Source organism: Pseudoalteromonas rubra (assembly GCF_000967655.1).
GTDB classification, from domain to species: Bacteria; Pseudomonadota; Gammaproteobacteria; order Enterobacterales; family Alteromonadaceae; genus Pseudoalteromonas; species Pseudoalteromonas rubra_A.
This window is the reverse complement of record NZ_JXYA01000019.1, coordinates 1-57,671: the sequence shown is the minus strand read 5'-3', so window position 1 is coordinate 57,671 and position 57,671 is coordinate 1. Positions and strand designations below refer to the sequence as shown.

The 57,671-nt window shown below is 48.5% G+C and carries 49 protein-coding genes (1 of these 49 running past the window's edge); 34 read left to right on the top strand and 15 right to left on the bottom strand.

The window, feature by feature from the left end; translation table 11 throughout:
* The 3 genes in view from fmt to trkA are tightly spaced (at most 17 nt apart) and all read left to right on the top strand, a layout consistent with a single transcriptional unit that may run on beyond the window.
* Nucleotides 1-742: the 3' portion of a methionyl-tRNA formyltransferase gene (fmt, locus tag TW77_RS09590; protein WP_046004761.1), read on the top strand. Its footprint begins 203 nt before the window's first position; the window shows 742 of its 945 coding nt (coding positions 204-945); its start codon lies beyond the left edge, outside the window; it ends in the stop codon at nt 740-742.
* Complete coding sequence (gene rsmB / locus TW77_RS09585) at nt 742-2,025, top strand: 16S rRNA (cytosine(967)-C(5))-methyltransferase RsmB (RefSeq protein WP_046004760.1); 1,284 nt, start codon at nt 742-744, stop codon at nt 2,023-2,025. Before fmt ends, rsmB begins: the two co-directional genes overlap by 1 nt.
* Nucleotides 2,026-2,042: 17 nt before the next feature.
* Nucleotides 2,043-3,419, top strand: a complete 1,377-nt coding sequence (gene trkA, locus TW77_RS09580; protein ID WP_046004759.1) for a Trk system potassium transporter TrkA — start codon at nt 2,043-2,045, stop codon at nt 3,417-3,419.
* A gap of 38 nt (nt 3,420-3,457) precedes the next feature.
* Here trkA and TW77_RS09575 read toward each other — a convergent pair whose 3' ends face one another.
* The 6 genes from TW77_RS09575 to TW77_RS09550 all read right to left on the bottom strand — a co-directional run bounded on the left by TW77_RS09575 (nt 3,458) and on the right by TW77_RS09550 (nt 10,777).
* The gene (locus TW77_RS09575) at nt 3,458-4,138 is read right to left on the bottom strand and encodes a flagellar brake domain-containing protein (RefSeq protein ID WP_046004758.1); all 681 of its coding nucleotides are present in this window, start codon (nt 4,136-4,138) and stop codon (nt 3,458-3,460) included.
* Nucleotides 4,139-4,229: 91 nt separating this feature from the next.
* Nucleotides 4,230-4,703, bottom strand: a complete 474-nt coding sequence (locus TW77_RS24230) for a hypothetical protein (RefSeq protein ID WP_156158641.1) — start codon at nt 4,701-4,703, stop codon at nt 4,230-4,232.
* A gap of 507 nt (nt 4,704-5,210) precedes the next feature.
* Nucleotides 5,211-6,662 carry a TrkH family potassium uptake protein gene (locus TW77_RS09565; protein ID WP_046004757.1) on the bottom strand — a complete coding sequence of 484 codons (1,452 nt, stop codon included), beginning with the start codon at nt 6,660-6,662 and terminating at the stop codon, nt 5,211-5,213.
* A gap of 76 nt (nt 6,663-6,738) precedes the next feature.
* Nucleotides 6,739-7,356 carry a YigZ family protein gene (locus TW77_RS09560; protein ID WP_046004756.1) on the bottom strand — a complete coding sequence of 206 codons (618 nt, stop codon included), beginning with the start codon at nt 7,354-7,356 and terminating at the stop codon, nt 6,739-6,741.
* Nucleotides 7,357-7,428: 72 nt separating this feature from the next.
* Nucleotides 7,429-8,754, bottom strand: a complete 1,326-nt coding sequence (gene pepQ, locus TW77_RS09555) for a Xaa-Pro dipeptidase (protein ID WP_046004755.1) — start codon at nt 8,752-8,754, stop codon at nt 7,429-7,431.
* 121 nt (nt 8,755-8,875) lie between these two features.
* Complete coding sequence (locus TW77_RS09550) at nt 8,876-10,777, bottom strand: transglycosylase SLT domain-containing protein (protein WP_052713133.1); 1,902 nt, start codon at nt 10,775-10,777, stop codon at nt 8,876-8,878.
* Nucleotides 10,778-11,134: 357 nt separating this feature from the next.
* Here TW77_RS09550 and fadB point away from each other — a divergent pair, with 357 nt between their 5' ends.
* The 3 genes from fadB to tusA all read left to right on the top strand — a co-directional run bounded on the left by fadB (nt 11,135) and on the right by tusA (nt 14,862).
* Nucleotides 11,135-13,297 (top strand): fatty acid oxidation complex subunit alpha FadB, encoded by a 2,163-nt coding sequence (gene fadB, locus TW77_RS09545; RefSeq protein ID WP_046004754.1) that lies wholly within the window; start codon nt 11,135-11,137, stop codon nt 13,295-13,297.
* Nucleotide 13,298: 1 nt separating this feature from the next.
* On the top strand, nt 13,299-14,468 hold the full coding sequence (gene fadA / locus TW77_RS09540; RefSeq protein WP_046004753.1) for an acetyl-CoA C-acyltransferase FadA: 1,170 nt from the start codon (nt 13,299-13,301) through the stop codon (nt 14,466-14,468).
* 154 nt (nt 14,469-14,622) lie between these two features.
* Entirely contained in the window at nt 14,623-14,862 is a 240-nt protein-coding gene (tusA, locus tag TW77_RS09535) for a sulfurtransferase TusA (protein WP_046004752.1), read from the top strand.
* A gap of 46 nt (nt 14,863-14,908) precedes the next feature.
* Here the strand turns inward: tusA and TW77_RS25145 are convergent, their stop codons facing one another.
* The 8 genes from TW77_RS25145 to dnaA all read right to left on the bottom strand — a co-directional run bounded on the left by TW77_RS25145 (nt 14,909) and on the right by dnaA (nt 25,014).
* On the bottom strand, nt 14,909-15,070 hold the full coding sequence (locus tag TW77_RS25145) for a hypothetical protein (RefSeq protein ID WP_156158640.1): 162 nt from the start codon (nt 15,068-15,070) through the stop codon (nt 14,909-14,911).
* A gap of 93 nt (nt 15,071-15,163) precedes the next feature.
* Complete coding sequence (locus TW77_RS09530; RefSeq protein WP_046004751.1) at nt 15,164-15,622, bottom strand: hypothetical protein; 459 nt, start codon at nt 15,620-15,622, stop codon at nt 15,164-15,166.
* A gap of 64 nt (nt 15,623-15,686) precedes the next feature.
* Nucleotides 15,687-17,756, bottom strand: coding sequence for a glycine--tRNA ligase subunit beta (gene glyS, locus TW77_RS09525; protein WP_046004750.1), 2,070 nt, complete (start codon nt 17,754-17,756; stop codon nt 15,687-15,689).
* 2 nt (nt 17,757-17,758) lie between these two features.
* Nucleotides 17,759-18,658 (bottom strand): glycine--tRNA ligase subunit alpha, encoded by a 900-nt coding sequence (gene glyQ, locus TW77_RS09520; protein ID WP_046004749.1) that lies wholly within the window; start codon nt 18,656-18,658, stop codon nt 17,759-17,761.
* A gap of 294 nt (nt 18,659-18,952) precedes the next feature.
* The gene (gyrB, locus tag TW77_RS09515) at nt 18,953-21,376 is read right to left on the bottom strand and encodes a DNA topoisomerase (ATP-hydrolyzing) subunit B (protein ID WP_046004748.1); all 2,424 of its coding nucleotides are present in this window, start codon (nt 21,374-21,376) and stop codon (nt 18,953-18,955) included.
* Between the two features lie 12 nt (nt 21,377-21,388).
* Complete coding sequence (gene recF / locus TW77_RS09510) at nt 21,389-22,477, bottom strand: DNA replication/repair protein RecF (protein WP_046004747.1); 1,089 nt, start codon at nt 22,475-22,477, stop codon at nt 21,389-21,391.
* A gap of 20 nt (nt 22,478-22,497) precedes the next feature.
* Complete coding sequence (gene dnaN, locus TW77_RS09505; protein WP_046004746.1) at nt 22,498-23,601, bottom strand: DNA polymerase III subunit beta; 1,104 nt, start codon at nt 23,599-23,601, stop codon at nt 22,498-22,500.
* A gap of 9 nt (nt 23,602-23,610) precedes the next feature.
* Complete coding sequence (dnaA, locus tag TW77_RS09500; RefSeq protein WP_046004745.1) at nt 23,611-25,014, bottom strand: chromosomal replication initiator protein DnaA; 1,404 nt, start codon at nt 25,012-25,014, stop codon at nt 23,611-23,613.
* A 692-nt stretch (nt 25,015-25,706) separates the two neighbouring features.
* On the opposite strand from dnaA, the gene rpmH reads away from it, so the two are divergent.
* From rpmH to TW77_RS09475, 7 genes are all read left to right on the top strand, one after another.
* Entirely contained in the window at nt 25,707-25,841 is a 135-nt protein-coding gene (gene rpmH, locus TW77_RS24770; RefSeq protein ID WP_010384852.1) for a 50S ribosomal protein L34, read from the top strand.
* A 7-nt stretch (nt 25,842-25,848) separates the two neighbouring features.
* Entirely contained in the window at nt 25,849-26,298 is a 450-nt protein-coding gene (gene rnpA / locus TW77_RS09495) for a ribonuclease P protein component (RefSeq protein ID WP_046004744.1), read from the top strand.
* Between the two features lie 236 nt (nt 26,299-26,534).
* Entirely contained in the window at nt 26,535-26,867 is a 333-nt protein-coding gene (gene yidD, locus TW77_RS24765; RefSeq protein WP_235414488.1) for a membrane protein insertion efficiency factor YidD, read from the top strand.
* An 8-nt stretch (nt 26,868-26,875) separates the two neighbouring features.
* Entirely contained in the window at nt 26,876-28,507 is a 1,632-nt protein-coding gene (gene yidC, locus TW77_RS09490) for a membrane protein insertase YidC (protein ID WP_046004743.1), read from the top strand.
* Between the two features lie 283 nt (nt 28,508-28,790).
* Nucleotides 28,791-29,462, top strand: a complete 672-nt coding sequence (locus TW77_RS09485) for a cytochrome c biogenesis protein CcdA (RefSeq protein ID WP_046004742.1) — start codon at nt 28,791-28,793, stop codon at nt 29,460-29,462.
* A 15-nt stretch (nt 29,463-29,477) separates the two neighbouring features.
* Complete coding sequence (locus TW77_RS09480) at nt 29,478-29,963, top strand: TlpA family protein disulfide reductase (RefSeq protein WP_082078895.1); 486 nt, start codon at nt 29,478-29,480, stop codon at nt 29,961-29,963.
* Complete coding sequence (locus tag TW77_RS09475; RefSeq protein ID WP_046004741.1) at nt 29,960-30,721, top strand: TlpA family protein disulfide reductase; 762 nt, start codon at nt 29,960-29,962, stop codon at nt 30,719-30,721. Before TW77_RS09480 ends, TW77_RS09475 begins: the two co-directional genes overlap by 4 nt.
* On the opposite strand, the gene TW77_RS09470 is transcribed toward TW77_RS09475, so the two are convergent.
* Nucleotides 30,716-32,863, bottom strand: a complete 2,148-nt coding sequence (locus TW77_RS09470) for a winged helix-turn-helix domain-containing protein (RefSeq protein ID WP_046004740.1) — start codon at nt 32,861-32,863, stop codon at nt 30,716-30,718. The two genes, TW77_RS09475 and TW77_RS09470, sit on opposite strands and share 6 nt — an antisense overlap.
* Before the next feature lie 97 nt (nt 32,864-32,960).
* On the opposite strand from TW77_RS09470, the gene mnmE reads away from it, so the two are divergent.
* The 21 genes from mnmE (at nt 32,961) to TW77_RS09370 (ending at nt 56,702) form a co-directional block, all read left to right on the top strand.
* The gene (gene mnmE / locus TW77_RS09465; protein ID WP_046004739.1) at nt 32,961-34,325 is read left to right on the top strand and encodes a tRNA uridine-5-carboxymethylaminomethyl(34) synthesis GTPase MnmE; all 1,365 of its coding nucleotides are present in this window, start codon (nt 32,961-32,963) and stop codon (nt 34,323-34,325) included.
* 701 nt (nt 34,326-35,026) lie between these two features.
* Nucleotides 35,027-35,476, top strand: a complete 450-nt coding sequence (gene mioC / locus TW77_RS09460) for an FMN-binding protein MioC (RefSeq protein WP_046004738.1) — start codon at nt 35,027-35,029, stop codon at nt 35,474-35,476.
* A gap of 433 nt (nt 35,477-35,909) precedes the next feature.
* Nucleotides 35,910-37,799 (top strand): tRNA uridine-5-carboxymethylaminomethyl(34) synthesis enzyme MnmG, encoded by a 1,890-nt coding sequence (gene mnmG, locus TW77_RS09455; RefSeq protein ID WP_046004737.1) that lies wholly within the window; start codon nt 35,910-35,912, stop codon nt 37,797-37,799.
* 16 nt (nt 37,800-37,815) lie between these two features.
* Nucleotides 37,816-38,436 (top strand): 16S rRNA (guanine(527)-N(7))-methyltransferase RsmG, encoded by a 621-nt coding sequence (gene rsmG / locus TW77_RS09450; protein ID WP_046004736.1) that lies wholly within the window; start codon nt 37,816-37,818, stop codon nt 38,434-38,436.
* A 14-nt stretch (nt 38,437-38,450) separates the two neighbouring features.
* A complete protein-coding gene (locus tag TW77_RS09445) occupies nt 38,451-39,236 on the top strand; it encodes a ParA family protein (RefSeq protein ID WP_046004735.1) in 786 nt (261 codons plus the stop codon).
* A gap of 15 nt (nt 39,237-39,251) precedes the next feature.
* Nucleotides 39,252-40,205: a ParB/RepB/Spo0J family partition protein gene (locus TW77_RS09440; RefSeq protein WP_046004734.1), complete on the top strand. Its 954-nt coding sequence runs from the start codon at nt 39,252-39,254 to the stop codon at nt 40,203-40,205.
* Between the two features lie 138 nt (nt 40,206-40,343).
* Nucleotides 40,344-40,724 carry an ATP synthase subunit I gene (locus TW77_RS09435; protein ID WP_010384869.1) on the top strand — a complete coding sequence of 127 codons (381 nt, stop codon included), beginning with the start codon at nt 40,344-40,346 and terminating at the stop codon, nt 40,722-40,724.
* A 16-nt stretch (nt 40,725-40,740) separates the two neighbouring features.
* Nucleotides 40,741-41,598: a F0F1 ATP synthase subunit A gene (gene atpB, locus TW77_RS09430; RefSeq protein WP_046004733.1), complete on the top strand. Its 858-nt coding sequence runs from the start codon at nt 40,741-40,743 to the stop codon at nt 41,596-41,598.
* Between the two features lie 66 nt (nt 41,599-41,664).
* Nucleotides 41,665-41,898: a F0F1 ATP synthase subunit C gene (gene atpE / locus TW77_RS09425; protein WP_008222392.1), complete on the top strand. Its 234-nt coding sequence runs from the start codon at nt 41,665-41,667 to the stop codon at nt 41,896-41,898.
* Between the two features lie 49 nt (nt 41,899-41,947).
* Nucleotides 41,948-42,418, top strand: coding sequence for a F0F1 ATP synthase subunit B (atpF, locus tag TW77_RS09420; protein WP_046004732.1), 471 nt, complete (start codon nt 41,948-41,950; stop codon nt 42,416-42,418).
* Nucleotides 42,419-42,433: 15 nt separating this feature from the next.
* On the top strand, nt 42,434-42,967 hold the full coding sequence (atpH, locus tag TW77_RS09415; RefSeq protein ID WP_046004731.1) for a F0F1 ATP synthase subunit delta: 534 nt from the start codon (nt 42,434-42,436) through the stop codon (nt 42,965-42,967).
* Between the two features lie 14 nt (nt 42,968-42,981).
* Nucleotides 42,982-44,523, top strand: coding sequence for a F0F1 ATP synthase subunit alpha (atpA, locus tag TW77_RS09410; RefSeq protein ID WP_046004730.1), 1,542 nt, complete (start codon nt 42,982-42,984; stop codon nt 44,521-44,523).
* 52 nt (nt 44,524-44,575) lie between these two features.
* A complete protein-coding gene (gene atpG, locus TW77_RS09405) occupies nt 44,576-45,436 on the top strand; it encodes a F0F1 ATP synthase subunit gamma (RefSeq protein ID WP_046004729.1) in 861 nt (286 codons plus the stop codon).
* A gap of 32 nt (nt 45,437-45,468) precedes the next feature.
* Entirely contained in the window at nt 45,469-46,854 is a 1,386-nt protein-coding gene (atpD, locus tag TW77_RS09400) for a F0F1 ATP synthase subunit beta (RefSeq protein WP_046004728.1), read from the top strand.
* Nucleotides 46,855-46,867: 13 nt separating this feature from the next.
* Complete coding sequence (locus tag TW77_RS09395) at nt 46,868-47,284, top strand: F0F1 ATP synthase subunit epsilon (protein WP_046004727.1); 417 nt, start codon at nt 46,868-46,870, stop codon at nt 47,282-47,284.
* Nucleotides 47,285-47,977: 693 nt separating this feature from the next.
* Entirely contained in the window at nt 47,978-50,071 is a 2,094-nt protein-coding gene (locus tag TW77_RS09390; RefSeq protein WP_052713132.1) for a winged helix-turn-helix domain-containing protein, read from the top strand.
* A gap of 557 nt (nt 50,072-50,628) precedes the next feature.
* On the top strand, nt 50,629-50,808 hold the full coding sequence (locus tag TW77_RS25140; protein ID WP_156158639.1) for a hypothetical protein: 180 nt from the start codon (nt 50,629-50,631) through the stop codon (nt 50,806-50,808).
* Nucleotides 50,809-51,178: 370 nt separating this feature from the next.
* Nucleotides 51,179-51,733, top strand: a complete 555-nt coding sequence (locus TW77_RS09385) for a hypothetical protein (RefSeq protein ID WP_046004726.1) — start codon at nt 51,179-51,181, stop codon at nt 51,731-51,733.
* A 1,167-nt stretch (nt 51,734-52,900) separates the two neighbouring features.
* Nucleotides 52,901-53,242 carry a nuclear transport factor 2 family protein gene (locus TW77_RS09380; RefSeq protein ID WP_046004725.1) on the top strand — a complete coding sequence of 114 codons (342 nt, stop codon included), beginning with the start codon at nt 52,901-52,903 and terminating at the stop codon, nt 53,240-53,242.
* Between the two features lie 2 nt (nt 53,243-53,244).
* Nucleotides 53,245-54,492, top strand: coding sequence for an HlyD family secretion protein (locus TW77_RS09375; protein WP_046004724.1), 1,248 nt, complete (start codon nt 53,245-53,247; stop codon nt 54,490-54,492).
* Complete coding sequence (locus TW77_RS09370; RefSeq protein ID WP_046004723.1) at nt 54,492-56,702, top strand: peptidase domain-containing ABC transporter; 2,211 nt, start codon at nt 54,492-54,494, stop codon at nt 56,700-56,702. The genes TW77_RS09375 and TW77_RS09370 overlap by 1 nt, the downstream gene beginning before the upstream one ends.
* The last annotated feature ends 969 nt before the right edge of the window (nt 56,703-57,671 follow it).

Below are 57,671 nucleotides of genomic sequence, written 5' to 3'. Positions count from 1 at the left end.
TCTCAAGTCTGACGATGCCCAGGCACAGCTTGCTGCGCTGGAAGCCGACGTGATGGTTGTGGTGGCTTATGGCCTGTTATTACCAAAAGCCATTTTAGATACGCCAAGACTTGGCTGTCTCAACGTACATGGTTCAATCTTGCCACGCTGGCGTGGTGCGGCGCCAATCCAGCGTGCTATCTGGGCTGGCGATAAAGAAACAGGCGTCACCATTATGCAAATGGATGAAGGCCTGGATACCGGCGACATGCTGCACATTGCAACCTGCCCAATTGACCAGGACGAAACCAGCGCCAGCCTGTATAACAAACTGGCCGAGCTGGGACCCGATGCATTAGTGGAGACTCTGGACAAACTGGCCGAAGACAAGCTCAGTGCCGAGCCGCAGGATGATGCGCAGGCAAACTACGCCAAAAAGCTTTCTAAAGAAGAAGCCAATATAGACTGGACAATGGATGCCGCACAAATTGAGCGTAACATCCGCGCCTTTAATCCCTGGCCGGTTTGCTACACCCAAATGCAGGGACAAACGGTTAAGGTTTGGCAGGCGACTGTGGTATCGCAGCAAGGCACGCCCGGTCAGGTACTCAGTGCCGACAAAGCCGGCATCACCATTGCTTGTGGTGAGCAAGCACTGACTATCACACAGCTTCAGCCTCAAGGTAAAAAGCCGATGTCGGCACAAGACTTTTTAAATGGTCGCAGCGACTGGGTAACCCCCGGTAGCCAGGTGGGTGCCTGATGGCCAATGTACGCGCGCTTGCCGCGCAAACCCTGTTTCAGGTTGTTGATAAAGGCCAGTCACTGACGACCCAATTGCCCTATGCCAGCCGTCAGTTACCATTAAAAGACCGAGCCCTGTTACAACAGATCTGTTATGGCGTTTTGCGCTATCTGCCAAGCCTGGAGCACTATTGTCAGCAACTGCTGGAGCAACCGCTTAAAGGTAAGAACCGGGTCTTTCAGTTTTTGTTGTATGTGGGTATTTATCAGCTGCAACACATGCGAGTGCCTTCTCATGCGGCCGTCGCCGAAACCGTTAATGCGGCCAATAAGCTTCAGGCCCCCGGTTTGAAGGGGCTGATAAACGCAGTATTACGTAACTTTCAGCGAGCTCAGGACACACTGGAAGCCAGCGCCGATGCTATCCCGGTATGCAAATACAATCATCCGGGCTGGTTTATCAAAAAGCTACAGGCGGCTTACCCAGAGCAATGGCAAGATATTTTGCACGACAACCAGCAGCAAGCACCTATGTGGTTACGCGTAAACCAACGCCAGTCGAGCACCGCAGACTATGCCGCGCGCCTCAATGCTGAACGCATTGCCCATACGCTGGACCCGGACTTTGCAGATGGCATTTTGCTAACCAAACCTGTGGATGTGCAGCAGTTACCAGACTTTGCTCAGGGTGCCAGCTCAGTGCAGGATGCCGCAGCGCAAATGGCAGCCCGGTTACTGGATCCACAGGATGGCGAGCATATTCTGGATGCCTGTGCCGCCCCCGGTGGCAAAACCTGCCATATTCTGGAACTGGCCGATGCCAATGTGATTGCCTTGGATGCCGATGGTGAGCGCCTCAAGCGCGTCGACGAAAACCTTAAGCGTCTGCACCTCAGCGCCCAGTGCCTTGAAGCGAATGCTGCAACACCGGATACCTGGTGGCAGGGCGAACAGTTTGATCGCATTTTATTAGATGTGCCCTGCTCGGCAACCGGCGTTATCCGTCGCCACCCGGACATCAAATGGTTGCGCCGTGCCACCGACATCGATGAGCTGGCAGCCTTACAGGCCAGCATTTTGGATGCCATCTGGCCACTGCTCAAGCCCGGCGGTACGTTAGTGTACGCAACCTGCTCTGTGCTGCCTCAGGAAAATTCCGAGCAAGTAACGGCGTTTTTAGCACGCACGGCGGATGCTCAGCTCACCCCGCTGCACGCACAAGACACGCCGGATAAACCCGGATTGCAATTGCTGCCAGGCCATACCGATGGCTTTTATTATGCACGGCTGACAAAACAATAATAGCGCTAAACTAGCTTATGAAAATCATCATCTTAGGCGCCGGACAAGTCGGCGGTACACTGGCCGAAAACCTGGTCGGCGAACAGAACGAAATCACTGTGGTCGACATTGACGGCGAACGACTGCGGGAATTGCAGGATAAATACGACCTGCAAGGCGTGACCGGGCACAGTGCACACCCGGATGTGCTCAGGCAAGCCGGTGCCGAAGATGCCGATATGGTCATTGCGGTGACCAGCTCGGACGAGGTCAATATGATCGCCTGTCAGGTGGCCTACAGTATTTTTAATACACCCACCAAAATTGCCCGGATCCGCTCTGAGCAATACCTGAAGTATCGGGAAAAGCTCTTTCATAACGACGACCTGCCGGTTGACCACTATATCGCTCCGGAGCAGCTGGTGACTCGTTATATTCGTCGCCTGATCGACTACCCCGGTGCGCTACAGGTACTGCAATTCGCCGATGGCATGCTCTCTTTGGTGGCGGTTAAAGCCTATTATGGTGGTATGCTGGTTGGCTACGCGTTGTCAGCACTGAAAGAGCACATTCCCAATGTCGACACCCGGGTGGCAGCTATTTATCGTCAGGGTAAAGCGATTAAGCCGCTTGGTACCACTGTCATAGAAGCAGATGATGAGGTTTTCTTCATCGCGGCAACCAAACATATTCGCGCGGTGATGAATGAGCTACAAAAGCTGGAACGTTCGTACCGTAAGATTATGATTGCCGGCGGTGGTAATATTGGTGCCGGTCTGGCTCGATCACTTGAGAAAAACCACAGTGTTAAACTGATCGAACGAAACCATGACAGGGCCGCTTCGCTGTCTGAAATGCTCGACAATACCGTGGTCTTTTGTGGTGACGCCTCTGATCAGGAGCTGTTATCTGAAGAGCACATTGAGCAGGTTGATGTGTTTATTGCGGTAACCAACGATGATGAAGCCAACATCATGGCCGCCATGCTGGCCAAACGTATGGGCGCGCAAAAGACCATGGTGCTGATCCAGCGGGGCGCTTATGTCGACCTGGTTCAGGGTGGCGAAATTGACATTGCTATTTCTCCGCAGCAAGCCACTATCTCTGCACTGCTCACACATGTAAGGCGCGGTGATATTGTGAACGTTTACTCATTGCGTAAAGGAGCAGCAGAAGCCATCGAAGCAGTTGCGCATGGTGATGAAAACACGTCTAAAGTGGTTGGCCGGGCCATCCGGGATATTAAGCTTCCTGCGGGCACCACCATAGGTGCCATTGTACGAGATGACGAAGTGTTAATTGCCCATGATGACACCATTATTCTTTCAGGCGATCATGTCATCATGTTCCTGATCGATAAAAAGCATATCGGCATTGTTGAAAAGCTCTTCCAGGTTAGCGCCCTGTTTGTGTAATTCGCACCAACTCAGGGCTGACCTTAGGCTGGCCCGTGTTATTCCTCGTCGGACAAAATAGACAAATCAATCAGGTAGTCTTTTAGTACCGCTTTTATGGTGGTATCCGGGCCCACCACCTGGATCCCCAAAGACACATTGCCCTCAGCACTTTCAATAATACGACATACCTTACCTTTGATGGCTGACGCATTGTCGTCTTTGCCTTCAATCAGTACCTCACAGTTTTCCGATTCCAGGTCGTCCGGCAGGTGCTCTTTTTGAATGTCGAACATCATGCCAGACAGTGAGATGTCTTTGATGATCCCAACTTCATTGTAATCAGGTAATTGTAAAATGGCCGGGATTAGGGCTGGCACGCGGGTTTGGGCACGCAGCTGATAGGTTTGTACTTCACGAGGGTAAAATAGAAAAATAAGCCGCGCGGGGTGATTACTAATGGCTTTAATGTTCTCTTTGAAGGCAATGATCTGACCATTGCTGTCTTCAGGCAGGGCCCGGACGATGATCTCCGTGCCTGTCTTCACATAATCTGCCGCCGCGCCGAGTCGCTTAGGGTTGGGATAGTTTAAAATAATATATTGATCTTCAAGCACCCCGATAAACTCTGTACGGACGCGTTTCCGGCTGGCCGGCATAACGATTTCGATATCGATCAAACTGCCCGCTGGGATTTGCGTTAAGTGCTTCCTGCTCCGTTGCGTTTTACGCTTCAACATCTTGTAACCCTGCTAACTACTCTGCAAATAGTGTAGCAGTAAAATCTAATTAATATAATGCCAAAACCCCATTAAAGGTACAGGGTTATTCTTATTGCAAATACCCTTTCAGCAAAATTGCAGCATCCCTGAGGGTCATCATGCGGCTTTGCACTTCCAGCGTACTCAACGCCAGATGTTGCTCGTAATGCTCAGTAAAGAACAACATAGGCTCACCATTGCGTTTGCTAATAAAGGTAATGCCCAGCATAGGTTCATGGTGACTGTGGGCCAGCCGACCCGTTTGCGCTTTCATTACCAGCGGCGGTAAACTGCGTGTCTGCCATAATGCGTTTTCTGAAATAATACCAATCATGCACTCGCCGACCTCAACCCCATCATAGCGCAGCAGTGATACACTATCGTGCGCAGACGGCAGGTGGTTATCGTACTGTAAGCTCCCGGCACCATTCATATACTGGTTAAGCTGAGCCACACATTCAGTTAAATCACCAGCGCCACCAGCCAGATTCACCTGGCTGACAATCCCTGCTGCTATTGCTTTGTGTTTATTTTGTTGTGACATGGCAAACATCCCGGCCACTCCTCATAATTTTATTTTCTGGCAACTCCCACTTTCCTGTGTGGGCAACTTAAAAGGTCGGGTATTAACCCTGACGATACAAATATGACACCATCGATAATGAAAAAATGCATTTTTTGCGTTTTTTGATATATTTTTTTAACCGAAATTAACCTAGAACAGTCTGAACACGCCCAAAATACGACATAAACACTTGATTTTTAACAGCTTAAACTTGTTAAAAAGTTGATTTCAAAGTTAAGTGACATAATTTAAATTTACAAATATACCTTTATCAGGTCAGCTTGTTTGAGTCGTAATCATCACAGGAGAGAGTTGGGAAAGGTACCTAAGCCATCCATGGCGGTATAGTGTGGCTCGGCCAGCTGCGATTAGATAAGTGCCTAAAGCCATCCGTGGTGGTGTATTCCGGCTCGACCGTCCAAGGCTCGGCGCCCCCGGTCTCGCGTTCGGCCAGCTGCGATATGCCACTGGCATATCGGTCTGACCTCACCCACGCCAGAATGTCGGGGTGAACAGAACCAGTAAGGTGAAGATCTCGAGGCGGCCGAAGACCATGGCGATGGTTAGGATCCATTTCGCAGAATCGGGAATGTCACCATAATGTGCGGCCACATCGCCGAGGCCCGGACCCAAATTATTCAGACAGGCCGCAGTGGCAGAGAAAGCCGTGATGTTATCCAGCCCGGTCCCCAGCAGTGCAATCATGATGATCACAAATACCAGTGCATAGGCTGAGAAAAAGCCCCATACCGCTTCGACGACTTTATCGGGCAACGCTTTACGGCCTAACTTAATTGAATAGATAGCACGCGGGTGAACCAGACGATTGAGCTCCCGGATCCCCTGCAGATAGAGTAAAAATACCCGCACGACTTTCATACCGCCGCCGGTGGAGCCCGCACAGCCCCCAATAAAGCTGGAAAAAATCAGCAGAATTGGCAGGAACAAAGGCCAAGCTGCAAAGCTGTCGGTGGCAAAGCCGGCGGTGGTGCTGATAGAGACCGCCTGAAACAAAGCGTGATCCAGGGTTTCATCCCCATTGCTGTACACCTGCTTGGATGACAGCACTGCAAAACACAGGACCACCAGCGCCAACTGAATAAACAAAAAGACTTTGAGCTCAGGATCTCTGAAATAGACTTTGATGTTCCGACCCGCCACGGCCGCATAATGCAAAGAGAAGTTAGCCGCTGCAATAAGCAGGAAGAACACACAAATGGCATTGATCATTGGGCTGTCGAAGTAGCCTATCGAGGCGTCATAGGTTGAGAACCCCCCAATGGCGATGGTCGCAAAGGCATGACAAATGGCATCAAACCAGCTCATGCCTGCCCAGGCATACGCCAGCGTACAGGCCAGTGTCAGCGTCACATAGATGTACCATAAATGCTTGGCGGTATCGGCAATGCGCGGCGTCATCTTGGAGTCCTTTACCGGCCCTGGCGTTTCAGCCCGGTACAGCTGCATGCCACCTACGCCGAGCATAGGCAGTACGGCAACGGCCAGTACAATGATCCCCATACCGCCGAGCCACTGTAGTTGCTGACGATAGAAAAGCACCGACTTAGGTAAATACTCGATACCTGTCAGTACCGTCGCGCCTGTGGTTGTCAGGCCGGAGAACGCTTCAAAGACTGCATCGGCAAAAGACAGGTTAGGCTCACTTAAGAAGATCAGCGGCACGGCCGCGAAGGCACCCAGTACCAGCCAGAACAAAACCACGATCAAGAAGCCCTCTCTGGCCTTCAGGTCGCCCTGCTCTTTGCGGTTCGGGTAGTAGGCCATCAGGCCAATCAGGACACTAAAGATAAATGCCAGAACAAACGGCACACCGCCGCCGTCCTTGTAGATCAAAGACACCAGAGCCGGAGGCACCATAGTCAGACTAAAGAGCGCAACGAGCTGTCCGAGTATCTTTATAATGGTACGAAATTGCATGGCGCGATTCGCGAGTTATTGTAATTACACCCGATTGTCTAATACATCACTCAGTTAGTAAACCGCGAAACACCGCTCAGGGTTGTTTGATCACCAACGAGACGGCACCGTGAGTGAGATCGTATACCGACGCCATAGCCGTTTTAGCTTCCCGGCTGTCTAGTTCAATTTCCCAGCGGATCGTCGCGCCGTACTGTTTATCTATATTCAGCACTGTGTACTGACTACTAAGGTGCTGCTCTATGTTCCCCTGCAGCGCGTAGTCCGACTCCCCCACCAGCGTACTTGCCGGGATCTTAATTTGCGTTGGCAGCACGGCCAGTGCATTGTTCAATGTCCCACCGTAAGCGCGAACCAGGCCGCCGGTGCCCAGCTTAATGCCACCAAAGTAACGGGTTGTGACCGCGGTGATCTCGCCCAGCCCGGAGCCAAGCAGAACGTTCAGCATCGGCTTACCTGCCGTCCCATTCGGTTCCCCGTCATCCGAAAAACCCAGGACATGGCTGCCGCCCGGCGCACCGGCGATATGGGCCCAGCAGTTGTGTCGCGCATCCGGATACTGCTCGTTAATAGAACGAATAAATGCCTTGGCATCAGCGAGTGTCGGGGTATGGGCGATATGCACAATAAAGGTGCTTTTTTTGATTTCTTCGTGATGGGAAATAGAACTGCTGGGAATGGCGTATTCAGACATGAGTATTCAACAAAAACACAGGGAGCACTTGGCTCCCAGTTTAACATAGTTCAGTTTGGTGCAGGGCAAAGCTTAATCCAGCGCCAAATCCCGAGTCATATTTTCCAGATGGTCATCATGAACAATAATATTGTCTTCAATGCGAATGCCGCCAAACGGCTTAAACGCGTCAACCTTGTCCCAGTTTACATACTGTTTGTTGTCGGTCTGTGCCAGGTCGCCCAGCAGTGAGTCAATAAAATACAGACCAGGCTCAATGGTAAAGACCTGGTTGGCTTCAATCTTACGCGTGCAACGCAGGAACGGATGCCCTTCCGGCGGTGCCTGATGTGTACCTAACTCATCTGCCATAAAGCCACCCATATCGTGAACCTGCAAGCCAAGGTGGTGACCCAGGCCATGCGGGAAGAAAGTCGAGGTAATGCCCTGCTCCAGGATCCCTTCCACACTCAGACCACGAACAATGTCGAAATCGATCAGCACCTGCGCAACGCGCTTGTGGCAATCCAGATGTAGCTCGCCATACAGTTTACCTGGCTGTAATGCCTGCCCCAGTTCAATCTGGTGGGTATTCATTACCTTGATCAGTTCGGCAAACTCGCCCTTGCGAGCAAAGTCATAGGTACGGGTAATATCAGACGCATAGCCATTAAAGTTGGCACCGGCATCGATCAAAAACGACACATGCTGCTGCGGGGCGCGGCGCTCAAAATGGGTGTAATGTAAAATGGCGCAGTTCTCGTTCAGTGCCACGATGTTGCCGTACGGCGTGTCGTTTTCCATATGCTCAGTGGCCTGCAGGTAAGCCTGCTGAATGCCATACTCAGACTCTTTGGCATAAAAAGCGTCACGCGCAGCCTTGTGGCCCAGCACAGCCAGGCGGTTGGCTTCACGTAAACAAGTCAGTTCATAACTGGTCTTGTAGGCACGGTGAAAGTGTAGGTAGTTCATCACCGGCTCAGGGTTCATCTGCGTAAAGCCCAGTGCCTGCGCCACTTCCAGATACTCGCCAATATACGCCAGACTGGCTTTGTCGTACGGTAAGAATTGCTCAACCTGATCGGGCTGAAGCAGCAACTGAATATCAAAGTAATCGGCCCAGAAGTCGCTCGGCTCATCCGGTACTTTGTGCCAGAAATCCACCGGACGGTAGAAGATCAACTTAGGCTTGTCTGTGCCATTGACCACCAGCCAGCAGTGTGGGTTATCGATGACCGGTAACCACGCTTTAAATTGTGGGTTCACCTTGAACGGATAATACATATCATCCAGAAACTGGCGCTTGGCTTGCCCTGAGTGGATCACGAGCCCATCCAGATTCTCACGTTCAATAATGGTCTTCGTACGCTGTTGCAGCGTTGCAATATGCTCGGCATACAAGTTTGCTAATTGTTCCATTGGTGTACCCATTTTAATTTAATTCGCTTGTGACTGAGTCTAACATAGCGCCACCGGTTAAAAGAAGTAAAGTGGCCCGCGGTCAGCCCCGCTATCGCGAGACAGACCAACAAACCCGCTTCTACTTACCGCCGATCTGCATATCCAGGATCCCGGCCAGAATGTTCCCTTCACGACCTAACTTAGTATGATAGACCTGCCGGTACGCCATCACGTTTTTCACGTAATCGCGGGTTTCCCGGTAGGGGATCAACTCGATCCATAGCTCTGCTGGCATGGCCTCTTGCGGGATCCAACGCTTCACACGGTGAAAACCGGCATTATAAGAAGCCGTCGCGAGGATCTCATTGCCCTTGTTCTTGCCCTTTAGGTAATCGAGGTAATCCGTGCCAAGACGAATATTGGTGGCGGGCCTCATCAGCTGCCGCGTAGATACCCTTGATTTAGCAACATATTTAGCCGTACTCGGCAAAAGCTGCATCAATCCGTACGCATCGGCGTGCGAGCGCGCATCGGGAGCGAATGAACTTTCTCTGCGGGCAATCGCAAAGCTCCACGCCAGGTCCACATCATTGCGTTCACTGTAGCGCTCAAACAGTTCATCGAAGGCCATCGGAAAACGCAGATCGACATAATTCCACGCCTTGATCTGTGCCAGGGTATAAATGGTACTGTCATACCAGTCGAGCTCCGCGGCCAGCACTGAGGCCGCCAGCTTTTCAGCAGTGCTGGAGGTGTTGGTCAGATAATTCCACTCGCGCCGGGCAGCGGTGAAACGCTCCAGCTCGTATAAGGCTTTGGCGCGCTTAAAGCCCGGCGCCTCAGATACTTTGGCGACGATGCTGGGCGGTACATTGAGCGGTTCAGCATTCAATTGCGCTGGTAACCCCAGCCGCGCTGCCGCCAGAAAGCCATAGTAGTCGCGCTCCGCTGCTATCTGGCGCCACAGTGACTGCGCTTTATCCATCTGCTCACGTTTGGCATAGCTGTAACCCAGCCAGTATTTTTGTCCATGACTGAGATTCTCCATGCCGGTGAACAGCACCGCGATGCCTTCCCAGTCCTGCTCTTTGAGCATATTGCTCATCAGCCACTGGCGCAGCTTTTTATCCTGTAATTCCTGAGGCACTTTATTGAGCCAGAACTTGGCCTGCTCATGACCTTTGGAGGCCAGCGCCAGGGCAAACCGATAGGCCACGCTATCTTGTTGTGCCTGACTAAAGGTGAACATTTCCTGCAACTTGTCCCAGGCCCGCAACGCCAGTTTAGGATCGCGCCAGATCAACCGCCGTACGCCATACACAGCAATTTCCGCCTCTTTGGCCGTACGCTTCTTATATCGGTATAACCCGGCTGCGGCGCTGGGGTCACGACGCACCTTAAGGTACAGATCGGCCAGATAGGCTTGGTTGCGCGGCAACAGGGTTTTTAAATACTTCAGCAACGAGGCCTGACCGCCCTGCGCGGCGCGGGTGATCCTTTGCCACACCAGCGCTTGTGTCCGATACCCGGCTTTTTGCCATTGGCTAAACAACTTGTCGCAGGCTTTTGGCTGTGACTTGCCGACCACCCACAACGGCTCCACCTGATCCAGAATGGCTTTTTCCGGCGCACCCAGGTCCAGCTGGAACTGCAAATAGGTGCACTTCAGCTCGGCATTGCTGGTGTCCTGATAGTGCTCAATAAATAAAGCTTTTTTGTTGCGCCGCTTGAGGTAATTCAGCCAGCTCTTACGTACCATCCAGTCCAGCGGCGTGTGATCGTACACAGATAAAAAGCGTCCTATCTCGTCCTGGTATTTAAGTTTGGGGTGACGCTTATAGAAAGTCGCCTCGACATAAGGCTTGAGCGGATGATCGAGCTCGCCAAGCGAGCGTTTAAAGGCCTGATAATTACCACTCCAGGCCACCCGCTCTGCGTCTTTAAACGCCTGATGCGAGTCAGCAGCCTGACCCAGGTGACTCCAGGCACCACTGCACACCGCAAGGCAGGTGGCAGCAATACGACTAAACCATAATTTCATAGTGCTTTAACTTTCATTCTCTTGATTGGCAGTCAATGTTCTGGGGCGTTTAAAATGCATAAAAATAAGGCCCACTCCAAAACACCTTCCTTTCTCTGAGTTCCCTGCCCGGGCGCACTGTGTGCACACTGAACAGCCCTGTGTTTCACACCAGACTATTGTGCGGCAACTTGCCCGAAGCTTAACGTCCGGGCGAACCCGTCACCCGGAAAATATTCAGCCAAACCACCTTAGCATTGTGCCTAACCCTTTGCAGTAAACCTGCGGTAAATTTTTCATTGCAATTTTCTTTTAAAGACGCCACACTGGATGAAATGACAACTCATCGTACCAGTGTAAAAACACGGGAGAACATGTATGTTAATGAAACGCGAGTCCTTTGTAGTGGATTTCTGCAAAGGCAAAATCGCTGAGTTTAAATTTTGTATGCCAGGTTCGGTCAACAAATTGTCTCAGCAAACCCTGCAAGATTGTCATGCGGCGCTCAAAGAGTTGGCGCAACGCGATGACATCGACGGCCTGATCTTTAGCTCCGACAAAGACCACTTTATTGTGGGTGCCGATATCTTCGAATTTCTGCCTACCTTTGACCGCCCGGAAGCCGAGCTGATTGAGTGGATCAAAGCAGCCACTGACGTATTTGACGCGTTAGAAGATTTACCTTTCCCTACCTTGTCTGCGGTCAATGGCCTGGCACTGGGTGGCGGCTGTGAGTGGGTACTTGCTACCGATTATCGTATTGCCTCTGACAGCGCCAAGATTGGTCTGCCGGAAGTAAAGCTGGGCATTATGCCGGGCTTTGGTGGTACTGTGCGTCTGCCACGCCTGATTGGTGCAGACAACGCGATGACCTGGATCACCACAGGTAAAGAGAACCGTGCAGCCGATGCCCTGAAAGTAGGCGCTGTGGATGCGGTGGTTGCTCAGGATAAGTTGATGGACGCGGCACTGCGTACCATGGAACAAGCGGCAGCTGGCAAGCTGGACTGGCGCGCTAAACGTCAGGTTAAGCTTGACCCGCTGAAAATGAACCGCGTTGAGCAAGGCATGAGCTTTGCGATGGCTGAAGGCATGGTGATGGCCAAAACCAAAGGTCACTACCCGGCTCCTGTGATGGCGGTTAAAACCATCAAGACTGCTGCCAATATGGGTCGCGACGAAGCCATGGCCGTTGAGAACGCGAGCTTCGCTAAGCTGGCCAAAACCGCTGAAGCGGCGGCACAAACCGGGATCTTCCTGGCCGATCAGTACATCAAAGGCGTTGCCAAGAAACAAGCTAAGCAAAGCCAGACTGACATCAAACAAGCTGCGGTACTGGGCGCTGGCATCATGGGCGGCGGTATCGCTTATCAGTCAGCGTACAAAGGCACGCCGATTGTCATGAAAGACATCAGCCAGGGTGCCCTGGACTTAGGCATGGGCGAAGCGGCCAAGCTGCTGGGCAAAAAAGTCGAGCGCGGCCACATGAAGCTGGACAAAATGGTCGGCACACTGGCGCAGATCAAACCGACGCTTAACGACCGTGACCTGGAAGGCAGTGACATCATAGTTGAAGCGGTTGTCGAGAACCCGCAGATCAAGAAAACCGTACTGGCGGGTCTTGAGAAACAACTGCCACAAGGCACTATTCTGACCTCAAATACCTCAACCATTCGCATTGATGAACTGGCTGAAGGTCTGGAGCGTCCTGAGCACTTCTGTGGCATGCACTTCTTTAACCCGGTACCTAAGATGCCACTGGTTGAGATCATTCGTGGCGCGAAAACTTCGGATGAAACCGTTGCCGCTGTTGTCGACTATGCACTGAAACTGGGCAAGTCGCCGATTGTTGTGAACGACTGTCCGGGCTTCTTCGTGAATCGCGTATTGTTCCCTTACTTTGCCGGTTTCAGCCAGCTCGTCGTGGAAGGTGCTGACTTCACACAAGTCGATAAAGTGATGGAAAATGTCTTCGGCTGGCCGATGGGTCCGGCTTACCTGCTGGACGTGGTGGGTATCGATACAGCCAATCACTGTACTGGCGTGATGGCAGATGGTTTCCCAACCCGCATGGCACGTCAGGAAAAAGATCCGGTTGCCCACCTGGCCAACGCCAATCGCTATGGACAGAAAAACCAGAAAGGTTTCTACCAGTATGCGCCTGATCGCAAAGGTCGCCTGAAGAAGAGCAAAGACGCTGACGCCGTTGCCCTGCTGAGCGAGATTTGTGATGCACCGACACAGTTTGACAAACAAACCATCATCGAGCGCTGTATGGTACCGATGATCAACGAAGTTCTGTTGTGTCTGCAAGAAGGCATTGTGGCCTCACCGCAAGAAGCCGATATGGCACTGATCTACGGTATTGGCTTCCCGCCGTTCCGTGGTGGTGCATTCCGTTATCTGGATCAACTGGGTCTGGCAGAGTTCGTAAAAATCGCCGATAAGTACGCACACTTAGGCGAAATCTATCAGGTGTCGGAGCAAACCCGTGAGTGGGCAGCTGCCGGTAAAGTATTCTACAAAGTGGAGGGTCAGTAACATGGAACAGGCAGTAATCGTAGATTGTATTCGTACGCCGATGGGCCGCTCCAAGGGCGGTGTGTTCAAACACAAACGTGCTGAAGACCTCAGTGCCCACCTGATGAAAGGCCTGCTGGATCGCAATCCGGCAGTGGCACCGGATTCTATCGATGACATTTACTGGGGCTGTGTACAACAAACCCTGGAGCAAGGTTTTAACGTCGGTCGTAATGCCGCTCTGCTGGCAGGCATTCCACACACAGTACCGGCAGTTACGGTCAACCGCTTATGTGGTTCATCCATGCAGGCACTGCATGATGCGGCACGTGCGATTATGACTGGCGCTGGCGATACCTACCTGATCGGCGGTGTTGAGCACATGGGCCACGTCCCAATGACGCACGGTAACGACTTCCACCCGGGTCTGTCGACGTCGGTTGCACAAGCGGCCGGAGTAATGGGTCTGACTGCAGAATACCTGGCCACCCTGCACGGCATCAACCGTGAACAACAGGACGCCTTTGCAGTGCGCTCACATCAGCGCGCCCACGCTGCCACGGTTGAAGGCCGTTTTGCGCGTGAAATTTTACCTATGGAAGGCCATGATGCCGATGGTGCACCTGTGCTGGTTGAACACGACGAAGTGATCCGTCCGGAAACCACCATGGAAGGCCTGAGCCAGTTACGCCCTGTATTCAACCCGGCTTCGGGCACAGTGACCGCAGGTACGTCATCGGCTCTGTCTGACGGCGCTTCAGCCATGCTGGTCATGAGTGAATCGAAAGCCAAAGAACTGGGCCTGCCAATTCGTGCACGCGTTAAGTCGATGGCAGTTGCAGGTTGCGATCCGTCTATCATGGGTTACGGTCCGGTTCCTGCCAGCCAGAAAGCACTGAAGCAAGCAGGCCTGAGTATTGAAGACATTGATGTAGCAGAACTGAATGAAGCCTTTGCAGCGCAGTCTTTACCGGTACTGAAAGACCTCGGTTTGCTGGATGTGGCAGATGAGAAAGTGAATCTCAACGGCGGCGCGATCGCACTGGGTCACCCGCTGGGCTGTTCAGGCTCACGGATCAGCACCTCTTTGATCCACATTATGGAAGACAAAGGCGCTAAATATGGCCTGGCGACCATGTGTATTGGCCTGGGCCAGGGTATCGCAACTGTTTTCGAGCGTGTTGAAGACTAACCCGCACCTTATTCCCTAACCGTTTTAACTTGGTGACCAAGGCAAGCTGCTTCGTGTAGCTTGCCTTTTTTCGTGATCGGGCATCTGAACTTGCGTATTTATTTGTCACTTCAGGCGCGTTAGAATAGGCGCTTTATTTTTAAAGGGTACCGCCATGAACTTTGACAACACTGACCACACTCTCGATGCGATAGGCTTACGATGCCCAGAGCCCGTGATGATGATCCGTGGCAAGGTGAGGAAAATGCAGGACGGTGAAACCCTGTTGATCCTGGCAGACGACCCGTCTACCACCCGGGATATTCCCAGTTTCTGTGAATTTATGGATCATACTCTGGTGGCGAAAGAAGTGGATAGCGTCCCTTATCGCTACCTGGTGAAGAAAGGGAAATAACAGCAAAGCTGGTGCAACAGCCCCACCAGCTGTTTTTATTTTAGGACTATACGAGAATTGGACATTCGATGCACGTGATCCAACCACGATCCCAGCTTGCCATCACGTGTTGATTTTGCCCACCATTAACAGCAGGTGTTGCCTGATGCGCAATGACTTGCTTATCTGAAAGATTTTTTACCGTTTTTTTATTTAGTTTGATTTTCATTGCATTTCCTTGTTTTTACATTGATTAACTCGGAATTAACAATAACAAAGCAATTCAAAAAGCTCAATATTCAAGCGAAATAAATTCCCTATATTAATCGCGCTGCACAATGATCTGTGGAGTTGCTCCTCTTAAGTCCAGTGAAATTCGATACCACCCCTTTCTGTCGGGCATAAATCCAAAGTAGTTGTACACCGTATCACAGTCTGCTGCCAGCGGTTTACCCAGGCTCACCTTGCCATCATAGCGAAAGCCGCAGTTGTAACCCGGCGTCCATTTCGCATCGGCAACTTTAAATTCGTACACTTTGCCTGGACTCATGAAGCGTACCCGAACACTGTACACTCCTGTCTGAGTCTGTGTTAGCCGATAGACTTCGTCTGCATCCCACAAAGTAAAATCGCCACGTAAATACATAGGCCTGTCCATCACAAGAGATGCACCGGTGCTCGTTGTCGCCTGCCCGGAGGAGTTATCCGCTGGCTGATGTGGGGCCGTCGAGCAGGCGCTTAAACCCAATGCCATTGCCAAAGCGATGATGTGCTGTTTCATTGTTAATCCCGATCACAAAAATAAAAGCCAGCACGTATGCTGGCTTGTTTTAAGATTGGCTGTCTTAGTTTTGTAAGACAGAGATGTCCGCCGTATTGAGGAACAAGCGGCTCAGCTGGCTAAGCAGTGCGAGGCGGTTTTGCTTAACCGCTTCGTCGTCTGCCATGACCATGACGTTATCAAAGAAGTTGTCTACCGCTTCGCGCAGGCTTGCCAGACGCGTCAGTGCTTGCTGGTAATCCCCTTGCGCGTAAACCGGTGCCAGCTCAACAGTCAGTGCCGCTACTTCCTGGGCCAACTGCTGCTCTGCAGCTTCTGACAACAAGGCCGAATTCACCTCAGCGTCGCTGGTGATATTGTTCTTCGCCAGAATGTTGTTAACGCGCTTATTCGCCGCCGCCAGTGCGTCTGCCTGCTCCAGCGTTCTGAAGTGACTCACAGCTTTCACACGGCGATCGAAGTCAACCGGCTGAGAAGGACGACGCGCCAGTACAGCCTGGATCACATCCACGGCAATGCCTTCATCCTGATACCAGGCACGGAAACGACCCAGCATAAACTCAAACACCTCTTCGGCCACATTGTCGTTAGTGAGCTTATCACCGAACAGTGTGCGAGACTTTTCGACCAGCGCATGAATATCCAGCTCGAGCTCTTTCTCAACCATGATACGCAATGCGCCAATGGCAGCACGACGCAGAGCAAACGGATCTTTATCGCCTTTTGGCGTCTGACCAATACCAAAAATACCCACCAGGGTATCAAACTTATCCGCCAGTGCGACCGCACAACTGATTGGGTTTGACGGCAAAGCATCACCGGCAAAGCGCGGCATATATTGTTCGTTCTGCGCGACAGCGACCTCTTCGGCTTCACCGTCGATACGTGCATAGTGCATGCCCATCACGCCCTGTACATCGGTGAACTCCATAACCATTTCGGTCATCAGATCGGTTTTACTCAACAAGCCTGCACGTTCAGCCAGTGCTTTATCGGCACCCAATTGCTCAGCAATAAAACCAGCCAAAGCAGCAATACGCTCAGACTTGTCTTTTAACGTACCCAGCTGTTTTTGGAATAATACCGTGCCCAGTGACTCCAGGCGGCTCTCCAGGGTTTTCTTCTTATCGGTTTCAAAGAAGAACTGCGCATCCGCCAGACGCGGGCGAACCACCTTCTCGTTACCTGAGATCACCACGCTCGGATCTTTACTTTCGATGTTAGATACGAACAGGAATTTGTTGATTAACTTGCCCGACTGGTCCAGCAGCGGGAAGTATTTCTGATCGTCTTTCATGGTGTAGATCAGCGCTTCAGCAGGAACTGACAGGAACTCTTCCTCAAACGAGGCCACCAAAGTTACCGGCCACTCAACCAATGCCGTCACTTCTTCCAGCAGGTCTTCATCCATCGCCACAACCGCGCCCAGCTTGTCAGCCTCTGCGTTGATCTGCTCGCGAATGAGTGCCTTACGGGCTTCGTAGTCGGCAATAACATACGCCCCTTTGAGGGTCTCAAATGCGTCATCAGCGTGGTTAATGCTGACCCGCTCAGGATGGTGAAAACGGTGACCCTGAAGCTGGTTTGAAATGGTTTTACCTAATACTTCGCCTGCAACAACCTCACTGCCGAGTAACGCAGCCACGGTGTGCACCGGGCGAATAAATTGCGTTTTGTTGGCACCCCAGCGCATGGGTTTAGGGATAGGCAGTTTAGCCAGTGACTTAGCAATGGCATCTGACAACAAAGCGCTCGCCTGCTGACCGGCTACGGTTGCGCGGTGTAGTAACCAGGCACCTTTGTCGGTTTCCAGAGTTTCGGCTTCTGATACTTCAATACCACAGCCACGCGCCCAACCCATCGCCGCTTTAGTCGGATTACCGTCGGCATCGAAGGCCGCTTTGGTTGCCGGACCACGCTTCTCAACTACTTTGTCCTGTTGCTGGGTTTGCAAGTTCGCTACTTTTAAACCCAGGCGACGTGGTGATGCGTACCAGCTAATGTCTTCAAATGCCAGCTCAAGGCCGGTCAGTTCCGCCTGCATATTCTCGGCAAATGATTCTGCCAGCTTACGTAAGGCTTTTGGTGGTAACTCTTCAGTACCAATTTCAACTAATAGATTTTCTGTGGTCATGATTAATCCTTACAAAGCGGGAATCCGAGTGCCTCACGGGCCTCATAATAAGCCTGGGCACACGCCTTAGACAGCGCACGCACGCGTAAAATATAACGCTGACGTTCTGTAACAGAAATAGCATGACGCGCATCCAACAGGTTGAAGGCATGCGATGCTTTCATCACCTGCTCGTAAGCTGGTAAAGGTAATCCCGCTTCAATCAGCTTCTGGCTTTCCAGTTCACACTGATCGAACTGCTTGAACAACGCATCCACATCCGCATGTTCAAAGTTGTAGGTCGACTGCTCCACTTCGTTTTGGTGGAATACGTCACCATAAGTCACACGACCCATAGGACCGTCGGTCCAGATCAGATCATAGATGCTATCCACACCTTGTATATACATGGCCAGTCGCTCTAAACCATAGGTGATCTCACCCGTAACCGGCGAGCATTCCAGGCCACCGACCTGCTGGAAGTAAGTGAACTGAGTCACTTCCATTCCGTTTAGCCAAACCTCCCAGCCCAGACCCCAGGCACCCAATGTTGGTGATTCCCAGTTGTCTTCAACGAAACGCACTTCATGAGTCAGGGTATCGATACCAAGTGCTTGCAGTGAGCCCAGGTACAGCTCCTGAATGTTTTCAGGCGATGGCTTCAGTACCACCTGGAACTGATAATAGTGTTGCAGGCGATTTGGGTTTTCACCGTAACGACCATCGGTCGGACGGCGACAAGGTTGTACATACGCGCTCGACATTGGCTCCGGGCCAATCGACTTTAGGAAAGTCAGAGGATGAAACGTCCCCGCACCCACTTCCATATCCAGTGGCTGCGCGATCACACAGCCTTGCTGCGCCCAATAGTCCTGTAAAGCCAGGATCAACCCTTGGAAGGTTTTGATATCGTATTTTTGCATAGTTGGCTTATTTTTGTATGGTACATGGAACCCAGTTTGGCCTAATCACTGCGGGCCAGTTTGGGCTAATAATGTCTGAAAATTATGCTCAGTATACCGCGAGCGCCGCGCCGTTTTAAGCGTTATCACTAAAAAAGCGCGTAAAAAGGCACTCACAGGTAAGTTGCTCATCCCCTGAATTTTGTGCCGTTTCCGTAGCAACTCAAACCCTACTCGGTGACAGAGCCCCTATAACGTAAAAAGCCACTCGCGGTGGAGTGGCTTTTCGAGGATTAGTGACAAGTCGTAACTTGTTTATACATCCAGATTCACAACGCGCAGTGCGTTTTGCTCGATGAAGTCGCGACGAGGTTCTACCTGATCACCCATCAAGGTTGCGAATAACTGATCGGCCGCAATCGCATCTTCAATGGTTACGCGGAGCATACGACGTGCCGCCGGGTCCATAGTGGTTTCCCACAGCTGATCCGGGTTCATCTCACCCAGTCCTTTATAACGTTGTGTATACAAGCCACGTTTAGATTCGGCAATCAGCCAGTCCAGTGACTCAGCGAACGTTTCAACAGGATGCGTCTTTTCACCCCGCTGTACATAGCCGCCTTCACTGATCAGGTGCGCTATCGCCTTACCCGTGTTTACGATACGAACATAGTCTTTTGAAGTGATAAAGTCATAGTTCAGCGTATAGGCCTTATCTACACCGTGCTGGCGAATGTTGACCACCGGGTAATACATGTGACGCTCGTCATCGAAGCTGACTTCGGCACTATAGATAGTGGCATCTTCGTCATACTTGTCCAGGTCAGCAACAAACGTTTTTATCCACTCCGTCACCTTAGTTTCATCACTCAGGTCTGCTTCACTCAGCTCATTCTGATATAAGAGACGAGACATCATCGCGCGCGGATATTTACGCGTCAGGCGGTCGATGACATTCAGCGTTTTCTGATAATCATGCACCATGTTTTCCAGGCGGTTACCTGAGATGGCTTCTGCGCCTTCGCTCGCATAGATACTTGCGCCATCCAGTGCCAGGGTAGTCAGGTAATCTGTCAGTGCATGGTCATCTTTAATGTAGCGTTCTTGCTTACCTTTTTTCACTTTATACAGTGGCGGCTGTGCAATGTAGACATAACCGCGCTCAATGATCTCAGGCATTTGACGATAGAAGAAGGTCAGCAGCAGCGTACGAATGTGCGAGCCGTCGACGTCCGCATCGGTCATGATAATAATACGATGATAACGCAGTTTTTCCGGATCGTATTCGTCACGGCCAATACCACAACCCAGTGCCGTGATCAGTGTGGCAACTTCCTGCGAAGACAGCATCTTATCAAAACGCGCCTTTTCAACGTTCAGGATCTTACCTTTCAGTGGCAAAATGGCCTGGTTTTTACGGTTACGGCCCTGTTTGGCCGATCCGCCCGCTGAGTCACCCTCCACGATGTAGAGTTCAGATTCAGCCGGGTCACGTTCCTGACAGTCAGCAAGTTTGCCTGGCAGACCAGCTAGGTCCATAGCGCCTTTACGACGTGTCATTTCACGGGCTTTACGCGCCGCTTCACGGGCACGTGCAGCATCAATGATCTTGCTTACAACGGTTTTAGCATCACCCGGATTTTCTAGTAGATACTCTGTTAGCTTTTCAGCCATTGCTTGTTCAACGGCGGCCTTCACCTCACTTGAAACAAGCTTGTCTTTGGTCTGTGAAGAGAACTTAGGATCAGGCACTTTAACACTTACTACAGCCGTCAAGCCTTCACGCGCATCATCACCTGTCGCATTGCTTGCTGTTTTAGCTTTCTTGTTAAAGCCTTCTTTTTCCATGTAGTTGTTTAGCGTACGAGTTAGAGCACTACGGAAACCTGCTAAGTGCGTACCGCCATCGCGCTGAGGAATGTTGTTAGTAAAACAGTAAATATTTTCCTGGAAGCCATCATTCCACTGCATAGAAACTTCAACACTAATACCGTCTTCACGCTCTGAAGTGAAGTTGAATACATTTTGATGAACAGGCGTTTTTTTACGGTTCAGGTATTCAACGAAAGCCTGAATGCCCCCTTCGTATTTGAAGTGGTCTTGCTTGTTCTCTTCACGCTCATCACTCAGGATAATGCTTACGCCAGAGTTCAGGAAAGACAGCTCACGAAGGCGTTTTGCAAGAATATCGTAGTGGAAGTTGGTATCTGAGAAAGTCTCGGCGCTTGGCCAGAATCGTAATTCTGTGCCCGTGCTTTCAGCTTCACCAATAACACCCAGTGGGGCATCCGGCACACCCATAGTGTATTTCTGCTGATGCACTTTGCCATCACGGCGAATTGTTAGTTGTAGTTTTTCTGAAAGTGCATTTACAACAGAAACACCTACGCCGTGTAGGCCACCTGATACTTTATATGAGTTGTCATCGAATTTACCGCCGGCGTGTAGCACGGTCATGATGACTTCTGCCGCAGAGACCCCTTCTTCCGGGTGCAGTTCCGTTGGGATACCACGGCCATTATCGCGTACTGACACAGAACCATCGGTATGGATGGTAACGAAGATATCGTCACAGTGCCCTGCTAACGCTTCGTCGATTGAGTTATCAACGACTTCGAAGACCATGTGATGTAGTCCAGTACCATCATCAGTGTCCCCGATATACATTCCCGGACGCTTCCTTACCGCATCCAATCCCTTCAGTACTTTAATACTCGATGAATCGTAATTATCAGACATGGTGTATTCCAATTATTTTGTTATTAAGCGGCCATGTTCCACGTGGAACATCTCAACATTTCGTTTCATGGGTTCCACAATGGCCTGGATACTTTCGGAGTTTATTGCAGTAATAAACAGCTGTGACTGACATTCTGCAAGTAAGTGCGCGATGCTGAGCATCGTATCCTGGCTTAACTCCGAAGGTAAATCGTCGATCAGCAATATGGATTGCTTCTCGGTCTCGGCCTCAATCAAATTATTCTGTGCGATTTTTAACGCATAGAGGGTTAACTTTAACTGACCCCGAGACAGTATATTTTCAACGCCGTGACCATTTGCATAAAAATTAAAGTCGGCTTTATGCGGTCCCTTAGTTGTATAGCCAAGCTTGCTATCCCGCTCTAGCTGGGCATTTAGCAACTCGGCCAAGTCCCCTTTCCAGCCTGCGTCATAGCGCATTTCAAGGCCTTTAAAGATGGGGCTTATGACCCCTATCTTATCAAAAAAATGCCGCTCAAACCTACTTATATACGCCTTTCTGAACATATTTATTTGTTCCGCTAGGCGGACAAATTCTCGGTCCCAGGTGCGTATCTGAAGCTGGTACTGAACAGGCTTACTCTTGAGCAATGCGTTGCGCTGTTTGAGTACTTTATTGAAGTCTTTCCAGACACTATAAAACTGATGTTCCACGTGGAACACACCCAAATCGAGAAACTTTCTTCGCTCTTTTGGCCCGCCAAAAAACAACTCATAACTCTCTGGTGTGATCACTTGCGTCGGCAGGATTTGTGCAAGTTCGGCAATTTTACGACTAGACTGACCCTGGATCCTGAGCTGAGTCTCACCTTGCAAATCTTTGCTGATGCCGATGGGGATCGACAAACTGTGCAGTTGCTTTTTACCATGCACAACGCACTTGGTCTGCTCATGACGGATCATGAGTTTATGTTTGTTGGTTCTGAATGAGCGCCCGTTAGACAGGAAATAGATGGCTTCGAGCAGGCTGGTTTTTCCGCTGCCATTTTCACCGAGAATGATATTGATCTGATCGCTTGGTGAAAAAGAAAGAGCCTCAATATTGCGAAAGTTATTGAGGCTAATTTGATTTAAACTCATTTAAGAGCACACACCTAAAACTACAGGCGCATCGGCATAACAACATACATCGCAGAATCGTCGCTCGCGCCTTCAATCAGGGCACTGCTGTTGGTGTCTGCCAATGTAAATTGCACGTCTTCGGTTTTCAGGGTGTTTAATACATCCAGTAAATAAGACACGTTAAACCCGATTTCCAGGTCATCGCCCTGGTACTCAACTTCAACGGTTTCTTCCGCTTGTTCCTGCTCCGGATTGTTCGCACTGATCTTCAACATGCCATTCGACAAGTTAAGGCGCACACCACGAAACTTTTCATTCGACAGAATAGACACTCGCTGAAATGCACTGCGTAGCCATTCGCGATTCGCAGTCACCAGCTTATCGCCACCACGAGGCAACACCCGTCGGTAATCAGGGAAACGTCCGTCCACCAGCTTACTGGTCAATGTGAACTCAGGGTCTAGAATACGGATGTGATTACTACCAAACTGAATGGTTAATGGCTCATCGTCTGCTGGTAACAAGCGCATGATTTCTTGCACGCCCTTGCGTGGGATGATCAGCTGACGTTGCGTGTTCAACGATGCTGCTAACTGGTGCTGCGCTATCGCGAGTCGGTGTCCATCGGTTGCGACTGTTTTAATCTCGCTATTATCGACCTCTAAAGACATCCCGTTCAGATAATAGCGGACGTCCTGATTGGCCATCGAGAAATGCGTGGCTTCCAACAACTGGCGTAGCTCAAGTCGGGTGATCTGAAATTCGACTTCGCCATCCCACTGTTCGAGATTCGGAAAATCTTCTGCGGCTAAGGTGGTCAAAGAAAAACGGCTTTGCCCGCTCGTTAGCAATAATTGATGCTCCTGACTGCTCAATTGCAGTAAAGAACCATCCGGCAAACTTTTACATATATCGAGTAATTTTTTTGCTGGCAACGTAATACTGGCATCTGCAACTTGCTCTTCCAGCGTCACATTCGCCACCAACTCAATCTCTAAGTCGGTGCCCGTCATCGATAACACGCCATTTTTCACTTCGACCAACACGTTGGACAATATAGGTAGCGTGTGTTTTCGTTCAATGGCACCCGAGACCTGCATCAAGGGTTTTAAAAACTGTTCTCTTGAAATCGTAATTTGCATACTAGGCCCTTAAGACGACAATGTACGGATCAGGTTTTGATAATCTTCTTTTACCTCGTGACTTTCATCACGCAGTGCTTTGACTTTACGGCACGCATGCAACACCGTAGTGTGGTCGCGCCCGCCAAAAGCATCACCAATCTCAGGCAAACTGTGGTTCGTCAGTTCTTTGGACAACGCCATTGCCACCTGCCTTGGACGGGCTACTGAACGGCTACGGCGTTTTGATAGTAAATCTGAAACACGAATACGGTAGTACTCAGCCACGGTGCGCTGAATATTGTCGATGGTGACCAGCTTATCCTGTAATGCCAGCAGGTCGCGCAGTGCTTCTTTTACAAACTCAATAGAAATCGGCCGACCTGTAAAGTTCGCATTGGCGATCACCCGGTTTAGTGCCCCTTCCAGCTCTCGCACATTAGAGCGCAGCTTTTTAGCAATGAAAAAAGCCACTTCATGCGGCAGATTAATATTACTCTGCTGTGCTTTTTTCATCAGGATAGCAACTCGGGTTTCCAGTTCAGGCGGCTCAATGGCAATGGTTAAGCCCCAGCCAAAACGAGATTTAAGCCGGTCTTCAACCCCTTCAATTTCTTTTGGGTATCTGTCCGATGTCAGAATGATCTGCTGGTTACCCTCTAATAAGGCATTAAAGGTGTGAAAGAATTCTTCCTGAGATCGCTCTTTATTGGCAAAAAACTGAATGTCATCGATCATCAAAGCATCGACACTGCGATAGTAACGCTTAAATTCTTCAATGGCGTTATTTTGCAATGCTTTAACCATGTCCTGAACAAAACGCTCGGAATGCATATAAACAATTTTTGCGTCCGGCTTTTTATCTATGATGCCATTACCAACGGCATGTAACAGGTGAGTCTTACCCAGCCCGGTGCCGCCATATATAAAGACAGGGTTAAATGCCGAACCCGGGTTATCAGCAACCTGGGTCGCAGCCGCCTTGGCTAACTGGTTAGACTTACCCTCAACAAAGTTATCAAAGGTATAGTTTTCTTTGATGTTGGACTTAACCCCAGATTTAGGGGCTGGCTCAACTTTAGCTGTACTAGGGGCACCCGCTGGTGATGCAGCCGGCTTAGCCACGCTTCCGGCCTGAGCGCTTTGGGCACTCTCGCCAGAAGCGGGAGCATGATTGACAGCACCGATTGGTTTACTGCCAACATCAAAACGCAGCTCTGGCGCCTCGTCACCACAGATCTCCGTCAGCAACTCGCTGATACGGTTTAAATACTTTTCTCTCACCCAGTCCAAAACAAACCGATTTGGCGCATAGATGGTTAAGGTATCTTCGGTACTTTCTGCTTGTAGTGGTCGCACCCACATATTGAACTGCTGAGAAGGCAGCTCATCTTGCAAAACATATAAACAACTTTGCCAAACCGACAGATACACGTCGCACTCCGAAATAGTTAATATTCCCGTACATAAAAACTCAGGATATCGCCAGATTTACCAACAAGGTTATACACAGCTAATCCAAAGGATCGACGGAAATGCTTGTTTATTATCATAAATACATAGGTGGAAGCCGGGTATTATGAAGGGATCTTATCCACAACATCAATATTGACTTTTTTAAAATTCAGGTTCTTTCCTAGAAACAAACGCATCCGCTTGTTTTTGTTGGTATTTTATTTTTCACCCTGTTTACTGATCTTAGCAAAAATACGCCAGGATCTCATCTAAAAAACACGATCATTTTAAGTTTTCCAGAGGATGTTGCCACTTTTCACCCAGGCTGTGTGGAAAACCTCTTTTCGATCCGATCCGAGTTGATCACACCCACATACACAGATCAGATCTGATCTCATGGCGCAAAATGGATCCACTAATGGGTCCACTATTGTGCGATTTTGATCCCACAATGATTGCTATAAAGGTATAATGCGCTGCGTTTACCTCAGGGGATAACCGCCAGAATGACCGTTTTTTGTTATTTATGGCTAAAATCTATGCTTGATGGCGCGATTATGATTGACTTTCCTACGCCGCGGCATTAATATCTCGCGCTCGCAATGGCACCTGTGCCAGGATCGCGACCTGCATAGGATGTTTTAAACTTTAACCGATCGGATGGATTAGTTATGAAAAGAACTTTTCAACCTAGCGTTCTTAAACGCAAGCGTACTCACGGTTTCCGTGCACGTATGGCAACGAAGAATGGCCGTAAAGTACTAGCGCGTCGTCGTGCTAGAGGCCGTAAAGTACTTTCTGCTTAATATATAAGTGGAAGACTTTAGCTTCAGCAGGGAGTTACGTCTGTTAACTCCCTCGCATTACTCCCGAGTTTTTAACGAACCCGCTCGCGCAGCCACTCCTTATTTTACACTTTTAGCTAAACCCAATGATGTTGGACATCCACGTCTGGGACTTACCGTGGCTAAAAAACGTTGTAAAAAAGCCTGCCAACGCAATCGCATTAAACGTCTTGCCCGTGAAAGCTTTCGCCTAAACCGTCATAAACTGGACAATATTGATATTGTACTGATGGTCAAAACCGGCGTTGATGAGCAAACCAATGAAGAGCTCAGCAAACAACTGGCAAAATTATGGCGTAAAGTAAATGAGCGCTGTAAACCAGGTGCCCCTAAGCCACCACCGCATAAACGTCCGGGTAAAAAGCGTCCAGCGTCTAAGCAACGTAATCCCAAACCGACTAAACAGAACGATAAATAAATTCAAGTGTCACGACTTAGCCCGTCCCGCATCGGCTATGCTCGCTACAATTTATTCAGTTCATCATACGCGACTGTGGCTCGACGATTAATCGAGTTCAACTTATTGTGATTTCGCTAAAATCGCATGGTGCTCAATGGCTATTTTGACCCCGATAAGGTAAAGTTAGCTCACCTTTTAATCGCCAATTTCCCGCTGTTTTTTGGGAATTGGTTATCAGTTCTGACGGCATCACCATGAATCACTCCCCTTCCACACTATCATCGCGCCTGAGGCAGCAATGTATAAAGTGGATCCGGTGGCCATTTAAGGTATGCCAGACACTGATCAAAACACTGCTATTAGGTGTGATCCGTTTTTATCAGCAATTTATTAGTCCGCTGCTGGGACCACACTGTCGCTATACACCCACCTGCTCTCATTATGCAATTCAGGCAATTAATTTACATGGAATTGCAAAAGGGAGTTGGTTAGCGCTTAAACGCATATTAAAATGTCACCCTTTAAGTGCAGGCGGGTCTGATCCCGTGCCTGCTAAATCAACGCAAGATAAACAACACGAGAAATAAGAGCTGTTATGGAATCGCAACGCACGTTTTTATTTATCGGCTTGCTGCTGGTTTCCTTTTTACTCTTCACAGAGTGGTCAAAGGAACAAACCGCAGCCAATGCTGATACCAGTGCCGTCACACAACAAGTGGCCGGCCCCGCAAACAATGACCAGGCCGACGTACCGGCTTCCAGTCAGGCTGATGTGCCAATGCAGGCCACTGTGGCTACTCGCTCAGTCATTTCGGTAACCACCGATGTACTGGCAGTGAAAATCGACACCCGTGGCGGTGACATTGTTGAGGCGAAATTACTACAGCACGCCGAAACCCATGGCAGCGACCAGCCTTACCTGTTACTGGGAGAGTTTGAAGGCAAAGAGTACTTTGCACAAAGTGGTTTGATTGGCCTGAATGGCCCGGATGCATCAAGCCAGGGTCGCCCGGTCTATCAAAGCGAACAAACCAGCTACACATTAAGCGGTGATGAGCTACGTGTACCGCTGACGTTTGTCGACAGCAAAGGCGTGCAGTTCAGCAAAACCTTTGTATTCAAGCCGGGCCAGTATGATGTCGCACTGGAATACGATGTAACTAACCCAACGGCTGATCCTGTTCAGGTGCAACTGTATACCCAAATCAAGCGCACGGTTCAGGAAAAAGGCAGTATGGTTGACCAGACTTATCTGGGCGCAGCCTATGGCACCAGCGAAGAGCCTTATGAGAAATACTCTTTCTCTGATATGGCCGATGCCAACCTGAATAAAAATACTCAGGGTGGTTACGTTGCCTTTATTCAGCACTACTTTGTTAGTGCCTGGGTACCAGGTCAGGAAAAGAACAACACCATTTACAGCTCACTGCGTAATAACAACAGCATCATAGGTGCAAAAGGCGAAGCAACCAATATTCAGGCCAATGGCACTGCACAGCTCACCGCCACTTACTACATGGGTCCAAAAGACACTGACGCACTGGAAGCGCTGCATGAAGATCTGGATCTGACAGTCGACTACGGTTGGTTATGGTTTATTTCGCAGCCGCTGCTTAACCTGCTGAAGTTCTTGTACAGCATTATCGGTAACTGGGGTCTGGCCATCATTGCGATTACCTTAATCGTAAAAACGTTGCTTTACCCACTTACCAAAGCGCAATACACCTCTATGGCGAAGATGCGTATGCTGCAACCGAAAATGCAGGCACTGAAAGAGCGCTATGGCGATGATCGTCAGAAATTCGGTCAGGCAATGATGGAGATGTATCGTAAGGAAAAAGTAAACCCTATGGGCGGCTGCTTCCCGCTGTTACTGCAAATGCCTATCTTCCTGGCACTGTTCTATGTATTCCTGGAGTCAACAGAGCTGCGCCATGCCGAGTTTATGCTGTGGCTGACAGACCTGTCTTCAAAAGACCCTTACTATGTACTGCCAGTCCTGTTTGGTGCCAGTATGTTCCTGACTCAGAAGCTGCAACCTATGACAGTGACTGATCCAATGCAGCAAAAGATGATGACCTGGATGCCGGTTATCTTCTCTGTGTTCTTTATCTGGTTCCCGTCTGGCCTGGTATTGTACTGGCTGGTCTCTAACCTGATCTCAATTGCCCAGATGCTGTATATCTATCGTGGCATGGAGAAAAAGGGCATGAAGGTCCGCGGTTAATACGCAATACAGATAATCAAGAAACGGTCCATCGCGGGCCGTTTTTTTATGCTCGCGATAACATCCAACGGCATATCGGTCTCACAGTCTCACAGTCTCACAGTCTCACAGTCTCACAGTCTCACAGTCTCACAGTCTCACAGTCTCACAGTCTCACAGCTCAGCTTAATCATTAAAATCAATATCTTGATAAAATTTTAGGTGGATTTTATGCCACTTTGATAGGCAGATTGAGATCCATGCAGCACGCTATTCTGCATCTTAACAACTTAGCGAGCACAGTATGTTTGACCCCCCTCTGTTAGACGCATTAAACACACCGCACCTCAGCTGGTGGCTATTGCCGCTGGCTTTATTCAGCGGTGTGCTGACCAGCTTTACGCCCTGCGTATATCCTCTGCTGCCCATTACCCTGGCTTCACTGACCAGATACCGCACCCAGGCACTGGCACCACTGCAGTATTGTCTCGGCTTTGCTGCTGTCTATGCCCTGCTGGGTGGCGTTGCCGCTTACAGTGGCAGCCTGTTTGGGGTAGTGGCCTCCAACCCCTGGGTGCAAGTTGGTTTTGCCAATCTGCTCATGTATCTGGCCCTGGTCAATAAAGGCTGGCTGACTTTTCCGCGCTTACCGGGCCCTGCATTTCAGGGCTCGCAAGGGGCGCTGCTGATGGGCATGACCAGTGCGCTGGTGGCCGCACCTTGCACTTCTCCGGTGCTCGGCGGCTTGCTGCTGTTTGTGGCCACCAGCGGGCAGCCGATATTCGGGGCGCTGCTGTTATTTAGCTTTGCACTGGGTATGAGCACCCTGCTGTTGCTGGCCGGACTGAGCAGTCAGTTTGTGGCGCGTTTGCCGCGCGCTGGCGCCTGGCTCAATCACGTGCCCACCATCAGTGCGCTGTTACTGCTCATGATGGCGCAATATTTTCTTATTCAGGCCGGCAAGAGCTGGCTATAACGCAAGGAGACCATTATGGAAACCATTATGAAGACTAATCTTAAGACATTCCTCACAGGCATCGTATTACTGGCACTGTCGGCCACCGCCTCGGCCAAACCTTATCCCCCTTTGCAGGCCAGAACATTAGCAGATCAGCCAATCTCAAGCAGTGGCAAAATCACCTACCTGAAATTCTGGGCCACCTGGTGCGCCTATTGTGTAGAAGAGATGCCCCTGCTCCAGCAGGCCTTCGAAAACAGCCAGGAAAGTTATCAGGTCATTGCCGTCAATGTGGGCTTTAATCAGACCGTCAAGGGGGTGAAAACCTATTTAAACCGCTATGGCTATCGGTTTCCCACAGTGTTTGATGCATCGGGTAGCATTACCCGCCAGTATCGGGTAACCGGCACACCTCAGCATATTTTGCTCGATGCCAGTGGCAAAGAGATTTACCGCAGCGCCCTGTTAACCGATGAACTCAGACAGCACCTGGCGACACTGACAGGAGACAAACTATGAAGTTACACAACCCGATCACCCTATTACTGAGCCTGACTGCGCTATTGCTCAGCCAGCAGTCAATCGCCGCCCCGGTTGAGTACATCTTTATTAATCTCTGGGATGAGTACGTGCAGCAAACCCCTTTGCCGGATCCACACCCCGATATCGAGCGTCGCTTTCTGCACCCGGACATCAACATAGATAAACCCAGTGTGGATCAGTTTACTGCGCTGTTCCCTGTCTATGACGGTCTGAAAATAGACACCCACAATCAGCTGGCGATCCGCTATGGCGTGAGACAAACTCCCTATCGGCTGGTGGTAGAAGGAAAAAAAGTAATCACACGAGAGGCGCTAATCAAGGCCCCACTAGCGGCACACGCAGACCAGCCCGCTCAGGATCAAACGCTTCAAACCTTATCCGGGCACCCTTTTGATCCCACCCGCCCGGGTGCGGGCTTTCGGGTATTATTCTTCAGCGACAGCCTGTGTCCGTTTCAGCATATCCCGAATTGCGAGCGCAGGATCGCACAGAATAACCATCTGTCAGCCAATATCGACTACCCGGTAATCACCGTGATCAAACCGTTTTATGTGGATCACACTCAGGTCAGTGCCTATCAACAACGCTTTAACGTTAATCATGAGATCGTTTTTGACAGCCACAATCAGCTGTTCAGACGCTTTGAGGTGACAGATTTACCCTACTGGGTAGTGCAAAACAGGCAAGGTAAAGTCATTTACCGCGCAAATCAGGTGCCGCCTTTACCTTTATAGCGCCCAGTTGCTCTGACAATACACGCTGTAGGGTTTGTCGATAACAGCTGTCACCAACTCAAATGGCGGCACTATTGCAGCTCTGATCCAGGTAAGCTGATTGATCAGTGCTGCACTGTTGGGGCGTGTGGCCAGTTGATCGCTTAACTGCTTTGACAAGGCATGATCATGAACCATAAAAGCCGCCACCGCACCATATAAAAGCTCCAGGTGACTGGCCTGCTCTGGCGCAGACAATAAAGTCAGTGCCTGTTTCGCCTCACCCCGGCGTAAATGAATATACATACGTGTGTAACGGGCATAGCCCTCAGTCTCAACCAGCTTGAGCTGCTGATACACCGCCTGTGCGCTTCTCACTAACCCGTCGGCCCGTACCAGTTCATCTTGCTTTATCAGACTCCACCCCAGCATCAACTGGGCATGCGCAGCGGTGAGGGTGGATACCTGCTCCCAGCCTAACAACTGCTCGAAGGTCTCTATGGCAGTTGCGAGTCCCGGCGCGCCATCCTGATCCAGTGCGCCATCCATAATGGCCATGCCGCGCAGCAGCCAGTGTAATTCATAGTGGGGAACAAACTGCGGATCAGGCTCCACCTGTGCCAGATAAGCCTGTGCCTTGTCACGCTGATGTAGCTGAATATAGTAAAATACCAGGTAAGTGAGTATTTGCTTTTGTAAGTAGACATCACCCAGTTCCGATGCAATCTCCAGCGCTTCCAGCAAGCTCGGCTCACTCTGCGCAACCGGCACCAGATAGTTCTGCCCATAGGCAAATAAAGCCCGCGCCAGTAAATTGCGCCGAGGCGACTGACGGTAAAACGCTATCGACTGTGCCAGCACCTGCTTGCTGCGTTCTAAGTCCAGTAAACGCTTGGTTTCGGGCCCGGTGGCGGGCGGATTGGCCAGATAAAAGGCCTGTTGTGCGTCACGATACGCCAAAGCACGGCTGCCAATTAACGCGTATGCTGAATTCAGCGCTTTGGCGTAGGCATCCCACTGCTGGGTGAGCCAGAACAGCTCGGCCTGTAGCTGATACGCTGTGGCCAGTTGCTCCAGCAACTGGTGACGCTGCGCAAGCGTCAGCCCATGCTGCACGGCAGTCTGCGCCTGCACATAGTCGCCCAGAGCTTTATTAAACTCAGCCAAGTACAAATAATGGCGAACCCGTATGGCAGGCTCTGCAGCATTCAGATCCATCGCAGCAAACAAGGCCCGCGCCTTCGCCAGCTCACCTTGTTGCCAGGCAATGCGCGCCAGTTCAAGTTGCGCAGCCAGATGCTGCGGATGCTGGATAAGGGTTGCCTCAAAATAGGATTTAGCCAGTCTGTTGCCCTGCTCATCCAGCGCCTGTAATCCGCGATAATAGTCTTGCGAAGCAACCTGCTCCGACTTGCGCGCATTTTGCCCATCAGGCAATAAAGCCAGTGCTGTAATGATCTGCTCAGCAACGTTATCAAACCCCATATCCAGCTGCTCAACCACGATTTTTTGTTGCTGCCGGGCGGTATGAATAGTCAGCACGTAACGCTGTTGCTGGCGCGATAAGGTAAGCGCCACCTGCCTGCTGTCATCCTCTTTAGTCGACTGCGCAGCCGGGATCAAACGGTATTCAGATTGCAATCGTGTCGTCAATGCCGCGTGCAGCGCATAGCCCCACCAGGCATTGGCGGCGACCCCGGTTTGGTTGTCCAGAGGCAAAATAGTTAAAGCGGGATGGGCAAGCTGCGCCGACACCGGGGCAGGATCTGTATGAGTGAATAGGGCAATAACACCGCCACCAATCAGCAAGGCGGCACTTAACAGCGCACTCAATAACACCTTGTGCTTGCTGTGCTTTGGCTGTGTCAGCGGGCAGATCCATTGATAACCCTGCTGCGGTATGGTGCGGATAAAGCTGGGCTGCTGTGCATCATCACCCAGTGCCTGGCGCAGCTCCGTCATGCTTTGCGTCAGCGCCGCATCACGAAACTCACCGTGTTGCCACAGTGCCTCCAGCAATGCCTCGCGGGATATTACTTGCTGCGGTCGTGCCAATAAATACTGTAATAACTGAGCAACTTTAGGGCGCAGCACCACCACTTGCTGATCTTTTTTTAATACCAAGCTATCGCTGTCAAAGCGATACTGAGCAAATACCACCACAAGCTATATCCTTATCTCTGAACCGCCTCTACTATACCTCACAGCGTGCGTTTGCTGTACACTTAGCGCTAATTAGAGTTTGCTTTCAAGGGTCATCATGATCGCACAAGACACCATTGCAGCACAGGCAACCGCACCTGGTCGGGGCGGCGTCGGCATAATCCGAATTTCGGGTACTCTGGCCGAACAAGTTGCCCACACAATTCTCGGCAGATGCCCGAAAACCCGCTATGCAGAATATCTGTCATTCCAAACCCTTCAGGGAGAACAACTCGATCAGGGGATCGCCTTGTTCTTTAAAGGCCCGAACTCCTTTACCGGCGAAGATGTGCTGGAGCTGCAAGGCCACGGCGGCCCGGTGGTATTGGATATGCTGCTTAAAGAGATCAGTCAGATTGACGGTGTACGGCTGGCAAAGCCCGGTGAATTCTCCGAGCGCGCCTTTATGAATGACAAGCTGGATCTCACCCAGGCCGAAGCCATTGCCGACTTGATCAATGCCACCAGTGAACAGGCAGCCAAAAGCGCGCTGCACTCTCTGCAGGGAGACTTTTCAAAGCACATCAATGCGCTGGTGGAACAAGTGATCCATCTGCGCATCTATGTTGAGGCCGCAATTGACTTTCCGGATGAAGAAATCGACTTTCTTTCCGATGGCAAAGTGGCCGGCGATCTCAGCGCCATCATAGAGCAGCTGGGCGTGGTGCGTCAGCAAGCCAAGCAAGGCAGCATCATGCGTGAAGGCATGAAAGTGGTGATCGCGGGTCGCCCCAATGCAGGCAAGTCTTCATTACTCAATGCGCTGGCAGGCCGCGAAGCCGCCATTGTGACCGATATCGCCGGCACCACCCGGGATGTGCTCAGAGAACATATCCATATTGATGGTATGCCGCTGCACATAATAGACACCGCAGGTCTGCGCGACAGTCCGGACAAGGTCGAGCAAATTGGTATTGAACGTGCCTGGGATGAGATCCGCGCCGCCGATCACGTATTATTTATGGTCGACGGCACCGAAACCGATGAAACCGATCCTGCCCGGATCTGGCCGGAATTCATTGAACAGCTGCCACAGGGCATGGACATCACAGTGATCCGCAACAAGGTCGATCTCAGTGGTGAACCCACAGGCACCAGCCACGACCATGGTCATGCCCTGATCCGCCTCAGCGCCAAAGACAGCACAGGCATAGATCTGCTGCGTGAACACCTTAAGGCCTGTATCGGCTTTACCGGTGCAACCGAGGGCGGCTTTATGGCGCGCCGCCGTCACCTCGACGCGTTAGAACGTGCCGCAGAGCACCTGGAGATTGGTCAGACTCAGTTAGAAATGCACATTGCCGGCGAGATCCTGGCCGAAGAGCTACGCCTGACCCAGCAGCACCTCAATGAGATCACCGGTGAATTCACCTCAGACGACCTGCTCGGTAAGATCTTCAGCTCCTTCTGTATCGGTAAATAACCTTTTATTAGCGCAGTGCCGCTCTGGTCTGCGCCCACTCCCACAGCTAGTCACGCTTTCCTTATTCACACATTTGCCCTGTTTGGTATTGCTGATCAGGTGCCATATCGTGCTGTCTGGCCGATTTAATTGCACCGTTTTAGTCAAGAATAACGACCATAAACACGCTGCGCTACTGTCGGTATCGACTCCGATAAAGCCCATAATTCGCACACAGCGGTACCATACGCGACCCTTAAACCCGGCCTTTTGGCGCCGCAGGTTATCAAAAACAGTCCGATCCAGGCTGTGATCCAAAAAAAGATCGCCATTTTTTAGATTATTTTATTATATGGATCAAAGTTTATAGATCCTCTACTGGAATGCACTTTTGCCTGTAGATCGACTTATCCCCCCAAAACTATCCACAAGCCGAAAAACAGGCCGGTTTTGCCACTTAAGCGGCCGTTTTAGTCTCATCATATAACCCCAAAAAACATCAGGATATACGCGGTTTATCCACAACTAGCACACTGAATTAGCAGTTGGAATATTTTATTAACCCATTGTTTATAAAACAACTATTGATAAAGCCCACTGTTTTGCACACAAATCAGGCAAGATTTTTTTATCCCAAACCCAGATCAATACTTTACTTCTGTTGTGAGGTCATTAAGATGTCGCGAATAGATCGAAAGTCAGCAATCAGGGTACACCGCGTCATGCGCAATATTGAGATCATCATAGGCAGCCAGATGGGCAGTGCAGAATACGTCGCAGAGCAGCTTGCCGAGCAACTCGATGCCAGTGAATTCAGCACACATCTACATGAGCAGCCAGATCTGAACGCCTGTCAGCATCCTCTGTGGCTGGTGGTTACTTCCACTTATGGTGCGGGCGATTACCCGGATAACCTGCTGCCTTTTATAGAGCAACTGACGCAGCATGATGATCTGAGCCACGTTCAGTTTGCCGTGGTGGGTATTGGCGACTCAAGTTATGACACCTATAACCTGGCCGCCAGTAATTGTGCGCAGTTACTGACAGACAAAGGCGCGCAGCAGCTTTTACCGGTATTAAAGGTCGATGTACAAGACGAAGCATTACCGGAAGATGCAGCCATTGCCTGGTTACCAGAGCTAACACAGCAGCTGAGCCTGGCAGTTCAGTAAGATATATGGATCTGCAGTAAGATCTTTTACACAGAAGTTATTCACAAAATAGACCTTTCTTAGATCGCATTGTGGATAACCTTTGATCTAACTGCGGATCTAAGCATACTTATCCATTGGATAGTTTTCATCGGATCTTGCCTTGTGAATAAATAGCCACTTTGATCAAAGCTTTTCATCGTGATGATCCGATCTAATTCACATCATATGATCTGATCTAACTCTTTGGATCAAATAAGGAATACACTGTTATTCACAGATCCAGGCTGATCTAATAGTAAGATCTAATAAAAGATCTTTAAAAAGATCCTTATATATTATTAAGTGATCCTTTTGCTCTGATTAAAATTTAAACGTTTCACTTCTGCGTTTTTCTGGGTAGAATACGCACCCTTTCGAAATTTGCTGGTTGTTTTTAAGTAGGATCCCGTAAATGATTTATCACGAACATTTTGACGTTATCGTTGTTGGTGGTGGTCATGCTGGTACTGAGGCAGCGTTGGCTGCAGCACGTATGGGCATGAATACCTTATTGTTAACACACAATATGGACACCCTGGGACAGATGTCCTGTAACCCAGCGATCGGCGGGATCGGAAAAGGTCATCTGGTAAAAGAGATCGATGCTTTAGGTGGCGCAATGGCCAAAGCGATCGACAAAGGCGGGATCCAGTTCCGTACTTTGAACTCTTCTAAAGGCCCGGCTGTACGAGCAACACGTGCTCAGGCGGATCGCGCTCTGTATAAAGCGGCGATCCAGGAGATCTTGCAAAATCAGGATAATCTGAAGATCTTCCAGCAATCGTGTGATGATCTGATCGTTGAACAGGATCAGGTTAAGGGCGTTGTCACCCAGATGGGACTGCGCTTTAGTGCACAAACAGTGGTACTGACAGTAGGTACTTTCCTCGGCGGTCAGATCCATATCGGTCTGGAAAATTTCAAAGGCGGTCGTGCAGGCGATCCCCCCTCAATTGCTCTGGCACAGCGTTTACGTGAATTGCCATTCCGCGTTGATCGACTGAAAACCGGTACACCACCCCGTATTGATGCGCGTACCGTAGACTTTTCAGTGATGCAGGCACAGCCTGGTGATACGCCAACGCCGGTATTCTCATTTATGGGTAAAGCGTCGGATCATCCACAACAGATCCCCTGCTATATCACCTATACCAATGAAAAAACCCATGATGTGATCCGCGATAACCTGCACCGCTCGCCTATGTATGCCGGTGTCATTGAAGGGATCGGGCCGCGCTATTGCCCATCGATTGAAGATAAAATCGTCCGTTTTGCTGATAAAGAGAAACACCAGATCTTTGTCGAGCCGGAAGGACTGACTTCTTACGAGTTGTATCCGAACGGTATTTCCACCAGCCTGCCGTTTGATATTCAGTTAGAGATTGTGCGTTCAATCCAGGGCTTTGAAAATGCGCACATTTGTCGTCCTGGTTATGCGATTGAGTATGATTTCTTCGATCCGCGCGACCTGAAGCAATCTCTGGAAACCAAATTCATTAATGGTCTGTTCTTTGCTGGCCAGATCAATGGCACCACCGGATATGAAGAAGCTGGTGCACAAGGTCTGATAGCTGGTATGAATGCGGCCTTGCAAGTAAAAGGTCAGGAAGCCTGGACACCGCGCCGCGATCAGGCCTATACCGGAGTCTTGATCGACGACCTGGCAACTCTTGGGACCAAAGAACCCTATCGTATGTTTACCAGCCGAGCTGAATATCGCCTGCTGTTGCGTGAAGATAATGCGGATCTGCGCCTGACCGAAAAAGGGCGTGAGCTGGGTCTGGTTGATGATGAACGCTGGGCGGCATACAACAATAAACTGGAAGTGATGGAACAGGAAACGCAACGACTGCGTAATACCTGGATCCACAAAGATCACCCGGCGCTTTCGCAGGTGAACGCATTACTGAAATCGCCATTAACCCGTGAAGCCAGTTTAGAAGATCTGATCCGTCGCCCGGAAGTCAGTTACAAAGATCTGATGCAGATCGAAGGGCTGGCAAGTGACCAGGACAATACTCAGGCGCTGGAGCAAGTTGAGATCCAGACTAAGTATGCGGGCTATATTGCGCGTCAGCAGGATGAGATCAACAAACAGCTTCGCCATGAAGAAACCTTGTTACCTGCAGAGTTTGATTATGCTCAGGTTAGTGGCCTGTCCAACGAGGTGGTGGCAAAGCTGACAGAAGCCAGACCGCAAACAATCGGTCAGGCGTCTCGTATTTCTGGTATCACCCCTGCTGCGATTTCGCTATTATTAGTGTATCTGAAGAAGCAAGGGTTGTTGCGCAAGTCTGCGTAACAACAAATGGAAGACTGTGTTATTAGAACAACTTACAGCCCTGTTAGCGCGCACGGACATCACGCTAACTGAACAACAAAAGCAGCAGCTCGTCGATTATGTCGGGCTGCTCGACAAATGGAACAAAGCCTACAACCTGACCTCAGTGCGCGATCCAAAAGAAATGATGGTTAAACACATCATGGATTCACTGGTGGTTGCGCCTCATTTGAGTGGCAAAAACTACATTGATGTAGGCACCGGACCGGGACTCCCCGGGATCGTATTGGCCATCGCCCTGCCCGACACCAATTTTGTCCTGCTCGACAGCCTTGGCAAGCGTGTACGTTTTTTAACCCAGGTAAAACATGCGCTTGGACTGGAAAACGTCACACCGGTTCAGTCTCGTGTTGAAGAATATCAGCCAAGTGTTAAATTAGACGGTGTACTGAGCCGCGCTTTTGCCTCGTTGCAGGACATGGTTCAGTGGTGTGGACATCTGGTCGATGGCGAAAGCCGCTTTCTGGCATTAAAAGGTCAGTTTCCGCAGCAGGAACTGGATAGCCTGCCCGCTGGTGTAACCCTGGAAAGTGATATCAGCTTACAGGTACCCGAGCTGGACGGTGAACGTCATTTAATCATTTTGAAAAAAGACTAGTATTCGAGGACATAGTGGCTAGAGTCATTGCGATTGCAAACCAAAAAGGCGGTGTGGGAAAAACCACCACTGCGGTCAACCTGGCAGCTTCCATGGCTGCGACCAAACGTAAGGTCCTGCTGATTGACCTGGATCCACAAGGCAATGCGACCATGGGCAGCGGTGTTGACAAATATGGCGAAGTAGCGACCATTTACGATCTATTGATCGAAGAAACCCCGATCCAGGACGTGATCAGCAAAGAAACCTCCGGCGAATACCATTTGATTGCTGCCAACGGTGATGTCACGGCGGCCGAAGTTAAGCTAATGGAATTGTTTGCCCGCGAAGTGCGGTTGCGCAATGCGCTGGAGTCGGTGCTGGATCAGTATGATTTTATTTTTATCGATTGTCCGCCTTCATTGAATATGTTGACGGTCAATGCGATGGCCGCGGCTGATTCTGTGATGGTGCCAATGCAGTGTGAATATTATGCACTGGAAGGACTCACAGCCCTGATGGATACCATTACCCAGCTGTCTAAACTGGTGAATCCGCAGTTACAGATCGAAGGGATCCTGCGCACTATGTACGATCCGCGTAACCGCCTGGCCAATGATGTATCTGAACAGCTAAAACAGCATTTTGGTGAAAAAGTCTACCGCACTGTGATCCCACGTAATGTGCGTCTGGCTGAAGCGCCGAGTTTTGGTGCACCGGCGATGTACTATGACAGAGCCTCCAGTGGTGCCAAAGCGTATCTGGCACTGGCCGGAGAAATGCTCCGCCGTCAGGAAAAACAAGCAGCAGCTGTTGCCTAAGAGGAAGAAAAAACAATGTCGGTGAAAAAACGCGGTTTGGGTCGAGGTCTGGATGCCTTGTTGAGTTCAGCAAAACCTGCTGCTCCACAATCAGCTCAGCCTGAAGTCACACAAACCCAGGGCACCGAGCGTGCCGTTGAACCTGAGCAGACGACGCAAAGTCATGAGGTGACCGATCAGGAATTACAGCGATTGCCCATCGAGTATTTGCAACGTGGTAAATATCAACCGCGCAAAGATATGTCTGAGCAGGCACTGGAAGAGCTGGCCAGCTCTATTCGGGCCCAGGGGGTATTACAGCCAATCGTGGTGCGCCCCATCGCTGAAAACCAATTCGAAATCATTGCCGGTGAACGACGCTGGCGCGCGGCTCAATTGGCTGAGCTGGACGTGGTGCCTTGTATTATTAAGGATGTCGCCGATGAAGCCGCGGTGGCCATTGCCCTGATTGAGAACATTCAGCGTGAGGATCTCAATGCCATGGAAGAAGCCGTGGCGCTAGACAGATTACTGAATGAGTTTGAACTGACCCATCAGCAAGTGGCGGATGCGGTTGGTAAGTCGCGTACCACAGTGACCAATTTACTTCGTCTCAATAACCTCAATGATGATGTAAAAATCTTGTTGGAACATGGTGATATTGAGATGGGCCACGCACGCTGTCTGCTGGCATTGACCGGCGAGCAGCAATCTGAAGCCGCCAGAACGGCTGTAGCCAAAGGGCTGACTGTGCGCGAGACTGAGAAATTAGTGCGTGCGATGCTGGAGCCGGTGGAGCAAAAACCAGCAAAAGAGAAAGATCCGGACGTTAAACTGCTTGAGCAACAACTGGCAGAGAACCTGGGAGCCAAAGTGGAGATAAATTATAACCAAAAAGGCAAAGGTAAGCTGGTGATTTCTTATGCAAATTTAGACGAATTAGACGGAATTTTGGGGCGTATCCAGCCCGATTTTCAACAACCCTCCTAAAGTTACCTTCTGAGGCGAAATGGGCGCTCGAAAAGCGTTACATTTCGTCTCGTCAAGTTGCAAATTGAGCAGAAATAAGTATAATTTCGCCAGTTTTCTAGCCCTGATAAAATTTAGCGTCATTAAGGTTAAATATAAGTGACTCATTCGTTAGCAAGCCCATATCGGCGTGCCGCATTAAAAGGTGTTTTGTATCAGGGTCTCGTAGCTATCATTGCTGCAGTAATAGTTTTTATTGGTTGGGGAGTGGAAGCAGGCCTGTCGGCGTTGGCTGGCGGTGCGGTGCTGGTACTCCCTAATTTTGTATTTGCCGCTTATGCATTCCGATTTATGGGAGCGAGTAAGGCAAATCAAGTGTATTCCTCTTTGAAACGAGGAAACGGATTAAAATTTTTGCTAACTGTTGTGCTTTTTGCGCTGATTTTTAAGCATTTTTCAGTGGTTATGTTGCCGTTTTTCGGCACTTATATGCTGGTGATGCTGACACAATGGTTGGTTCTGATTTTTTTTAATCATTAACTTTTAGGATAAAACAATGGCTGCAGAAGAAGTGACTCTATCGAGCCATATTCAGCACCACTTGACCAATGCCAAGATGTGTTCGACCGATGCCGGTCTGGCCTTCAATAAAGCATGTGCGGACAGTGGTTTCTGGACATGGCATATAGATACCCTCGCATGGTCCATCGGTTTAGGTCTTATATTCTTATGGATCTTCCGAAGTGCCGCTAAAAAATCCACCACAGGCGTTCCTGGTAAATTCCAGTGCTTTATTGAAATGGTTGTTGAGCTCGTTGGTGATAACGTGCGAGACACTTACCATGGCAATAGCAAGCTGATCGCGCCTTTGGCCCTGACGATTTTCGTCTGGGTGTTCTTAATGAACTTGATGGATTTGGTTCCTGTTGACTTCCTACCAGCTTTCGCCGGCTTTGTTGGTGAACAAGCATTTGGTATGGACCCTCACGATGTTTACATGAAAATTGTACCGACCACAGACGTGAATATGACTGCTGCACTGGCACTGGGCGTATTTATTCTGATGATCGGGTATTCAATTCGTATCAAAGGCCTGGGCGGCTTCATTGGTGAGCTTACGCTGCACCCGTTCAGCTCTAAGAACAAACTGGTGATGGCTATCCTGATCCCTTGTAACTTGCTACTTGAAACAATCGCGCTGGTTGCTAAGCCTTTCTCGCTGGCACTGCGTTTGTTCGGTAACTTGTATGCAGGTGAGATGATCTTCATCCTGATCGGTGCAATCGGCCTGATGCAGCTTCCACTGCACTTTGTATGGGCTGTATTCCACATCATGGTAATCGTACTGCAAGCATTCGTATTTATGATGCTGACTATCGTTTACCTCAGCATGGCTAGTACAAAAAGCCACTAATTAGCTGAAAAAAAAGAATTTTTTAAACTTTAACTTTAATTTACTATTGAAACTTTGGAGATAAAAATGGAAATCGCAGTTGCTATTAAACTTATCGCTGTTGCTCTACTAATCGGTTTTGGTGCAATCGGTACTGCACTAGGCTTCGGTAACATGGGTGGTAAGTTCCTAGAAGCATGTGCTCGTCAGCCTGAGCTTGCGCCTCAACTACAAGTTAAAATGTTCATCCTAGCTGGTCTTATCGATGCCGTAGCAATGATCGGTGTAGGTATCGCTATGTACATGTTGTTCGCTCTTTAATATTGCAAAATACCTGAAACGAACAACTGTCAAGTAAGGAGGAGCGGTCGTGAACTTAAACGCCACTCTAATAGGTGAATTAATCGCATTTGTGGTCTTCGTATGGTTCTGTATGAAGTTCGTATGGCCACCACTAAATGGTGCGATTGAAGCTCGCCAGAAGAAAATCGAAGATGGATTAGCTGCCTCTGACAAAGCTGAAAAAGATCTTGAGCTAGCGCGCGAAAAAGCGGCTGAAGAACTGAAAGAAGCGAAAACTCAGGCTAGCGAGATCATCGAACAAGCTAAAAAGCGTGCAACGCTGATTGTTGACGAAGAGACAACTCGTGGTCAGCAAGAGCGTGAGAAAATCATTGCTCAGGGACACTCTGAGATCGAATCTGAGCGCAACCGCGTGAAAGAAGAGCTACGTCAACAAGTAGCGACTCTGGCTGTGGTTGGTGCAGAGAAGATTTTAGAGCGTGAAATCGACCAAGCCGCACACAGTGACATCGTTGAAAAACTTGTCGCTGAGCTTTAAGTAGAGGGTATGAGCATGTCTGAATTGACTACTATCGCTCGCCCATACGCTAAAGCGGCTTTTGAACTTGCCGTTGAGAAAGGCACAGTTGAAGCTTGGAATGAAATGCTGTTCTTCGCAGGCCAGGTGGCCCGCGATGAACAGGTTCAGGCGCTGTTAGGTGGCATTGCCACTGAAGCAGAGCAGTCTGATGTATTCATCAAGCTATGCGCTGAGCAACTCAACGAACAAGGCCAAAACCTTATCAAGCTGATGGCCGAAAATGAGCGTTTAGCCGCCATGCCAGCTGTTGCAGACTTGTTTGCTGAATTAAAAGCAGACTATGACAAAGAAATCGACGTTAACGTCGTTTCAGCAGCAGCGCTTGCCGAAGATGCGCAAGCAAAATTGGTCGCGGCACTTGAGAAACGTTTCGCACGCAAAGTTAAGCTGAATTGTAGCATCGACGAAACCATCGTAAGTGGTCTGGTCATTAAAGCCGGCGATACCGTTATCGACGGGTCTATTCGCGGCAAGTTAGATCGTCTTGTGACGACGCTACAATCGTAATTGGGAAAAAGAGCATGCAACTTAATTCCACAGAAATTTCTGCACTGATCAAGCAACGCATTGAGCAGTTTGAAGTTGTAAGTGAAGCGCGTAACGAAGGTACTATCGTATCTGTTACCGACGGTATCATCCGCATCCACGGTCTTGCTGACTGTATGCAGGGTGAGATGATCGAGCTTCCTGGCAACCGTTATGCTATCGCATTGAACCTTGAGCGCGACTCAGTAGGTGCGGTAGTAATGGGTCCATACGCTGACCTTAAAGAAGGCGTAAAAGTTAAATCAACAGGTCGTATCCTTGAAGTACCAGTAGGCCGTGGTCTGCTAGGTCGTGTTGTAAACACTCTAGGTGAGCCGATTGACGGTAAAGGCGCGGTAGACAACGATGGTTTTGAGCCAGTTGAAAAAATCGCACCGGGCGTAATCGAGCGTCAATCAGTAGACGAGCCAGTACAAACTGGTTATAAGTCTATCGACTCTATGATCCCAGTTGGTCGTGGTCAGCGTGAGCTAGTGATCGGTGACCGTCAGACTGGTAAAACAGCACTGGCTATCGATGCTATCATCAACCAAAAAGACACAGGCGTTAAGTGTGTGTACGTTGCGGTTGGTCAAAAAGCCTCTACCATTGCTAACGTAGTACGTAAACTAGAAGAGCACGGCGCTCTTGAGAACACCATTGTTGTTGTTGCATCAGCATCTGAGTCTGCTGCACTACAATTCCTGGCTCCGTTCTCTGGTTGTACTATGGGTGAATACTTCCGTGACCGTGGTGAAGACGCGCTAATCGTATATGATGACCTGTCTAAGCAAGCTGTTGCTTACCGTCAGATCTCACTACTACTTAAGCGTCCGCCGGGCCGTGAAGCTTACCCAGGTGACGTATTCTACCTTCACTCACGTCTGCTAGAGCGTGCATCACGCGTTAACGCTGATTACGTTGAAAAATACACTAACGGTGAAGTGAAAGGTCAAACAGGTTCATTGACGGCATTGCCAATCATTGAAACTCAAGGTGGTGACGTTTCTGCATTCGTACCTACCAACGTTATCTCAATCACCGACGGTCAGATCTTCTTGGAAACTGACTTGTTCAACGCAGGTATCCGTCCAGCGGTTAACGCTGGTATCTCGGTATCTCGTGTAGGTGGTGCAGCGCAAACTAAAATCGTTAAGAAACTAGGTGGTGGTATCCGTCTAGCGCTAGCTCAGTACCGTGAACTAGCGGCGTTCTCTCAGTTCGCTTCTGACCTTGACGATGCAACACGTGCCCAGCTTGAGCACGGTGAGCGCGTAACAGAGCTAATGAAGCAGAAACAGTACGCACCAATGTCTGTTGCTGACATGTCTCTGTCTCTATTCGCTGTTGAGAAAGGCTACCTGAAAGACATCGAAATCAACAAAGTACTTGATTTTGAAGCAAGCCTTATCGCATTCGCGAAAAGCGAATACGCAGCGCTAATGACTCAAATCAATGAAACTGGTAACTACAACGCCGAGATCGAAGCGCAGCTGAAAGAACTTCTTGAGAAGTTCAAGTCTACGCAAACTTGGTAATGTGTTATGAAGGTGAGTAGTTAGCTACTCACCCAGATTCGGAGAAAGAGTCATGGCCAGCGGAAAAGAGATAAAAAGCAAGATCGGGAGTATCAAGAATACTCAAAAGATCACCAGCGCAATGGAGATGGTTGCCGCTTCTAAAATGAAGAAGGCACAGGAACGCGTCGCGTCCAGCCGCCCATACGCTGAAAACTTACGCAAAGTGATCGGTCGTATTGCTCAGGCTAACCTTGACTTCCAACACCCGTTCTTAAACGAACGTGAGGTGAAGCGAGTAGGTTACATTGTTATCTCTACTGACCGTGGTCTTTGTGGCGGCTTGAACTCAAACGAGTTTAAGCGTGTAGCGAAAGACGTTAAAGCGTGGAAAGAAAAGGGTGTTGATGCAACATTTGCCACCCTGGGTGGCAAAGCTGCCGGTTTCTTTAAACGTTTTGGCGGTGAGCTTGAAGCCAAAAAAGCCGGGTTAGGAGATGCGCCTTCTGTTCAGGACGTAATCGGTCCTGTATCTGTGATGCTAAAAGCATACGAAGAAGGCAAAATTGATCGCTTATTCGTTGTGTACAACAACTTTGTCAACACAATGAAGCAAGAGCCTGTTATCGATCAGTTATTACCTTTGCCAAAAGCTGAAGAAGAAGTATCAGCTCACGCTTGGGATTACTTATATGAGCCAAACCCAGAGGCGATTCTAGAGACACTACTAGTGCGCTTTATTGAGTCTCAGGTTTACCAAGGTGTAGTTGAGAATGCTGCCTCTGAGCAAGCTGCCCGTATGGTTGCGATGAAAGCCGCAACAGATAACGCAGGTGGCCTGATTGATGAGTTACAGCTGGTATACAACAAGGCGCGTCAGGCTGCAATCACACAAGAGATCAGTGAGATTGTATCTGGTTCAGCTGCCGTGTAACGCTTCGGCAAAGTTTAACGAGAGGAATAGACATGAGTTTAGGTAAGGTCGTCCAAATTATCGGCGCCGTTGTGGACATCGAGTTCCCACAAGACAACGTGCCAGCCGTATATGACGCACTAAAAGTTACAGAAGGCGACCTGGCTGGTTTGACACTAGAAGTGCAACAGCAGCTAGGTGGCGGTGTGGTACGTGGTATCGCACTAGGTAGTACTGACGGTCTGCGCCGTGGTACTTCAGTAGAAGGTACAGCTGAGCCAATCAAGGTTCCAGTTGGTACAGCAACACTTGGTCGTATCATGAACGTACTGGGTGACGCAATTGATGAAGCCGGCCCAATCGGTGAAGAAGAGCGTTGGTCAATCCACCGCGCTGCGCCTTCATACGAAGAGCAAAGCAGCTCAGTTGAGCTACTTGAAACAGGTATCAAGGTAATCGACCTTGTATGTCCGTTCGCTAAGGGTGGTAAAGTTGGTCTGTTCGGTGGTGCCGGTGTAGGTAAAACCGTAAACATGATGGAACTTATCCGTAACATCGCAATCGAGCACAGCGGTTACTCAGTATTCGCCGGTGTTGGTGAGCGTACTCGTGAGGGTAATGACTTCTACCATGAGATGAACGACTCAAACGTACTAGACAAAGTATCGCTAGTATACGGTCAGATGAACGAGCCACCGGGTAACCGTCTGCGTGTTGCTCTGACTGGTCTGACTATGGCAGAGAAGTTCCGTGACGAAGGTCGTGACGTACTGTTCTTCGTAGATAACATCTACCGTTACACGCTGGCGGGTACTGAGGTATCTGCACTACTAGGCCGTATGCCTTCAGCGGTAGGTTACCAGCCAACTCTTGCAGAAGAGATGGGTGTACTACAGGAGCGTATCGCGTCCACTAAGACTGGTTCAATCACGTCAATCCAGGCCGTATACGTACCTGCGGATGACTTGACTGACCCGTCACCAGCAACGACGTTCGCGCACCTTGACGCAACGGTTGTACTTTCACGTGACATCGCATCTCTTGGTATCTACCCTGCGGTAGACCCACTGGATTCAACTTCTCGTCAGCTTGACCCGCTAGTAATCGGTAACGAGCACTACGAGACTGCACGTGGCGTTCAGACTGTACTTCAGCGTTATAAAGAGCTGAAAGACATCATCGCGATTCTAGGTATGGACGAGCTATCTGACGAAGATAAGCAAGTTGTATCTCGTGCACGTAAAATCCAGCGTTTCCTGTCTCAGCCGTTCTTCGTTGCTGAGGTATTCACAGGTGCACCTGGTAAATACGTTTCACTGAAAGACACTATCTCTGGCTTCAAAGGCATCTTAAACGGTGACTACGATGACATGCCAGAGCAGGCTTTCTACATGGTTGGCTCAATCGACGAAGCAGTTGAAAAAGCCAAAAACATGTAATTAGGGGGTTGTTATGGCAATGACAGTACGCCTTGACGTAGTAAGCGCTGAAAAGAGTTTGTACTCTGGTGACGTGACTGCGATCCAAGTGACAGGTAGTGAAGGTGAGCTGGGTATTCACCCGGGTCACGCGCCACTACTGACTGGCCTAAAACCTGGTATGGTACGTTTAGTAACAGAAGACAAAACAGAAGAGTTTATCTATGTTGCAGGCGGTACGCTGGAAGTTCAACCACAGACCGTAACTGTCCTTGCTGACGTTGCGATCCGTGCGGAAGAGCTTGACGAGCAAGCTGCTGAAGAAGCTAAACGTGAAGCGCAGGCGCAACTGGCTTCAGGCACCGCAGGCGAGCTGGATTACCAGCAAGCAGCGATGCAGCTTGAAGAAGCCCTTGCTCAGCTACGTCTTCTACGCCAGCTGCGCAAATAAGCAGCCACCTATCTGGTTTAAAAAACCCACGCACTGCGTGGGTTTTTTTATGTCTGCAATTTACAGAAAATGGGCATACAAAGAGCAAGGTTTCTATAAGTTTCTTTGACCATCAGAAGGTGAGATGCTGCTATTATTGCAACTTCTCTTAATACCTGTTCAATTTGAAGGAACAAGTAGGGTGCTAGTCGTGTTAAATCGAATCTTTAATCAAGGTATGAGTTCGCAAATTATTGCCTCGCCTGCCTGGGGGTCAGTATCTCTGTGGTAGCAGGACGTGCCTGCGGTGTTATCGAGCCTGTTTTCTCGTTTCAAAATAGAGCGCTTAATTCAGCAAATTGGGATTAAATAAACTGGCTTGAGGGCTTCGAGCGGTAAAGTAATCGAGGCGGAGGCGAGCGTTAGATGCAGGTTTTTTACTGTTTTTGTTTAAGGTACGATTGTTCAGTGTCTTTCAATGAAACAGAGTGTTTAACTCTTTAATATTTTGCTTTAATATTGCGAATGGCTGTTGCTGGGTTCTGGTATGCCGTTTTGACGCAAAGTGAATTACCAGAGTTTTGCCACTAAACGAAACGCCTACCTAGAAAATGATTCAGTATGGTGAGCAGCTTTGACGCGATTTTTACACGCTTTAGTAACTGACTTCGCGCAAGCGAAAAACACAAGAGACTGATATAAAGCAGTTAATATATGAATGAAGTGAATTTTTCAAGGGCTGTGAAAGAAGTCAAATTTGGGGCCTGGATATTAGATCCGAAACGACAAACCATCACTGACGGTGACGTTACCAGAGAGCTTGAGCCTCTATTATTTAAAATCCTTTGTTACTTAATTTTGAATAATGACCAGATAATTACACGTGATGATCTAGTGAGTGATGTGTGGTGCCAAAATTATGTAGATAACAACGCCATTAACCGAGCCATGTCTGAATTACGAAAAGTGCTTAAATCAGACAAGCAAAGGGGATTGGTTGTTAAAACCCATTATCGAAAGGGTTATAGCTTTTTCCTTAAGACAGAAATTGTGTATCAGGAGGAAGTGACGGTAAAGGCAACACCTGGTGCAATTAAGCCGGCGAGTAAACCTCAACCTGCTGCTAAAACTAAACCTAACTATTTGCTGTACAGCGTGCTCACGGCTGCATGTGTCGCTATGTCAGTTTTCGGTATCACTTATATGACTAAGGCAGAAACGCCTTTAGAAGCACAGATTGAGCGCCAAAGTGTGGCCTATCAGGAGAGTCTATTGTCATGGGCGCCAGGACGATATTTAAGAACCATATTGTCACCGAGCAAGCAACTGCTGGCATTTACATTTGTGCCTCAAGGTCAAACCAGGGAAATGCTGATAGTTAAGGATCTGAGTACCGACTATGAGAAAAAAATGGCTAATCAGGACGCAGATCTCTATCCAATTGGCTGGTCGTCTGATTCGAGCCGGTTATTCTATCGTGCTACGAAGGGAGAGCGTTGTGAAATATGGCAAGTAAGCTCTGACTTTGAGAGTTACAATAAGCATTTATTCGATTGTCCGCTGCAGATTAAACAAGGCGCGGGTGTTGGCCGTGACTACTTTGTCTATTCTAAACCTAATTATCGTGGCAGAGATGAGCTTTCCGCATTGGTAAGCTATAACCTGAGTACGAAAGAAGAGTTTCAGTTAACTTCACCAAGTTTAAACTCCTATGGCGATCGGTTTTTAATGTATGAACCGAAAATCGAGCGGATCTTTTTTGAACGTCATCAGTTTGATGCAAGAGAGCTCTACATGACGGACCTGGAGGGGAGCAGTCAAATAAAACTGTACGAATCCAATAATCCAATTTGGTCTATCAGTTATATCCCGGAAACCCACGCACTTGTATGGTTCGATAATATCGAGAATGTAGTTTATGAATACGCCCTCTCAGAGAAGCGCTTAGTAAGAGAAACGCAACTACAGACTGACAATATTTTCGCGACTTCTCAGGCTCTGAGCCCCAACGAGTTGCTCTTGACCAGCTACCCATTTGCACAGGATATCTATGGCCTGGACGTAAAAAGCATGGAGCTTGATGAGTTAGTGAGCAGCAAGCACATTAATTTCTCAGGTGTCGGTGGTGAAGATAAGACTCTGTTTTTGAGGTATGAGTCGGGTGTTATCCACCTAGCCTATAAGCAGGGAGAGCAGAGTGTGGCGACTCAAGTGCCTGAGGGGAACTATACTGCGCTCAGACACTCGTCTATTTCCGGGCAACTGCTGCTTAGAGAGAGTAACACGATGCACTTATACGATGAGCAGTTTACCCTGTTGAAAGCGATAGAAGTGGATGGGGTGGTGATATCAGCGGAATATTTGTTGAATGGTGATATTGGCTACGTCATGCTGGGCGATAAACAATCAGCAAATGAAGTTTATGTTTACTCTCAGCAACTAGAGCGCTCTAAGAAACTACCTATCTCAAATATTGTGTGGTTTGCGCAATTGGACAAACACCAATACGTGATGTTGTCATCGAATGACAAGTTACTGTACTTTGATATTGCAACGGGAGAGGTTGCTCAAGAAGTCGCTCTGCAATACACAACCGAGCTGCATTTGGTTGCTGTGGGCGATGGTCGAGTGTTTTATAGCAATGGTAAGAAAGTATATGAAGTAGTCGATGGTATGAGTACCGAGTTGTTTGACATGGGTGAGAAAAAAGTCACTGCAATTACATACAATGCATCACAACAGGCCCTGGTACTCAGTACGGTCGCACAAACAAACAACCAGCTGATCAAGCTAGAAGCTCCTCATTAATTTCAGTCTCGCTGAACCAGTAAACTGGTTCAGCGCCTTCCTGTTTACCTCAATGGTCACTCTGACCTAATCTTATGGCAAATGTAACCCTGCGTTAAAGCCATCCCTGCTTTGGTTTATGATTTGCGTGATTGTCCACTGTCATGCATATCTTAGTCATTTCCTTATCCCACTCTCGCCTGCACAGGAGCGTAATACCACACTCAAAAGCGGGTATGAACATCAACATCAACTTACCTGGAATGTTGGCAGGCGAAGATTTTTTGGCTGGGCGTGATGCTTTTTTGCCTCGTAGCGCACGGACAGGCAGTCAAATCTGATGAAAATGATGTTAGCGCTTCCATATCATTGAATAAGTAATTTAAATAGCTTTAAAAACAGCGGCTTACCTTTGATGCTTATACTTGTTTATAAGCTTTGATAAGTTCTAATTTCGAGTCGGATATTCTATAGTTTTTAGCAACAAAGCAGCGAGCAAATACAAAAAGCTGCACCGGTTAGTAAAACTGGGTTGAATTAAACATAACTATAAAAAAGACACTACAGGAACTCACTAAGTGTCTATTGCACTAAAACTACTGAGTAATGAGGAACGTCAAATGAAACTTCTAGTTAAAAAGAAATCACTTAAGGCACTTAAAACTGTAAAGCAACTGAATGGCCAGCAGACAAAAGTAATCGCGGGTGGCACTGACGGTATCATTACTTCCAAGATGCCTACTGACGGCATTGAGTAAAAACAAACATCCACTGAGCGTAACAGCCACAACAAACTAAAAATTAGAAAAATAAATTCGAGGTCAATTATGAAGTTCGGTATTAAAAAGCGCAGCCTTAAATCACTTACTGTTTCACAGCCATTAAACGCAAACGAGACGAAGCAGATAGGCGGTGGGCGCTACTCAAACGATGGGATCATCACCTCTAAACTTCCAGTGACAGACTAACAGAGCTGTGAGCTGAGGTTACTCAACCTGAGTAGATAACTTACTCCAGGGACGATGAATGCAAATTCTGAATATGACTCAGAGTTAAGTCACAAATTTGGCACCCATACACAACTGACCATAACAAGTGGTGTGAATTGAAAAAAGGAATAGCGATTATATGAAACGAAGCTTAGGAGCAGCCGTGCTCTGTGTGCCGTTGTTGGCATTGAGTGCGCCGATAGATAAAGCTATCAGCGGGCTGTTACACATTAGCGAGCCCAGCAAAGAATATTATTTTGCTCAGCATGCTGGCACTTTGGAACGGAGCGTTGGCGGTGTCGGTAGCTTGATGCAAAGAGGTCAGGTGATCATGACTTATCGGATGGAAAGCGGCAAATTGGTCGACGTTACATCCCTGAGTAATGGCTATATTGAAAAGCTGTGGCGCACGCCTGAGATAGACAAAGGCGTTTTACTGGTTAAATTGCAGGATGAAGTGGCTTATGGGCATTTTACGCCAGCAACGGCCTTTACTAGGCAAGGCTTTGACGATGTTAAAGTGCTCTGGTTTTGCTCATCTTCGAAAGAAGTGCGTTTAGATGTTAATTATGTCAGTGATACGCAGGTATTTGTGTCGTTACAAAGTGGCGACTTGTCTGATGAGCAACTACGCAAAATTAATGAAGAAAAGCTGTCAGTGACAGTTTATCAGGATCCTGATTTATGTGGATAGTGGCAGATAAGATAAAATTGCCCTAGGCATGGCGGTGCCTCGGGCATACATATGCGAGAAATGCAGATGTAATAAGGAAATTAAATGTTATCTTGGTTAATTTCAAAAAGCAATAGATAAAATTAACATTTTTTAAAGCAAGCCCTTGAGTTGCCTTTTCTATTTCCCTTTCTTTTTTAATATCATCAGTAATCCCAAGGGTAAATTCATGCCCTGGACACAAGCTTACGCCTCCCGACCCATTGAGCTGCTTAGCGCAAAAAGGTCTTTCAAACTTTCTACACTTTCCTATGTGAGTCATACGCAAGTGAAAGCTTATTGAGCCCTGTTGATCTACAGTATTAAATAAGCGCCGTTTACCTGGCTTGTAATCAACGATTGGTTGGTGTGCGATTGGCCTGAATATGCATAGGGCGGTTTATAGCGACTACTCACATTTTCAGTTCAGCGGACTGTTATTTCTCGCCAGGTGAGATCTTGTGTATTACCAAGTTGCCTCTCAATTACAGGGGGGAGTGTTATATCACCTCAGAAAGCCGCTTTTGGCTCTGCTGGCTTGCAAGTAATACAGTAAGTTACCGCGCTTAGGGGGTCGTTTTGGCAGTAATTCAGACAAAACCTGTAAACGGGTAATTCAACTCGAGGCCTCGTTCAACACTTTTATCCCAGCGAGTAACAGGCGTGAGTTTTGATATTACTTATGTATTAACGCCGCCTGCCTTGAACGTATGCCTGGTGATTATCCTTAACCTTGCGCTATATACCGGCCGCACGCAATCACTCACATCATTGCCTTTTAAGACACTCATTCCTAGCAGTCAGGGCACCACTTTCATCTGTTCAATATAGTCGGGCAAGTGAACAGCCTTGTTTACATGATCGATATGAGCATGCCGCCTTGTCTGCTCCAGCAAATGGCGAATCGTTCGATTAGCTTGGGTTGGCTGGGATACTTATAGGAATTTGGAGATTCCAATGTTACTCAAATCAGCCACTTATTGGTAAATAATTAAGTGGTTTAAGTTGTTGTTTTTTATGCTTATAGTCGTTTTTTTGTCGGTTTGATTTCCTCCGGTTCGTAGCGCATGATGCAAATCAATCGAGCAGCGTCTCCCTCTTTGTCTGGCGGCACTGACTTCATAAATTGAATGCAACGGAGGATACCTGATGACATTAAAAGCGTTTTTTGAGCGATATTACCAAATCATTTGTTCGGGCAATCTTGATGATCTAGAAGCTTTTTACCACAACGGGTCAGCTGTCATGATTGGCGCGAAAGCCCAGTTTGAAAATATGCGTAAACAGTTTGATTTCGAAATGACCCTCACTAAGGTTGAGCTGTTGTCGAAGCAGGATGACTTATTGGTTGTAAGAGACGAGATGATGATCCGTGGTGAAAAGGAAGGCCAGAACCAAGAAAAAAGCATGCAGAATATTCACTCTTTGGCTAAAGAAGAGGGTCAGTGGCGTATTTTTTCAACCGCTTCATTTCCAGGTTTAGTGGGGTAAGCATGGCGGGTCTATTCAGAAAAGAGGCCATTGAACATCAGGGGCAAAAGCTCGATGGTGAAGTGTCAATTGCGACACATATGTCATTCAATTGGATTTTGCTCTTGATCTTGGTAACGGTCGTCGTCGGGATAACATATTTGGTGCTTGGAGAGTACCACCGAAAAGAAATTGTATCGGGTTATTTAAGACCGACTGACGGTTTAAGCAAGGTATATCCACTCGGCCAGGGGGTAATCGATGAAGTGTATGTCGAGGAAGGCCAACAGGTAGAGAAAGGACAGGTGCTACTGCGGGTTAGAATGGAGCGCATCCTGACCTCTGGTGGTGATATGAATGAGGTGATTCTAGCTGAACTAATAAAGCAAAAAGAGTTACTTAAGCAGAATATTGAAAACCAAACTCAGCTTGCGAAAGTCAATCAGGAAAAGCTGGACTCACAAATTGACAATACTGCTTTTCAGTTGAAGCAAACTCGCAAACAGCTTGAACTATTAACACAGCGAGTTGCGCTGAGTGAAAAGCGTTACAAGGATACTTCGGCTTTAATTGCCAAAGACTTTGTATCCCAAGCTGATGTCGAGAGTGTCAGGGACGCGATGTTGGTATTGCAACAACAGGCTGAAGATCTTGAAGGACGAGTGCTCAGTCAGCAGGAATCATTGAGCCAATTACGTTTCGAACGTCAACAACTGCCGCTGACATTTCAGGAAACTGAGTCTCAGCTTAGAAGCCAGCTTGCCAATATTAATCAGCAAATAACACAGGCAAGTGCACAGCAAAGCTATGACGTCCGTAGTCACAGAAGTGGACGGATCAGTAGTTTAATGGTTAAGCCGGGCATGATAGCGCAAAGTACTAAGCCTTTGATGACTGTATTGCCAGAAAACGCCTCACTAGAAGCGGTATTACTTGTGCCATCCCGTGCGTTTGGCTTTGTTCAGGAGGAGCAAAACACGCGGATCCGTTACCAGGCATTCCCTTATGAAAGGTTTGGTATCTATGAAGGTACGATCTCTAGTGTTTCTAAGTCAATTTTACTCCCAGAAGAAGCGAGTAGTTTGCCAGTGGTGCTGCGAGAGCCTGCATATCAGGTTGTCGTGTCGTTAAAAGATCAAAGTGCGAAAGCCTATGGTGCATCTGTGCCATTGCAAGCGGGTATGTTGCTTGAGGCCGATATTATGGTCGATAAGCGCACACTATTTGAATGGTTGTTTGAGCCACTGTACAGCATTAAAGGAGCGATTTAATGGAAAATCCAATGCATTTACTTAAGTTTAGCGGTGCTAAACGGTTGCCTGTCATTTTGCAAACCGAAGCCGCTGAGTGTGGGTTAGCGAGCCTGGCTATGGTGGCCGCCTATCATGGTTATAAAACAGATCTAACAACCTTACGCCAGACCCATGAAATATCTTTAAAGGGTGCGAACTTGGAAGAGCTAATGCAGATAGCCGATAAGCTCAATATGAGCTCAAGGGCGCTGCGATTAGATTTGGAACATCTGCCCCAGCTTAAAACGCCCTGTATTTTACACTGGGATATGAATCACTTTGTTGTACTTAAAAAGGTTACAAAACACAGTGTTGAGATACATGACCCTGGGTTAGGTCATCGCAAATACACCATGGATGAATTCTCGAAACACTTTACCGGTGTGGCGTTGGAGCTAAGCCCTACAGAAGAGTTTAAGTCGGAAGATACGCGGGTTAACCTCAAACTCTCAGACTTCTGGAGCAAAGTAACAGGTCTTAAATCGACCTTGGGCAAGGTATTTGTCTTATCGTTGTTGTTACAGGCTTTTGCTATAGCCAGCCCATACTATATGCAATTAGTGGTTGATGAGGTCATTCTGAGTTTTGATCAGAACTTACTGGCGATTCTGGCCGTTGGATTTGGCCTACTCATGTTGATTGAAATGGTCACAGGTGCAGTGCGCAGTGTGTTATTACTGCACTTTGGTAATCTGATGAGCATTCAGCTCGGGGCTAATCTGTTCCATCACTTGATCCGATTGCCACTTCAGTACTTTGAAAAACGTCATATTGGCGATGTGGTGTCTCGCTTTGGTTCTTTGCAACAGGTGAAAGACTTGCTGACAAAGGGCGTTATTGAAGCGCTTATCGATGGTGTAATGGCCATTGCGACGCTCATTATGATTTTCCTGTATAGCCCTAAGTTAAGTATGGTTGTGCTCACAGCGATCACCATTTACGCCGTGATTCGAATTGCGATGTATCGACCTCTGCGCCGAATGTCTGAAGAAGTCATCGTAAACCAGGCAAAAGAGCAATCGAATTTCATGGAAACCGTGCGCGGCATTCAAACCATTAAGCTTTTTGGTCGTGAAGTGCAAAGGCAAAGTGTCTGGCACAACAAGTATGCAGATAGCCTAAACGCAGGCATACGGGTTGGTCATTTAAATATTGGTTATGAATCAATCAATAAAGTGATATTCGGTTTTGAAAATGTGTTGGTTGTGTATTTTGCTGCACTGCTGGTCATGGAAGGGGACCTGACCGTGGGTATGCTCTTCGCATTTATGGCCTATAAGCGGCAGTTTGTAGAAAAAATGGCCTCTCTAATAGAAAAATTAATCGAATTCAAGATGCTGAGCCTGCACTTTAATCGACTTGCTGATATCTCGCTGACAGACAAAGAAAGTGACATGCAGGGTAAGGCGAGCACAAAGGAACTCAGTGGAGAGCTTGAACTACAGGATGTGACTTATCGTTACAACAGTAAAGACGCCCCGGTATTCAAAAACCTCAATGTAAAGATTGGAGCCGGTGAGTCCATTGCTATCGTCGGACCTTCGGGGTGCGGTAAAACAACGTTGGCAAAAATTATGTTAGGACTGTTTGAACCAGAATCAGGCAAAATCTTAGTCGATGGAGTGGATATCCGGCAAGTGGGATTATCTAAGTATCGCTCTCAGATAGCAGCTGTTATGCAGGACGATCAACTGTTGTCAGGTTCAATCGCAGATAACATTGCATTTTTTGACCCCGATTTAGATATGAAAAAGGTCGAGTGGGCTGCACAGGTTGCTGCGATTGATAAAGACATAATGTCTATGACGATGGGTTACAACACGCTTGTAGGTGATATGGGGGCCGCTTTGTCAGGTGGGCAGATCCAGCGCTTATTACTGGCTCGTGCTCTATACCGGAAGCCGAAGATATTGTTTATGGATGAAGCTACAAGCAACCTGGATACAAAGCTCGAGTTCTCTGTAAATGAGGCGGTTAAGAATCTGGATATAACACGAATAATTATTGCTCACAGGCCAGAGACGATAGCCAGTGCAGATCGTGTTATTGAACTCAGATATGGGCAGGCGATCGCTGGAGAAAAGCCCGATATTGGCACCAGGAGAACGATCCATCAGGATATTACATTATGTGTTGATGATGAACAGTATAAAGATACCAGTGATTCGGGTGGTTTTATAATGGCTTAGTTTTATATTGGTGTTTGATTATGTTATTTAATTTTATTGTTTATTGCGCGTCAGGTTTTATTGGTTTTGCGTGTGGTTTTTTAATTTAGTTTGTCATTTAATTAATTTAAAAATAGTTTGACAAATTATATTTAAGTGTTAGTTTTTATATAAGCTTAAATCTTGGCGGAGATAAGCTTAATTCAAAAAATGTAATAAGGTTTGCGAGATAAGCTCTAATCTCAATTTGATTTTTAATTAAATGTCTAATCTTTTATTTTTTTGAAATGTTATATTGACAAATTATATTTAAATGTTAGTTTTTACATAAGCTTATATCTTGGCGGGGATAAGCTTAATTCAAAAAGTGTAATAAGGTTTGCGAGATAAATTCTAATCTCAATTTGAAAGTTAGATTGTTATTGTTTTTTTATTAAATTCTGAGTTTTTAAGTTGTAACTTCTTGCTATCTAGAACTGTATAAAAGTTGCATTTCTAACAAGCGCAAGCAATGTGTAAGTGTGGTTTTTTAGATGGGCTTGGTAGGTGATATTTATAAAAAATGAATTTAGCTGAAGCATATTTCGTAGACTGATTTAATAATAATATAGAAATTTACCGGAGTGGTTATGAGAGATTTATTTTTAAAAGAGTTTAGTGCTATCTCAGGCGGAGAAGAAGTTCCTATGTGCCCTGATGTTGAACATTATAAAAACTAAAAGGAAAGGAAGATGAGATATATTTTTGATGAAGAGATTAAGTGTGTGGCTGGATCAGGGAGAGAATACGATGATCCATGTGACCCTGAATTGTTTTTCAAGCCTGTTTAACTTTCAACTTGATAAATAAATTTAAATTTCGCTCGGTTGGTTTTTAGGGGTGTTACCAAATTAATAAAGTGCTGGTTTAATTAATACATTAAACAGCCAAGACATCAGTGCCGTGAACGGCGGTAGCCTGGACATTATCTCAGCCATCAAAGCGGGCTGG

Bases quoted from the DNA above. Each gene is read 5' to 3' on its own strand.
- atpB (WP_046004733.1), top strand. From the start codon at position 40,741: ATGGCTGCAGAAGAAGTGACTCTATCGAGCCATATTCAGCACCACTTG.
- atpH (WP_046004731.1), top strand. From the start codon at position 42,434: ATGTCTGAATTGACTACTATCGCTCGCCCATACGCTAAAGCGGCTTTT.
- TW77_RS09560 (WP_046004756.1), bottom strand. From the start codon at position 7,356: ATGTCTGAATACGCCATTCCCAGCAGTTCTATTTCCCATCACGAAGAA.
- TW77_RS09480 (WP_082078895.1), top strand. From the start codon at position 29,478: ATGGAAACCATTATGAAGACTAATCTTAAGACATTCCTCACAGGCATC.
- TW77_RS25145 (WP_156158640.1), bottom strand. From the start codon at position 15,070: ATGAAAATCAAACTAAATAAAAAAACGGTAAAAAATCTTTCAGATAAG.
- TW77_RS09485 (WP_046004742.1), top strand. From the start codon at position 28,791: ATGTTTGACCCCCCTCTGTTAGACGCATTAAACACACCGCACCTCAGC.
- TW77_RS09575 (WP_046004758.1), bottom strand. From the start codon at position 4,138: ATGTTGAAGCGTAAAACGCAACGGAGCAGGAAGCACTTAACGCAAATC.
- TW77_RS09370 (WP_046004723.1), top strand. From the start codon at position 54,492: ATGGAAAATCCAATGCATTTACTTAAGTTTAGCGGTGCTAAACGGTTG.
- tusA (WP_046004752.1), top strand. From the start codon at position 14,623: ATGAACTTTGACAACACTGACCACACTCTCGATGCGATAGGCTTACGA.
- TW77_RS09530 (WP_046004751.1), bottom strand. From the start codon at position 15,622: ATGAAACAGCACATCATCGCTTTGGCAATGGCATTGGGTTTAAGCGCC.
- trkA (WP_046004759.1), top strand. From the start codon at position 2,043: ATGAAAATCATCATCTTAGGCGCCGGACAAGTCGGCGGTACACTGGCC.
- TW77_RS09395 (WP_046004727.1), top strand. From the start codon at position 46,868: ATGGCAATGACAGTACGCCTTGACGTAGTAAGCGCTGAAAAGAGTTTG.
- TW77_RS24230 (WP_156158641.1), bottom strand. From the start codon at position 4,703: ATGTCACAACAAAATAAACACAAAGCAATAGCAGCAGGGATTGTCAGC.
- dnaN (WP_046004746.1), bottom strand. From the start codon at position 23,601: ATGCAAATTACGATTTCAAGAGAACAGTTTTTAAAACCCTTGATGCAG.
- rpmH (WP_010384852.1), top strand. From the start codon at position 25,707: ATGAAAAGAACTTTTCAACCTAGCGTTCTTAAACGCAAGCGTACTCAC.
- TW77_RS09565 (WP_046004757.1), bottom strand. From the start codon at position 6,662: ATGCAATTTCGTACCATTATAAAGATACTCGGACAGCTCGTTGCGCTC.
- rsmB (WP_046004760.1), top strand. From the start codon at position 742: ATGGCCAATGTACGCGCGCTTGCCGCGCAAACCCTGTTTCAGGTTGTT.
- mioC (WP_046004738.1), top strand. From the start codon at position 35,027: ATGCGCAATATTGAGATCATCATAGGCAGCCAGATGGGCAGTGCAGAA.
- mnmG (WP_046004737.1), top strand. From the start codon at position 35,910: ATGATTTATCACGAACATTTTGACGTTATCGTTGTTGGTGGTGGTCAT.
- TW77_RS09440 (WP_046004734.1), top strand. From the start codon at position 39,252: ATGTCGGTGAAAAAACGCGGTTTGGGTCGAGGTCTGGATGCCTTGTTG.
- TW77_RS09475 (WP_046004741.1), top strand. From the start codon at position 29,960: ATGAAGTTACACAACCCGATCACCCTATTACTGAGCCTGACTGCGCTA.
- TW77_RS09550 (WP_052713133.1), bottom strand. From the start codon at position 10,777: ATGAAATTATGGTTTAGTCGTATTGCTGCCACCTGCCTTGCGGTGTGC.
- recF (WP_046004747.1), bottom strand. From the start codon at position 22,477: ATGAGTTTAAATCAAATTAGCCTCAATAACTTTCGCAATATTGAGGCT.
- atpA (WP_046004730.1), top strand. From the start codon at position 42,982: ATGCAACTTAATTCCACAGAAATTTCTGCACTGATCAAGCAACGCATT.
- fadB (WP_046004754.1), top strand. From the start codon at position 11,135: ATGTTAATGAAACGCGAGTCCTTTGTAGTGGATTTCTGCAAAGGCAAA.
- gyrB (WP_046004748.1), bottom strand. From the start codon at position 21,376: ATGTCTGATAATTACGATTCATCGAGTATTAAAGTACTGAAGGGATTG.
- mnmE (WP_046004739.1), top strand. From the start codon at position 32,961: ATGATCGCACAAGACACCATTGCAGCACAGGCAACCGCACCTGGTCGG.
- glyQ (WP_046004749.1), bottom strand. From the start codon at position 18,658: ATGCAAAAATACGATATCAAAACCTTCCAAGGGTTGATCCTGGCTTTA.
- yidD (WP_235414488.1), top strand. From the start codon at position 26,535: ATGAATCACTCCCCTTCCACACTATCATCGCGCCTGAGGCAGCAATGT.
- atpD (WP_046004728.1), top strand. From the start codon at position 45,469: ATGAGTTTAGGTAAGGTCGTCCAAATTATCGGCGCCGTTGTGGACATC.
- glyS (WP_046004750.1), bottom strand. From the start codon at position 17,756: ATGACCACAGAAAATCTATTAGTTGAAATTGGTACTGAAGAGTTACCA.
- yidC (WP_046004743.1), top strand. From the start codon at position 26,876: ATGGAATCGCAACGCACGTTTTTATTTATCGGCTTGCTGCTGGTTTCC.
- fadA (WP_046004753.1), top strand. From the start codon at position 13,299: ATGGAACAGGCAGTAATCGTAGATTGTATTCGTACGCCGATGGGCCGC.
- atpG (WP_046004729.1), top strand. From the start codon at position 44,576: ATGGCCAGCGGAAAAGAGATAAAAAGCAAGATCGGGAGTATCAAGAAT.
- TW77_RS09390 (WP_052713132.1), top strand. From the start codon at position 47,978: ATGAATGAAGTGAATTTTTCAAGGGCTGTGAAAGAAGTCAAATTTGGG.
- TW77_RS09385 (WP_046004726.1), top strand. From the start codon at position 51,179: ATGAAACGAAGCTTAGGAGCAGCCGTGCTCTGTGTGCCGTTGTTGGCA.
- atpE (WP_008222392.1), top strand. From the start codon at position 41,665: ATGGAAATCGCAGTTGCTATTAAACTTATCGCTGTTGCTCTACTAATC.
- TW77_RS09375 (WP_046004724.1), top strand. From the start codon at position 53,245: ATGGCGGGTCTATTCAGAAAAGAGGCCATTGAACATCAGGGGCAAAAG.
- pepQ (WP_046004755.1), bottom strand. From the start codon at position 8,754: ATGGAACAATTAGCAAACTTGTATGCCGAGCATATTGCAACGCTGCAA.
- TW77_RS09380 (WP_046004725.1), top strand. From the start codon at position 52,901: ATGACATTAAAAGCGTTTTTTGAGCGATATTACCAAATCATTTGTTCG.